This is a genomic window from Amycolatopsis sp. La24 (genome assembly GCF_029087445.1).
Classification (GTDB): Bacteria; Actinomycetota; Actinomycetes; order Mycobacteriales; family Pseudonocardiaceae; genus Amycolatopsis; species Amycolatopsis nivea.
The window spans coordinates 1-40,757 of sequence record NZ_JARACH010000079.1 but is presented as its reverse complement, the minus strand read 5'-3'; the positions used below and the strand labels follow the sequence as shown (position 1 = coordinate 40,757).

The 40,757-nt window shown below is 68.8% G+C and carries 39 protein-coding genes and 1 pseudogene; 16 read left to right on the top strand and 24 right to left on the bottom strand.

Annotated features, from left to right (window positions below):
* The 7 genes from PUT80_RS41570 to PUT80_RS41540 all read left to right on the top strand — a co-directional run.
* The coding region (locus PUT80_RS41570) for a DUF87 domain-containing protein (protein WP_275295434.1) at nt 1-1,295 on the top strand (1,295 nt) is incomplete at its 5' end.
* Nucleotides 1,292-1,831: a PfkB family carbohydrate kinase gene (locus PUT80_RS41565; RefSeq protein WP_275295433.1), complete on the top strand. Its 540-nt coding sequence runs from the start codon at nt 1,292-1,294 to the stop codon at nt 1,829-1,831. The genes PUT80_RS41570 and PUT80_RS41565, both read left to right, overlap by 4 nt.
* Nucleotides 1,828-2,694, top strand: a complete 867-nt coding sequence (locus PUT80_RS41560; RefSeq protein ID WP_275295432.1) for an aldolase — start codon at nt 1,828-1,830, stop codon at nt 2,692-2,694. The genes PUT80_RS41565 and PUT80_RS41560 overlap by 4 nt, the downstream gene beginning before the upstream one ends.
* Nucleotides 2,691-3,530, top strand: a complete 840-nt coding sequence (gene iolB, locus PUT80_RS41555) for a 5-deoxy-glucuronate isomerase (RefSeq protein ID WP_275295431.1) — start codon at nt 2,691-2,693, stop codon at nt 3,528-3,530. Before PUT80_RS41560 ends, iolB begins: the two co-directional genes overlap by 4 nt.
* Nucleotides 3,527-5,392 (top strand): 3D-(3,5/4)-trihydroxycyclohexane-1,2-dione acylhydrolase (decyclizing), encoded by a 1,866-nt coding sequence (gene iolD, locus PUT80_RS41550; RefSeq protein ID WP_275295430.1) that lies wholly within the window; start codon nt 3,527-3,529, stop codon nt 5,390-5,392. Before iolB ends, iolD begins: the two co-directional genes overlap by 4 nt.
* Before the next feature lie 22 nt (nt 5,393-5,414).
* Nucleotides 5,415-6,908: a CoA-acylating methylmalonate-semialdehyde dehydrogenase gene (locus tag PUT80_RS41545; protein ID WP_275295429.1), complete on the top strand. Its 1,494-nt coding sequence runs from the start codon at nt 5,415-5,417 to the stop codon at nt 6,906-6,908.
* Nucleotides 6,909-7,016: 108 nt separating this feature from the next.
* Nucleotides 7,017-7,478: a hypothetical protein gene (locus tag PUT80_RS41540; protein ID WP_275295428.1), complete on the top strand. Its 462-nt coding sequence runs from the start codon at nt 7,017-7,019 to the stop codon at nt 7,476-7,478.
* 627 nt (nt 7,479-8,105) lie between these two features.
* Here the strand turns inward: PUT80_RS41540 and PUT80_RS41535 are convergent.
* The 4 genes from PUT80_RS41535 to PUT80_RS41520 form a co-directional block, all read right to left on the bottom strand.
* Nucleotides 8,106-9,125: a Gfo/Idh/MocA family oxidoreductase gene (locus PUT80_RS41535; protein WP_275295427.1), complete on the bottom strand. Its 1,020-nt coding sequence runs from the start codon at nt 9,123-9,125 to the stop codon at nt 8,106-8,108.
* Between the two features lie 22 nt (nt 9,126-9,147).
* A complete protein-coding gene (locus PUT80_RS41530) occupies nt 9,148-9,492 on the bottom strand; it encodes a universal stress protein (protein WP_275295426.1) in 345 nt (114 codons plus the stop codon).
* Between the two features lie 3 nt (nt 9,493-9,495).
* Complete coding sequence (locus PUT80_RS41525; RefSeq protein ID WP_275295436.1) at nt 9,496-10,944, bottom strand: sugar porter family MFS transporter; 1,449 nt, start codon at nt 10,942-10,944, stop codon at nt 9,496-9,498.
* 71 nt (nt 10,945-11,015) lie between these two features.
* Nucleotides 11,016-11,945: a TIM barrel protein gene (locus PUT80_RS41520; RefSeq protein WP_275295435.1), complete on the bottom strand. Its 930-nt coding sequence runs from the start codon at nt 11,943-11,945 to the stop codon at nt 11,016-11,018.
* A 174-nt stretch (nt 11,946-12,119) separates the two neighbouring features.
* On the opposite strand from PUT80_RS41520, the gene PUT80_RS41515 reads away from it, so the two are divergent.
* Nucleotides 12,120-13,154, top strand: a complete 1,035-nt coding sequence (locus PUT80_RS41515; protein ID WP_275295425.1) for a LacI family DNA-binding transcriptional regulator — start codon at nt 12,120-12,122, stop codon at nt 13,152-13,154.
* Between the two features lie 12 nt (nt 13,155-13,166).
* Here PUT80_RS41515 and PUT80_RS41510 read toward each other — a convergent pair whose 3' ends face one another.
* The 6 genes and pseudogenes from PUT80_RS41510 to PUT80_RS41485 all read right to left on the bottom strand — a co-directional run bounded on the left by PUT80_RS41510 (nt 13,167) and on the right by PUT80_RS41485 (nt 18,665).
* The gene (locus PUT80_RS41510; protein WP_275295424.1) at nt 13,167-13,325 is read right to left on the bottom strand and encodes a hypothetical protein; all 159 of its coding nucleotides are present in this window, start codon (nt 13,323-13,325) and stop codon (nt 13,167-13,169) included.
* Nucleotides 13,310-14,173, bottom strand: coding sequence for an ABC transporter permease (locus PUT80_RS41505; protein WP_275295423.1), 864 nt, complete (start codon nt 14,171-14,173; stop codon nt 13,310-13,312). Before PUT80_RS41505 ends, PUT80_RS41510 begins: the two co-directional genes overlap by 16 nt.
* Before the next feature lie 43 nt (nt 14,174-14,216).
* Nucleotides 14,217-14,408, bottom strand: a pseudogene (locus PUT80_RS41500) (ATP-binding cassette domain-containing protein); the annotation flags it as partial.
* A 101-nt stretch (nt 14,409-14,509) separates the two neighbouring features.
* A complete protein-coding gene (locus tag PUT80_RS41495; protein WP_275295422.1) occupies nt 14,510-14,767 on the bottom strand; it encodes a hypothetical protein in 258 nt (85 codons plus the stop codon).
* 61 nt (nt 14,768-14,828) lie between these two features.
* Nucleotides 14,829-16,268 carry an MFS transporter gene (locus PUT80_RS41490; RefSeq protein WP_275295421.1) on the bottom strand — a complete coding sequence of 480 codons (1,440 nt, stop codon included), beginning with the start codon at nt 16,266-16,268 and terminating at the stop codon, nt 14,829-14,831.
* Between the two features lie 36 nt (nt 16,269-16,304).
* Nucleotides 16,305-18,665 (bottom strand): FAD-dependent oxidoreductase, encoded by a 2,361-nt coding sequence (locus tag PUT80_RS41485; RefSeq protein WP_275295420.1) that lies wholly within the window; start codon nt 18,663-18,665, stop codon nt 16,305-16,307.
* Between the two features lie 73 nt (nt 18,666-18,738).
* Here PUT80_RS41485 and PUT80_RS41480 point away from each other — a divergent pair, with 73 nt between their 5' ends.
* A complete protein-coding gene (locus PUT80_RS41480; RefSeq protein ID WP_275295419.1) occupies nt 18,739-19,755 on the top strand; it encodes a LacI family DNA-binding transcriptional regulator in 1,017 nt (338 codons plus the stop codon).
* A gap of 59 nt (nt 19,756-19,814) precedes the next feature.
* Here the strand turns inward: PUT80_RS41480 and PUT80_RS41475 are convergent, their stop codons facing one another.
* The 7 genes from PUT80_RS41475 to PUT80_RS41445 all read right to left on the bottom strand — a co-directional run bounded on the left by PUT80_RS41475 (nt 19,815) and on the right by PUT80_RS41445 (nt 27,047).
* Entirely contained in the window at nt 19,815-20,558 is a 744-nt protein-coding gene (locus PUT80_RS41475) for an SDR family NAD(P)-dependent oxidoreductase (RefSeq protein WP_275295418.1), read from the bottom strand.
* A gap of 41 nt (nt 20,559-20,599) precedes the next feature.
* Entirely contained in the window at nt 20,600-22,042 is a 1,443-nt protein-coding gene (locus PUT80_RS41470) for a hypothetical protein (protein WP_275295417.1), read from the bottom strand.
* A gap of 1 nt (nt 22,043) precedes the next feature.
* Nucleotides 22,044-23,210, bottom strand: coding sequence for a mandelate racemase/muconate lactonizing enzyme family protein (locus PUT80_RS41465; RefSeq protein WP_275295416.1), 1,167 nt, complete (start codon nt 23,208-23,210; stop codon nt 22,044-22,046).
* Between the two features lie 29 nt (nt 23,211-23,239).
* Complete coding sequence (locus PUT80_RS41460; protein ID WP_275295415.1) at nt 23,240-24,565, bottom strand: MFS transporter; 1,326 nt, start codon at nt 24,563-24,565, stop codon at nt 23,240-23,242.
* Between the two features lie 115 nt (nt 24,566-24,680).
* The gene (locus PUT80_RS41455) at nt 24,681-25,520 is read right to left on the bottom strand and encodes an SMP-30/gluconolactonase/LRE family protein (protein ID WP_275295414.1); all 840 of its coding nucleotides are present in this window, start codon (nt 25,518-25,520) and stop codon (nt 24,681-24,683) included.
* Nucleotide 25,521: 1 nt separating this feature from the next.
* A complete protein-coding gene (locus PUT80_RS41450) occupies nt 25,522-26,448 on the bottom strand; it encodes a sugar kinase (RefSeq protein ID WP_275295413.1) in 927 nt (308 codons plus the stop codon).
* A complete protein-coding gene (locus PUT80_RS41445) occupies nt 26,448-27,047 on the bottom strand; it encodes a bifunctional 4-hydroxy-2-oxoglutarate aldolase/2-dehydro-3-deoxy-phosphogluconate aldolase (RefSeq protein ID WP_275295412.1) in 600 nt (199 codons plus the stop codon). The genes PUT80_RS41450 and PUT80_RS41445 overlap by 1 nt, the downstream gene beginning before the upstream one ends.
* A 78-nt stretch (nt 27,048-27,125) precedes the next feature.
* On the opposite strand from PUT80_RS41445, the gene PUT80_RS41440 reads away from it, so the two are divergent.
* Nucleotides 27,126-27,893: an SDR family oxidoreductase gene (locus tag PUT80_RS41440; RefSeq protein ID WP_275295411.1), complete on the top strand. Its 768-nt coding sequence runs from the start codon at nt 27,126-27,128 to the stop codon at nt 27,891-27,893.
* On the opposite strand, the gene PUT80_RS41435 is transcribed toward PUT80_RS41440, so the two are convergent.
* The gene (locus tag PUT80_RS41435) at nt 27,882-28,547 is read right to left on the bottom strand and encodes a GntR family transcriptional regulator (RefSeq protein WP_275295410.1); all 666 of its coding nucleotides are present in this window, start codon (nt 28,545-28,547) and stop codon (nt 27,882-27,884) included. The genes PUT80_RS41440 and PUT80_RS41435 overlap by 12 nt on opposite strands.
* 4 nt (nt 28,548-28,551) lie before the next feature.
* On the bottom strand, nt 28,552-29,181 hold the full coding sequence (locus PUT80_RS41430) for a hypothetical protein (RefSeq protein ID WP_275295409.1): 630 nt from the start codon (nt 29,179-29,181) through the stop codon (nt 28,552-28,554).
* Here PUT80_RS41430 and PUT80_RS41425 point away from each other — a divergent pair.
* Nucleotides 29,171-29,476, top strand: a complete 306-nt coding sequence (locus tag PUT80_RS41425) for an Lrp/AsnC ligand binding domain-containing protein (protein ID WP_275295408.1) — start codon at nt 29,171-29,173, stop codon at nt 29,474-29,476. The genes PUT80_RS41430 and PUT80_RS41425 overlap by 11 nt on opposite strands.
* Before the next feature lie 34 nt (nt 29,477-29,510).
* Here PUT80_RS41425 and PUT80_RS41420 read toward each other — a convergent pair whose 3' ends face one another.
* Nucleotides 29,511-30,314, bottom strand: a complete 804-nt coding sequence (locus PUT80_RS41420) for a class II aldolase/adducin family protein (protein ID WP_275295407.1) — start codon at nt 30,312-30,314, stop codon at nt 29,511-29,513.
* The gene (locus PUT80_RS41415) at nt 30,311-31,330 is read right to left on the bottom strand and encodes a C-terminal binding protein (protein WP_275295406.1); all 1,020 of its coding nucleotides are present in this window, start codon (nt 31,328-31,330) and stop codon (nt 30,311-30,313) included. Before PUT80_RS41415 ends, PUT80_RS41420 begins: the two co-directional genes overlap by 4 nt.
* Nucleotides 31,331-31,534: 204 nt before the next feature.
* On the opposite strand from PUT80_RS41415, the gene PUT80_RS41410 reads away from it, so the two are divergent.
* Nucleotides 31,535-32,521 carry an Lrp/AsnC family transcriptional regulator gene (locus PUT80_RS41410; protein WP_275295405.1) on the top strand — a complete coding sequence of 329 codons (987 nt, stop codon included), beginning with the start codon at nt 31,535-31,537 and terminating at the stop codon, nt 32,519-32,521.
* Nucleotides 32,522-32,555: 34 nt separating this feature from the next.
* Here PUT80_RS41410 and PUT80_RS41405 read toward each other — a convergent pair whose 3' ends face one another.
* Together PUT80_RS41405 and PUT80_RS41400 are read right to left on the bottom strand one after the other, a co-directional pair.
* Nucleotides 32,556-34,160: an amidohydrolase gene (locus PUT80_RS41405; protein WP_275295404.1), complete on the bottom strand. Its 1,605-nt coding sequence runs from the start codon at nt 34,158-34,160 to the stop codon at nt 32,556-32,558.
* Nucleotides 34,153-35,448 carry an MFS transporter gene (locus tag PUT80_RS41400; protein WP_275295403.1) on the bottom strand — a complete coding sequence of 432 codons (1,296 nt, stop codon included), beginning with the start codon at nt 35,446-35,448 and terminating at the stop codon, nt 34,153-34,155. Before PUT80_RS41400 ends, PUT80_RS41405 begins: the two co-directional genes overlap by 8 nt.
* A 123-nt stretch (nt 35,449-35,571) precedes the next feature.
* Between PUT80_RS41400 and PUT80_RS41395 the strand changes: the two genes are divergently transcribed.
* The 3 genes from PUT80_RS41395 to PUT80_RS41385 all read left to right on the top strand — a co-directional run bounded on the left by PUT80_RS41395 (nt 35,572) and on the right by PUT80_RS41385 (nt 39,053).
* Nucleotides 35,572-37,044, top strand: coding sequence for a PucR family transcriptional regulator (locus PUT80_RS41395; RefSeq protein ID WP_275295402.1), 1,473 nt, complete (start codon nt 35,572-35,574; stop codon nt 37,042-37,044).
* A 475-nt stretch (nt 37,045-37,519) separates the two neighbouring features.
* Nucleotides 37,520-37,987 (top strand): AMP-binding protein, encoded by a 468-nt coding sequence (locus tag PUT80_RS41390; RefSeq protein ID WP_275295401.1) that lies wholly within the window; start codon nt 37,520-37,522, stop codon nt 37,985-37,987.
* Nucleotides 37,988-38,198: 211 nt separating this feature from the next.
* Nucleotides 38,199-39,053, top strand: a complete 855-nt coding sequence (locus tag PUT80_RS41385) for a hypothetical protein (protein WP_275295400.1) — start codon at nt 38,199-38,201, stop codon at nt 39,051-39,053.
* On the opposite strand, the gene PUT80_RS41380 is transcribed toward PUT80_RS41385, so the two are convergent.
* Nucleotides 39,039-39,491, bottom strand: a complete 453-nt coding sequence (locus PUT80_RS41380) for a DUF488 domain-containing protein (RefSeq protein WP_275295399.1) — start codon at nt 39,489-39,491, stop codon at nt 39,039-39,041. The two genes, PUT80_RS41385 and PUT80_RS41380, sit on opposite strands and share 15 nt — an antisense overlap.
* A gap of 436 nt (nt 39,492-39,927) precedes the next feature.
* On the opposite strand from PUT80_RS41380, the gene PUT80_RS41375 reads away from it, so the two are divergent.
* Nucleotides 39,928-40,461, top strand: a complete 534-nt coding sequence (locus tag PUT80_RS41375; protein ID WP_275295398.1) for a hypothetical protein — start codon at nt 39,928-39,930, stop codon at nt 40,459-40,461.
* Nucleotides 40,462-40,757 lie beyond the last annotated feature (296 nt).

Here is a 40,757-nt window from a genome sequence, read left to right as displayed (position 1 = left end):
AAGACCGCGCTGTTGTGGACAAGTTGCGCGCCAACCAATTCGAAACCCTCATCCGCTACGCCGTCGCGACCACCGTGCCCGCAGGTGCCACGTCAGCCGAAACGCAGCCCGTGCGCGAGGTACTCAGTGGTCGCGCGCATGCGATCGCATCCGCATTCGCGGCGTACTCCGAGCACAACTACTACCGCCGGGCCCGACTCCGCCGCCCGATCTCCGCACTGGCCAGCCGCCGGCTCGGCAAAGGAGACCTGCTCTCCGTACCCGAACTGGCCGCCATCGCCCACCTGCCCACCGACGACGCCGCCCCGGGCTTACAACGAGCAGGAGCGAAGGCCGTGTCGCCTCCACCCGGCATCCCCGCCACCGGCGATCGGGTCAAGACGCTCGCCGAGTCCGACTCCGGTCACCCGCGTCCCGTCGGCCTCTACGTCGCCGACGCCCGCCACCACATGCACGTCATCGGAGCCACCGGCTCAGGCAAGTCCGAACTGATGGCGCGAATGGCCCTCGACGACGCCGACGCCGACCGCGGCAGCGTCGTGATCGACCCGAAGGGCGACCTCGTCCAGGACATCCTGATGCGGCTACCCAAAAGACTCGGCGAAAAGGTCGTGCTCTTCGATGCAGACTCACGCGCACGGCCGCCCGTGCTCAACCCGCTGGAAGGAACGGACAAGGCTCGCGCGGTCGACGACCTCGTGAGCATCTTCTCCCGGATCTACGCATCCTCCTGGGGCCCGCGCACCGACGACATCATGCGCGCCGGGTTGCTCACCCTCACCGCGATGCCGGGCACACCGACTCTGGTCGACCTGCCGAAACTGCTCACAGTTCCGGCGTTCCGGCAGCGCGTTTGCGACCAGATCGACGACGACGTGCTCGAAGGCTTCTGGACCGCCTACGAACGGATGTCGGAAGCCGGCCGCATCCAGGTCACTGCTCCTCTTATGAACAAGGTCAGAGGATTCCTGTTGCGGCCCTTCGTCCGCGCTGCCATCGCCGGTGGCCCCTCGACTGTGAGCATGGACGACGTCCTCAACGACGGAGGCATCTGCCTGGTCCGGATATCACGCGACGCGCTCGGCATGGAGACCTCGCAACTCGTCGGGTCGATCATCGTCGCGCGAACCTGGCAGGTCGCAACGAGCCGGTCGCGGCTTCCGCAACACGAGCGCCCGGATTCCAGTCTCTATATGGATGAATGCCAGAACTTCCTCCACCTCCCCTACCCCATCGAGGACATGCTCGCAGAAGCCCGCGCCTACCGGCTCGCGCGGCGAAAGTCTTCTGGGTGACCGTGACCGGCCTGTCGCAGGAACCGAGCCGCGAGGCCACGCTCACTGCCCTCGAAGCCCGCGGCCGGGACGGGATTACCGTACTCGACCTGGACTACCGGCCGATGTTCTGGGAATCCCGGGAACAGGCCCGCGAGTGGGTCGGCAAGGCGCTCGACCACGTGACCGTGGCGGTCGGCAACCTCGACGAATGCGAGACCGCGGTCGCCACGCGCGAGCCGCGGGAAGCGGCGGAAGCGTTGCGGGGCCGAGGAGTTTCGCTCGCGGTGGTTAAGCAGGGCCCCAAGGGCGTCCTCGCGATGGACGACGCCGGGGAAGTCGAGGTGCCGCCGGTACCGGTGGAGGTCGTCAACGGCCTAGGCGCGGGCGACGCGTTCGGCGGGGCGCTGGTCCACGGGCTGCTGTCCGGCTGGGACACCGCGCAGGTGATGCGATTCGCGAACGCGGCCGGCTCGCATGTGGCCGGGGAACTGTCCTGTTCGGACGCCATGCCCACCGAAGACCAAGTACTGCGCAAGCTCGGAGGAAACGCATGAACACGGTCGAGCGGATCGTCGCCAAGCGCGTGCGCGATCCGGAAGCGATCGCCGAAGCCGCCGCCGCGCGGGTACGGGCCAAGTCGCCGTTCAACGACAAGGGCCGCACCATGATCATCGCCGCGGACCACCCCGCGCGGGGCGCGAACTCGGTCGGCTCCGAGCCGCTGGCGATGGCCGACCGGGGCGAACTGCTGGAGCGATTGTGCCTCGCGCTGGAACGGCCCGGCGTCACCGGAGTGCTCGCCACTCCGGACGTCATCGACGACCTGCTGCTGCTCGGCGCACTGCACGGCAAGACGGTCATCGGGTCGATGAACCGGACCGGGCTGGCCGGGTCGAGTTTCGAGATCGACGACCGGTTCGCCTGCTACGACGCGGAAACCATCGCACGCATGCGGTTCGACGGCGGCAAGACTCTCACCCGGATCTGCCTGGACGACCCGGCGACGCCGAGCGTCCTGGAAAACACCGCCAAGGCCGTCGACGAACTCGCCGACCGCAAGCTGATCGCCATGGTCGAACCGTTCCTCTCTGAGTGGGTCGACGGCAAGATCAAGAACGATCTCTCCCCCGAGGCGGTGATCCGCTCGATCACCATCGCCTCCGGTCTCGGCCGCTCGTCCGCCTACACCTGGCTCAAGCTGCCGGTGGTCGCCGACATGCCGCGCGTGCTGGCCGCGTCCACGCTGCCCGCGGTGCTGCTCGGCGGCGAGGTGACCGATCCGGACGCGGCGTTCGCGGCGTGGCAGGAAGCGCTCGTGCTGCCGACCGTGCAGGGGCTGGTGGCCGGGCGTTCGCTGCTGTACCCGCACGACGGCGACGTCGCCAAGGCGGTTGACACGGCGGTGGGTCTGCTGTGAAGCGCTATCACGAAGCAGGCAGCACGGCGGACGGCCCGTTCAGCCTGGTCGTCACTCCCGAATCGGCCGGGTGGGGTTTCTCCGGCCTGCGCGTGCTGGAACTCGACGGCACCGAGACGTTCTCCACCGGCGACGCGGAAACACTCGTGCTTCCGCTGTCCGGCAGCTGCTCGGTGTCCGCCGACGGGAAAGCGTTCGAGTTGGCCGGCCGCACCGGCGTGTTCGACGCGGTGACCGATTTCGCTTACCTGCCCAGGGATTCCGCAGCGACGATCACCGGGAACGGCCGCTTCGCACTCCCGTCGGCGAAAACCTCGAAACGGCTGCCCGCGCGCTACGGACCGGCCGAGGGCGTCCCGACCGAGCTGCGCGGAGCCGGCAACTGCAGCCGTCAGGTCAACAACTACTGCCTGCCGCACACCTTCGAAGCCGACCAGCTGCTCGTCTGCGAGGTCCTCACCCCAGGCGGAAACTGGTCGTCCTACCCGCCGCACAAGCACGACGAGGCACGCGACAGCGAAAGCGAGCTGGAGGAGATCTACTACTTCGAGGTCGCCGACGGCGGGAAGGGGTACCAGCGCGTGTACGGCACCCCGGAGCGGCCGATCGAGGTGCTGGCGGAGGTCCGCAGCGGCGACGTCGTGCTGATCCCGCACGGCTGGCACGGCCCGTCGATGGCCGCGCCCGGCTACGACCTCTACTACCTCAACGTGATGGCCGGGCCCGGTCCCGAGCGCGCGTGGCTGATCTGCGACGACCCCGCGCACGCGTGGGTCCGCCAGACCTGGGAAACCCAGGACGTCGACTCCCGCCTGCCCTTCGGAGGTGCCCGATGAGACTGACCACTGCGCAAGCGCTCGTGCGGTTCCTCGCCAACCAGTACTCCGAACGCGACGGCGTCGAACAGCGCCTCATTCCCGGCTGCTTCGGGATTTTCGGCCACGGCAACGTCGCCGGGATCGGGCAGGCGCTGCTGCAGGCGGCCCACACCGGCGAGGCAGATCTCCCCTACTACCTCGCCCGCAACGAACAGGGCCAGGTCCACGCCGCGACCGCGTTCGCGAAGATGCGCAACCGGCTCCAGACCCTCGCCTGCACCGCGTCCACCGGCCCCGGCTCCACCAACATGATCACCGGCGCTGCTCTCGCGACCGTCAATCGGCTGCCGGTCCTGCTGCTGCCCAGCGACATGTTCGCAAGCCGGGTGCCGGATCCAGTGCTGCAGCAGCTCGAGGACACCCGCGGCGGCGATGTCACCGTGAACGACGCGTTCCGCCCGGTCTCGAAGTACTTCGACCGGATCACCCGGCCCGAGCAGCTGATTCCCGCCGCACTCGCCGCGATGCGGGTGCTCTCCGATCCGGTCGAAACCGGTGCCGTCACGCTCGCGCTGCCGCAGGACGTGCAGGCCGAAGCCTGCGACTGGCCCGAGGAGTTCTTCCGCCGCCGTGTCTGGCACGTCGACCGCCCCGTGCCCGAGCCGGAAGCGCTCGGCCGCGCGGCGGAGCTGCTGAGGACGGCGTCGGCGCCGCTGATCGTCGTCGGCGGAGGCGTCGTCTACTCCGAGGCCGAGCACGAGCTGCGCGTATTCGCCGACGCCACCGGCATCCCGGTCGCGGACACGCACGCCGGCAAGGGCGCGGTCCCGTGGGACCACCCGTGCGCGGTCGGCGGAATCGGATCCACCGGCGCCACCGCGGCCAACGCGCTCGCCGCCGAAGCCGACGTCGTGCTCGGCATCGGCACCCGCTACAGCGACTTCACCACCGCATCCCACACCGTGTTCGGCAACCCCGCCGTGAAGTTCGTCAACTTGAACGTCGCCCGCCTCGACGCCGCCAAGCACTCCGCGGAGATGGTTCTGGCAGACGCGAAACGGGGCATCACCGCGCTGCACGAGGCACTCGCCGGGTGGCAGGTCGACGACGCGTACCGGACCTGGGCTCGGGTCCTGGCCGACGAGTGGAGCCGGACCGCGGACGCCTGTTTGACCGTCGTACATCAGGCGCTGCCGGCGCAGACCGAGATCCTCGGCGCGCTCAACAGCGAGCTGGACGACCGCGACGTGGTGATCAACGCGGCCGGTTCGATGCCCGGCGACCTGCAGATGCTGTGGCGGGCACGGGACCCGAAGGCGTACCACGTCGAGTACGCCTACTCCTGCATGGGCTACGAGATCGCCGCGGGCGTCGGCGCGAAAATGGCCGCACCCGAACGGGAAGTGGTCGTGCTCGTCGGCGACGGCTCCTACCTGATGATGGCCCAGGAAATCGTCACCATGGTCGCCGAGCGGCTCAAGGTGATCATCGTGCTGGTGCAGAACCACGGCTTCGCCTCCATCGGCGCACTGTCGGAATCCCTGGGCTCGCAACGGTTCGGGACCGCCTACCGCTACCGCGGCGACTCCGGCCAGCTCGACGGCGACGTGCTCCCCGTCGACCTGGCGGCCAACGCCGCCAGCCTCGGCGCAACCGTGCTGCGCGCGTCCACGGTGGACGAATTCCGGGCCGCGGTGAAACAGGCCAAGACGAACACCACGACCACCGTCGTGCATGTCGACACCGACCTGCTCGGCCCCAACCCGCCCGGATCGGCGTGGTGGGACGTGCCGGTCAGCGAAGTCTCCGACCTCGGCTCCACCCGCTCGGCACGCGAAACCTACGCCGCTTTCAAACGCAAGCAGCGCCCCTACCTCTGACCGACCTCTCCCGAGGAGCACCGTGAACACCATCGAACACTGGATCAACGGCGTCTCGACACCCGCCGGTTCCACCCGCACCGCGCCGGTCTACGACCCCGCCACCGGCAAACAGCAGTCCGCCGTCCTGCTCGCCGAATCGGCCGACGTGGACGCCGCGGTCGCCGCCGCCGCGAAGGCCGCCGAGTCGTGGTGCGAATCCTCGCTCACCCAGCGCACCCGGATCCTCTTCGCCTTCCGCGAACTGCTGGTCAAGCACGAGGACGAACTCGCCCGCATCATCTCCAGCGAGCACGGCAAAGTGATCGACGACGCCCGCGGCGAGATCGTCCGCGGCCGCGAGGTCGTCGAATACGCCTGCGGCATCGCCGACGCCCTCAAAGGCAGCTTCTCCGACCAGGTCTCCCGCGGCGTCGACGTGCACGACTTCCGCCAACCGCTCGGCGTCGTCGCGGGCATCACCCCGTTCAACTTCCCCTTCATGGTGCCGCTGTGGATGCACCCGGTCGCGATCGCAACCGGCAACACCTTCGTGCTCAAGCCCAGCGAGCGCGACCCGTCCGCGTCCAACCTCGTGGCCCGGCTCTACGCCGAAGCCGGTCTGCCCGACGGCGTGTTCAACGTCGTCCACGGCGACAAGGTCGCGGTCGACGCGCTGCTCGACCACCCCGACATCGCCGCGGTCTCGTTCGTCGGCTCCACTCCGATCGCCAGGTACGTGCACGAACGCGGCACCGCGACCGGCAAACGCGTCCAGGCCCTCGGCGGAGCCAAAAACCACGCTGTCGTCCTGCCCGACGCCGACGTGGAATACGCCGCCAACCACCTCACCGCCGCCGCCTTCGGCTCCGCCGGCCAGCGCTGCATGGCGATCTCCGTCGCCGTCGCCGTCGGCGAGGCGGGCGACCGGCTCATCGACGTGCTGGAGCGCAAGGCCAACGAAGTAAAGGTGGGCCCCGGCTCCGACGCCACCAGCGACATGGGCCCGGTCGTCAGCGCCGCCGCCCGCGACCGCGTCGTCAACGCGGTCGCCCGCGGCGCGGAGGAAGGCGCGACCGTCGTGGTTGACGGACGCGGCCGGTCGGTCGGCGGGTACGAGGAAGGCTTCTTCGTCGGACCGTCCCTGCTGGACCACGTCACCACCGAGATGGAGGCTTACCGCGAGGAGATCTTCGGGCCGGTGCTGGCCGTCGTCCGCGTGTCCACCCTGGACGAGGCGATCTCCCTGATCAACGCCAACCCGTATGGCAACGGCACCGCCGTCTTCACCGGCAGCGGCGAGGCCGCCCGGAAGTTCCAGCGCGGCGTCAAAGTCGGCATGATCGGCGTCAACGTGCCGATCCCGGTCCCGATGTCGTACTACTCCTTCGGGGGCTGGAAGGACTCGCTGATCGGCGACGGCCCGATCCACGGCCCCGCCGGAGTCCGGTTCTACACCCGCGCCAAGGTGGTCACCACCCGCTGGCCGGAGACCGAAGCGCACGGAGCGGCATTCACCTTCCCGACGGCCAACTGATTTCCGCGAAGACGGGGTGCACTCGGCGGGGGTGCGCCCCGCCTTCGCGCCATCCCCATTCGCGCCGTTGTCGTTGAACCGGCCCTTGGAGATGGCGGGGACGGTCGTGTGCCGGGAGCAGTCATTTGGAAGCCGACCGCCGTCATGCTGCCAGTATTGCCGATGAGCGTTCCATGCCAGGATCCAGAAACAGGCTTCGCGAACACCCATGTCACTGATTTGTCGAGCATGGGCTACCCCTTCTTGCGGTCGATTATCTGCATCGGCTCGTTCTTTCCTGAATGGAAGCGAGAGATCAGAATATCGCTCGTGACGGTAAAGATCGCCTGCGCGACGGAGTGGCGTCTCGCCTTCAACGCACCGATACCGTACCGCACGAAATGGATCTCAATACTTGCGATCGGGCCGGCACGTATCGAACACCGTAACGCAGTCGGCGAGGAGATCGGCGAAGCGGTCGTTGAGCACCCACCTGCGCTGCGCGCGATCTTTCGCAAGGACAAGGCGATTTCCGATGACGGCGGGCAGGATCAGGCCGAGCGGTACGCCTTCCGCTCCAAGGAATTCTAGGAAATCGGCAAGCGCAGGGTCATCGCTTGCCTCGCGGAGGTCCAGGGGGATCAGCCAGCGAGGCAGCTCCGCGACGACCTTCGAGCAAGACGCGGTCGCGCTCTGGAGAGATCAGTGGATTCGAATCGAATCCACGGCCCCCGCGATAATAGCCTGACGCTGAATTGCGAAGCCGCACCAGATAGCATGGGACGACCTTGTCGCGCGCCCGACATCCGGGAACTCAGATTTAACCGACACCCTCGGACCATTGCAGGGAATTGAATATTGAGCACAATGTTGACCACATTAGCCAATCGATTACAGTAACGGCTGCTGTCACTGAGCTGGAGTCCTGCGGCAAAGACTGGGCGAACCAGGCCGGCCGCAGCGGACCGAACGACGCCCGGCTTGCCGAGCGCACGAGACGAGCGTTCGACGCCGTCGTCATCCGGCTCCGAATCTTCCGCTTCAGCCATAGCTTCATCCCCACCCGACGCCCGGCAAGACGGCGGACAACGGAGAGCTTGGCTCCGCTGCGCAACTGCAGGCCGAAACTCGTGCACCAAAAAGCGGGAGCGTCGGCGACGCTGCCGACGCTCCCGCTGATGCCGCCGAATGCGCGACCGGGAGCTCAGATTCCCAGCTTCATCGCACGTCCCCAGCGTAGAACTCCGGTCGGTCCTTAATCGCCACGCCGACTACCCCTCCGCTGTGTAGCGCTTCCACGGTCGCGTCCGTGATGACCGTCGCGGCATATCCGTCCCATGCAGAGGGGCCGGTCGGCTCGACGCCCGCCGCCAGCGTGTTAACCCATTCCTGGAACTCGACGTCGAACGCCGCGGCGAACCGGTCTCTCCAGTCCTGGTGCACGGCGACCCGGCTGGTCCCCGCGCTGCGCACCAGCGGGCTGGCCGGATCCGGCAGCCGGACCAAGCCGGTCTCGCCTACCGTCTCGCACTGGATGTCGTAGCCGTATCGGCAGTTCACGAAGACCTCGAGGTCGACCCGGACCCCTGCCGCGGTCTCGAACAGCATGATCTGCGGATCCTGCAGGTGCGGATACCGTTTTGTCGTGGCCCTCGGCTTGATCACCTGCGCCGAAACGATCTCGTCGGACAGCAGCCAACGCAGCACGTCGATCTCGTGCACCGCGGTGTCCTGCGCCGCCATCTCCGAGCGATAGCTCTCCGGCGCCGATGCGTTGCGGTGCGCGCAATGCACCATCAGCGGCGTGCCGATCTCGCCGGCGTCCAGCACTCGCTTCATCTCGCGATACCCGGCATCATAACGGCGCATGAACCCGACCTGCACGAGCCGCCGGCCGCAGGCGATCTCCGCCTCGACGATGCGCCGGCAGTCCTCCTCGGTGGTCGCCAGCGGCTTCTCGCAGAACACCGGCTTTCCGGCGGCGATCGCGGCGAGCACGTGCTCGGCGTGCGTCGGGCCCCACGAGGTGACCACCACCGCGTCCACATCGGACTGTCCGATCAAGTCGGCTCCGTCGGTTACCGCCCGGGCACCGACCTCCGCGGCCACCGGGGCGGCTCGCTCGGCGTCGAGGTCGGTTACCGCGACCACCTCGGCCCCGGTGACCACTTCGGTCAGCCGCCGGACGTGGTCCTGGCCGATCATGCCGGCTCCGATGACTCCCACGCGTACGGTCACGGCAGGTACTCCCTTCAGCTTTTTAGAATTCGACCGTCTTCACGGCCAGGACGGGCACCTCGGCACCGAGCAGCAGCCGCTGTGCGACGCTGCCGAGAACAAGTTTGCCAACCGGTGAGCGGCGTTTCATCCCGATCACCAGAAGTTCCACCTCGCCTGCTCGTTCGGCCAGGACCTCGAGCACGTGCTCGGCAATGTCCACGCCAGCACGGCGCTCGATGATCTCCGCTTCGCGCGGGACTTCCAGCGGACCTAGCCGCAGGTTCGCTACCAGCAGCTTCGTGCCGCGCAGCTCGGCCTCCGCGAACCCGCGGGCGAGCGCGAGATCGCCTTCGTACGAATCGGTGACCGCGGCGAGCACCGTCATCGTTCAGCCCTCCTTCGCGACCGACGCCGGCGTCGACCGGTCGAACCGTTGGTGCAACTCGTGTTCCAAGACTTCCAGTGACAGGCCCCGGGTCTCCGGGACCGCCTTCGCCACGAAGGTGATCGCGCCCAGCCCGAGCACCACGAACAGGAAGAATGTGGTGGCGATGTGCAGCGCGTCGACCAGTATCGGAAACGTCAGGCCGATCGCGAAGTTCGTCAGCCACAGCACCAGGCTCGCGATGCCCATGCCGAGCCCGCGCAGCTTCAGCGGGAAGATCTCCGACAGCATCAGCCAGGTGACCGGCGAGATCGCGCCCTGCTGGAACGCGAGGAACGTAACCGTCAGGGCGAGAATCACGAACGCACGGGTCTCTCCTGCAGGCAGCAGCAGCGAGAAGACCCCGATCAGCAGCAGTGCGGTCGTCGTCCCGATCAGCCCGGCGATCAGCATCGGCCGGCGGTTCACCTTGCGCAGCAGGTAGATCCCGACGAAGGTCGCCAGCACCGAGATCACCCCGTTGGCGATATTCGCCGTCAGCGCGCTGTTCGCGGAGAACCCCGCGTCTGTGAGTATCTGGGTGCCGTAGTACATGATCGAGTTGACGCCGGTCACCTGCTGCACGATGCCGATCCCGATGCCTACGAACACCAGCCGCCGGATCCATGGGGTAGCGAGGTCACGCAGCCCGCCGGTCTGGGACTGCTTGTCCTCCAAAGCGAGGCGGCGCACCTCATCGAGTTCTGCTGCCGCACGGCGCGCTGAACGCACCTGCTGGAGGACAGCCAGCGCATCGGCGAACCGGTCCTTCGACGCGAGCCAGCGCGGACTTTCCGGCATAACCAGCATGCCGAGCCACAGCACCACCGCGGGCAGCGTCGCGATCACCAGCATCCAGCGCCACACGCCATTGCTCTCGCCGAACGCGTTCCCTATGAACGCGTTGAACGTGAATGCGAGCAGCTGCCCGGAGACGATCATGAGCTCATTCTGAGTGACCAAGCTGCCGCGCCGCTCCGCAGGCGACACTTCGGCGAGGTACGTCGGCACGGTCACCGATGCCCCGCCCACAGCGAGCCCGAGCACAAACCGGCCGAGGACCATCACCGCGGTGGCCGGAGCGAGCGTGCACGCCAGCGTGCCGAGCAAGAATACGGCCGCCAGCACCAGGATAGTGCGTCGGCGCCCGCGTCGATCGGCCAACCGGCCCGCGAGGATCGCACCCAGCGCCGCACCCAGCAGCAGCGAACTCGTCACCAGTCCTTCGGTGAACGGTGAGAGGCCGAGGTCGGCCTTCATGTACGGCAGCGCGCCGTTGATCACCCCGGTGTCATAGCCGAACAGCAGGCCGCCAAACGTCGCGATGACGGTGACCAGCCTCAGCCGGCGGGAATGCGGACCCTTCTCTTCGAATGGTACGGCCGGTGGCGTCGTTGCCCGGACCTGACTCATGCGATTGCTCCAGTTTTGGTGTACCAGACCCCTCTGGCGCGTGAGTTTCCCTGTGGTTCCCCGGAAAGCGCTCAGCCCAGCCGAGGCCGGGCAGTGCCGGTCACCCCCTGGGCAGCGAGGTATTCGCGCGTGCGCATCGCGATCGGCAGCGGGACCTCGGCCGTGCACGGGTACAGGTCCTGTTCGACAATCACGAACAGCTCAGCCGCCAAAGCGGACAGCGCATCGACGATCTCGGCGGGATCGGGCACCCCAGCCGGCGGTTCGACGCACACGCCTCGTTTGACGGCCTCACCGAAGGACAGTTCTTCTGCAGCGACTTGTGCGAGGACGTCCGGGTCCATCTGCTTGATGTGCACATATCCGACGCGTTCGCCGAACCGGCGGATCAGGTCGAGGTTGTCGCCCCCGCCATAGGCGACATGCCCGGTGTCGAGACACAGGTTGGCATACCGGGAATCGGTCTCGTTCAGGTACCGCTCGATCTCCGGCTGGGTCTGGATGTGGCTGTCCGCATGCGGGTGCAGCACCAGCCGGACGTCGTACTCCTCCAGCAGGATCCGGCCCAGGTCGTTCGCCCGCGCGCCGAAGGAGCTCCACTGTTCCGCCGTCAGCTGCGGGTCCTCGGTGTAAGCACCAGTCTTCTCATCGCGGTACATCGCCGGAATGAAGACCAGGTGATGCGCGCCCGCGGCGGAGGCGAGCTCGGATACCCGGCGGGCGGTCGCGACGGTGTCGGCCCAGGAATCTGGGCGATGCAACGCGCCGAACGTGGTTCCGCCGGATACCTGCAGGCCCCGGGCCCCGGCTTCCTCGGCCAATTGACGCGGGTCAGTGGGCAGGTAACCGTACGGGCCGAGCTCGAACCAGCGGTAGCCGGCACCGGCAAGCTCGTCGAGGAACCGGGTCCAGTGCACCTGTCGCTCGTCGGCGGGGAACCACACGCCCCACGAGTCGGGCGCGGAACCGAGGCAAAGGTTCCCTGCGGTGATGCGGGACATCGTCGTCACAGCGTCCTCCCGGACGGTGGAGGCGGGAATGGGTTGCGTGTCGCATAGCGCGCTCTACTAGCGCGCTCTAGTACGAGGAACTATGCTGGCTGTCACACCGGACTGTCAAGGGCCTGGCAGAATCCGCCGGGAGACCCAGGAAGGGAGGGCGCGATGGCCGACCGAGTGCCGACCGACGACGTGCCCGGCAGGGAAACGGCCGGCAAGCCGCGCCGACCCACCATGGTCGACGTCGCCGCCAAGGCCGGGGTGTCCCGCGCCCTCGTTTCGCTGGTCTTCCGCAACCAGCCGGGGGCCAGCGAAGCCACGCGGCAGCGTGTGCTGCACGCAGCCGACGAGCTGGGCTACCACCCGGACAACGCGGCGCGGCTGCTCGCTCGGGGACGCAGCCACACGCTGGGCGTCGTGCTGACCGTGCACCAGCCGTTCGACGCGGACATGGTCGAGGGCATCTACCCGGAAGCCGAGCGCCTCGGCTATGACGTGCTGCTTTCGGCCAGCGCCCCTGGCCGCGACGAAGGCAAGGCCGTGGAGGCGCTTTTGAGCCACCGGTGCGAAGCGGTGATCCTACTGGGCCCCACGTCCTCGCAGGCATACCTAGCCGAGCTTGGCCGGCGCACTGTCGTGGTGTCGGTCAGCCGACGGGTCCCGGGAGCGCATCTCGACAGCGTCCGCACCTCCGCCGCGGTCGGCGTACGCCAGGCCATCGACCATCTGGTGAAGCTGGGTCACCGCGAGATCACCCACGTCGACGGCGGAAAGGGTCCGGGTGCCTCCGACCGCCGACGTGCCTACCGGAGTGCGATGCGCCGGCACGACCTGACGGCACGCATCGTCCCCGGCGAATACTCAGAAGACGCCGGAATGGCGGCGGCCCAGAAACTGCTCGGCGAAGACCGCTTGCCCACCGCGATCCTGGCCGCCAACGACCGGTGCGCGGTGGGCCTGATGCACGCGTTCGGGCGCGCCGGCCTGGAACTGCCGAAAGACTTGTCCGTGGTTGGCTACGACGACAACCACCTGTCTCACCTGTCCTACATCGACCTGACCACCGTTCGCCAGGACGCCAACCGCATCGCCGAACATGCCGTCCAGCGCGCCGTCGCCCGGCTCGAAGACGAAAACGTCGAACCCACCGACACCGTCTTGGATCCGAAGCTCGTCGTCCGTGGAACCACCGGCCCTCCAGCGGCCCGCTGAGCAGGAGCTGGATCAGGCGGGCAGCCCGACTCGTCGTTCGTCGCTGCGCAGTTGCTGCAGCACGACCGCGATGATGAGCAGCACGCCGTGTGCGATGTTCTGCCAGAACGGGTTGATGCCCAGCCCTGACATGCCGTTGTCGAGCACGCCGAGGATCACGACCGCGAACACCGTTGAGATGATGGATCCTTGCCGCCCTTGAGCATGGTGCCGCCGAGCGCGGCACCGGTGACCGCCTGCAGCTCCAGGCCTTCTGAGCCGGAAGTCGGCTGGCCGGAACCGGTGCGTGCGCTGATCAGGACGCCCGCGATCGCCGCGACCACGCCGACCAGGGCGTAGACGCCGATGATGTAGCAGTTGATGTTGATCCCGGCCAGCCGAGCGGCGGTGTCGTTGCCGCCGATCGCATAGACGTTGCGGCCGATGTCAGTGCACTTGAGCAGGAAGTGCAGCCCCGCAGCGACGACCAGGAACACCCAGAGCAGCGACGGCAAGCCCGCGATCGAACCCTTGGCCAGGAAGATGAACAAGTCGTCGGAGCCGGTGTAGCCCTGCGACTTGCCGTTCGAAATCACCTGCGCGACGCCCTTGTACGCGGCGAGCATAGCCAGCGTCGCGACCACCGGGTTGACCCGGCCGAAGATAACGATCATCCCGTTGACCAGCCCGCAGGCGATCCCGATGCAGACCGCGGCAAGCACGCCGAACACCGAACTGCCGGTCGAAGCGAGCACCATCGCCGAAACGACCGAAGCGAGCCCAGCCATCGAGCCGACCGAGATGTCCAGCGCGCCCAGGATGATCAGCAGCGACTGGACCAGGCAGCGCAGGCCCATGATGGTGGTCGCGCTGGCGATCCGCAGCAGGTTCTCGGTGCGCAGGAAGTTGTCGTTCAGCACAGACAGCAGGATGACCAGCGCCACCAGGGTGATGATCAGGCTCGAATTCTGCACCCCGACAGCGGCGAGCGCCCGGCGCAGCGGCCCGGGTGCCCGCGGCGTGACCGGCTGTGCGGGCATCTTGTTCTCTTGGCTGGAACGTGTCGGCGTGCTCAGGCAGATCGTCGATCTTCAGGACACCGTCATCCGGAGGGTCGTCACCGGAAACCACGCGCGGCAAGGTGGATTTGCCCGCGCCGTTCTCGCCCATCAGCGCGAGGACCTCGCCGGGCCGGAAATCGAGCGAGACGTCGTCGAGCGCAGTGACGCCGGCGAAGCGTTTGCCGATGCCCTCGACGGTCAGAGAAGGGAAAATGTCGGACGTCAAGGACCTCCCCGCCTTCCGTGGCTGGGCTCGTGGGCGCCTCGGCCGCGCTGCCGGGACGCCCACGAGCCGGTCTGGGAATACCCGGGGATTCAAGTGCAGTTGACGCCAGCTTGCACGTAGTCGTCCTTGTCGACCATCGTCGTCTTGGCGATGGTCCGCGCCGGCAACGCCTTGCCGTTCTGCACCTTGTCGTAGAGGGCCTGCATCGCGGTTTTGCCGACGTCGGCGCCGGAGATGTCAACGAGGACTTGTTGCCAGTGTCCTTGCCGCTTTCCAGTCCTTGCAGTCGAGGTATGCGCCGAGGCCCGACGCCGCTGATGTTCGCCGACTGACACGGCTCTGGTCATCGACGGACGCCCGGCTTCGCAGCCGACACCACGAGTGACTGTGATCCAGGTCGGCGCGCCCTCAGCAACCAGAATCGGAAGCCTTTGCAGGTTCGGCGTTTGCCGCTGCGGAGCCTTCGACGTCTTGCTTCAGCGGGTCCCAGCGGATCGTCGCGAGGGTGGCAAGCGCCGCGATCGGCACTACGGCAAGGAGCAGCAGGGTGTGGCCCTGGCCCCATGAGTCCAGCATGACCGGTACGACGGACAGCCCGACAATCGTTCCGATCCTTCCGACCGTTTCCGCCATTCCGGTGCCCATCCCCCGGATCTCAGTCGGATACGACAGGGTCGGCATCGTCTTGCTGACCGGCCCGGGGCCGAAGGTGTGGCCGAACAGCAGCACCGCGACAAGACCGATGGCCAGGTAGGCAAGCGGGCCCCCGCCCTTCACGTCGCCGAGCAACCCTAGCCCCAGCATCGCGAGCGCGACAATGGAGAACCCGACGGCTGCTAGCTTCCACAGCCCGAGTCGATGGGTGAGCAGCGGTTGGATGGAACCGCCGACCAGCGCGACGAGGTTCACCGCGATCGTCGACAAGATAACCGCGACGATGTCGGCGCCGAAGATCAGTCCGGCAATCACCGGGGTGTAGAAGCCGACCGCGTAGTACTGCAGGGATTGTGCCGAGGTGATGACCGCGCTGAGTACAGTGCGGGCGCGATACTTGCGGCTGAATAATGCGCGGATCCGGGGCTTCTCCCGGGTTCCGTGCGCGGACGGCGGCTCCGCGCCCGGTTCGATCACGACATGCACGCCATAGGACTTCTCCAAGATTGCCCCTGCCTGCTCGAGTCCGCGATTGGCAGCTACCCAGACCGGGCTTTCCTCCGCATACCTCAACCGCAGCGCCACTACGATCAGCATCGGGAACGCCCCGAACGCGACTGCCCAGCGCCAGAGGTGCCCGCCGTCGCCGAGCGCCAGGAAGGACACGAGCACCACCAGCGCCGCCACGATGGTCGCGACGGACGACAGCGGCTGCCACAGATTCAGGGAACGTCCGCGGGTAGCGTGCCTGCCGAACTCCGCCATGAAACTGAATGCGACGGGAATGTCCAGCCCGACAGCGACTCCCATCAGGAACCGGAACACCGCGAGAGTGGCGAAGTTCGGCGCGAGCGCCGCGCCGATCGGAGTGACGACCAGGGCGACGCCGACGATGACGAAGAGCTTGAAGCGCCCGGTGCGGTCGGCGACGTACCCGCCGATAAGCGAGCTGACGAGCGCACCTACCGCGGTCAATGCGCTCACGAGCCCGATTTCGCCTGCGGTGAGGTGCATCTCGGCACGCAGGGACGCGATCCCGAGACCCAGGCTGCCCAGATCGTAGCCGTCCGCGAAGACGCTGAGCAGCGCGATCGCGGTCAGCATCTTCGTACGCCCGGTCATCGAAGGCCGGGACGCGACGAAGCCGGCGACGTCGTCTTTCGATCGAATAGTGAGTAGTGCTGGTTCGGACATGGAAACTCCTCGTTGAGTCAGTCCGGCGGCTCTGGGTCAGCTGTGAACCGGGTTGAACGACGGTGCGACGCAGGGCGTCCCGGAGTAGCAACGGATCTCGTACAGCGCGGCGGCTGGATCACCGTTGGTTGCGGTGACCGTCAGCCGCAGCCGGTCGGTAGACACGGCTTCGTCGAGTTCGTGCACGACCCGTGTGGTGTAGTTGTCTTTGACCCGAACAAGTTCGACCCAGTCACCGTCCGCTGCCTGCACGCTGAGCGTGTAGTCCCGGACGCATTGCGGGTCTCGGTAGAACGGCGGGTACGCGTGGTATTCACGCAGCACGTGCCCGGCGAAGGTGAGTTGCACCTGCCGCAACTCGACTGCGGTGTCCCAGGCGAGGTCTAGCCACTGCGGCAGCGGCTCGCGCGGATCCGACCGCCACAGGTTGGTCTGCCGGTGGGGGCGAGTGACCCCGGTCAATGACTGCCCCGGGCCGTACACACTCTGCTCTGGGCTGATCCGGAAGCTCATCGTGGCACCGCCGCCGAACCGCCGATAGGTCCCTGGCATCGCTTCGTATGCCGCGAGGTTGCCCGGCTGCAGTGCGTCGGCGACGTGCCACTCAACCGACGGCGCAGGTGCGAGGTCGACCCGGACGAAGTCCGCTCCGTCAGGCATCGCGTCGCGGAGATCGAGCGCGACCGGCCAGTCGACCCACCGCGGGCCTCCGGGCGACACTGAGAGGGTCGTCTTGGCCGCCGGAGCACCCGGTTCGGTGTCGTAGTCCCAGATGTCGCGCACTGCATACAGCCGGGCCTCGACGGGAACCGCCTCCTCCGCTTCATTGCTGAGGCAGCACCCAATGGTGTCGATCTGCCTGCGTTCGTCGAGTGCGATCCACTGAGCGACCCGTCGGTCCAGGCGGCCGCGGTAGGGGTAGACAGGGTGATCGCGCCAGTGGTCCAGATCCGCCAGCTTGCCGACGCTCCCGATGCCGACGCCGCGCAGCGAGTCCTCGCTGCTTGCCGACGCCGATGCGAGGCGAGCCAGATCAGCCGGATCGTCGCCGCGTTCGTTCGGGAGGAAACACCCGTCGCGCAGCAGGGTTTGCTGGAGGACATGAACTGCTTCGCCGGAGACGCCGCTGGCCAGGGTCTCGTTGCGAGTCAGGGCGAGTGCGGCCGCGGTACCCGCCGCTTGGCCGATGACCGCGCACGTGCTCATCACTCGAATCGAGCCCATTGCCGCGTGGGTGCCGCTGATGTTCCGCCCCGCCAGCAACAGATTGCTGATGTCCGCACTGATCAAAGACCGCAGCGGGATCCCGAACGGGCCGACGTTCGTTTTGGCGCCGTACTCCGATGTCGGGTCCAGCCCCTGTGCGTTCAGCGGCTCGCTGGTGTCGGCAAGCAAGCCGCCGAGGGTGTGCAAGTCGATGTACCAACCGCCGAAAGCGATCTCGTCAGGGAACTGCCGGCGGTCGACAAGCTCGTTTTCGGTGATCAGGTGCAAGCCGTCGACCCGGCGCGACTCCCGTTTGCCGGGTACCTGCCCGACCCAGTCGAGCGCGAGATTGCGAGCCTCGTTTTTGAACCTCGGGTCGCGGTTCTTCAAGTAGTCCCAGATGCCGAGGACGTGCCGGGTGAGCTCATGCCGGATGGCCTCGTTGTCGTGGATGGTGTCCCACGGCGGGCCGATCTCGATCCACCAGTACCCGCAGCGCAACGTCGACGGCATGCGCCCGCCGCGGTAAAAGAAGTCCGGGTCGTCGTAGCGAACTGCCCAGTCCGGAGCGTGGAACTCGACCGGCCGGCCGACGTCGACCGTCTTGAAGTGCAGCGAGCTGCCCATCACTTCGGGCCCGGCCTGCAGCGGAGCGTGCGGTTCGCCGAACTCGTCGTGTGCCTCCACACCGGACCGGTACCCGGCGCCCGCCAGAGCGGCGACCGTCGCATCACCGGTGCAGTCGATGAACGTCTGCCCGTGTACCCGCAGCAGTGTTTCGGCGTTGTCCACCCGCGCGAAGACCGTCGTGATTCGCCCTCCGGCAGTCCGTACGTCGTGGACACTCGTGTTCAAGTGCAGCGTGAGATTCGGGGTCCGCATCGCCACGTCGTAAAGCACCAAGTCCCATTGGCTGTTGGTCCAGCCGTTCTCCGCGATCTGCTCGTGGTTGGTGGCCCGCTCCTCGATCAATGCCTCCGCGACGATTCCGGTCTCCCTTGCGTAGGCGTGGAATGCCGCAGCACCGTGCGGTGTCACCCGAATCTCCGACGACGAGTTGCCGCCGAGCACGGGGCGGTTCTGCAGCAGGCAGACCGACGCCCCGTGCCGCGCAGCAGCTACCGCGGCGGAGAACCCGGCCAGGCCGCCTCCGCAGACCACGACGTCGTACGACTCGTCCGCTTCTCGCATTCGCTCTCACCCTCCGGATCTTTTAAACCGGTTTAACTCATGGTCGGCACATCGTGCTCGCTAGACTCGAGAGATGTCAAGACGGCGGGATGGGGAGAGGCCGACCCTTCGGGAGGTCGCCGAACGAGCGGGGGTTTCGCGAGGGCTGGCGTCACTGGCCTTGCGCGGGGTGTCCGGGCCGAGCGAGAAGACCCGGGAACACGTGCTGGCGATCGCCGAGCAGCTTGGCTACCGGCCGAACTCCGCGGCTCGCGCGCTGGCTCTTGAACGCTCTCATCTCATCGGCGTCACCTATCACCTGCGGCGGCCGTTCGACAGCGATCTCGTCGAGGAGCTGTACGATGCCGCAGGCAAAGCCGGATACGAACTGCTGCTCAGCGGGATCACTGCATCTCGACCACTGCGACGAGCGGTCGAGACTCTAGTGGACGGTCGCTGCGCCGGACTCGTCTTGCTCGGTGTCGACACCGAGGAGAGCTGGCTGGGCACCACGGAGGCGATGCTCCCTACCGTGGTCATCGGCCGGTCCGACGGGCGGACGTCGGCGGACGTCGTGCGCACCGCCGGAGACGCGGGTGTCCGGCTGGCCGTGGAACACCTGATCGAACTAGGGCATCGCCGGATCGTGCACGTGGACGGCGGCGACAGCCCCAGCGCGGTGGAGCGACGCGATGCATACAACGCGACCATGGCGGAGAATCGGCGTGCAGCCAGGACAATTCCTGGCGGTGCCGGGGAATCCGACGGTGCCGCCGCTGCCGCGCAGCTGCTCCGGCGCGGTTCGGGGAAATTGCCGACCGCGATCGTGGCTTACAACGACAGCTGCGCAATCGGCCTCATGGAAGAGTTCCGCAGGGCGGGGGTCACGGTGCCGGGGCAAGTGTCGGTGGTCGGATACGACAACAGCCTTCCGGCCCAGCTCGATCATCTGTCCCTGACCACTGTGGCACAAGACACCGCGTTGCTCGCCGAGTTGACGGTGCAGCGGCTCGTCAGCCGTTTTGAGGGCGACCTCGCGAAGCCTGCTGAGTCGACGCTGCCGCCGAAGCTGGTCGTCCGCGCGACGACCGGCCCGCCCCGCGCCGCCTAACCGCACGACCTCTGTGCCTGCCCAGCCGCCCGGAGCCGGGCAGGCACAGAGGATCCCCGTCAGTCGAAGTAGAGGCCGCCGTTGATGTTCACGACCTCGCCGGTGACGGAGCCTGCAATGTCCGAAGCGAGGAACACCGCAAGCCCGGCGACTTGCTCCGGGGTGGTGAACGCTCCGGTGGGAAGCTTGGCCAGAAGTTCGGCACGCCGCTGCGGGCTGTGCGCGGAGCGCAGCAGCTCAGTGTCGACGATCCCGGGCGCGATCGCGTTGGCGGTGATGCCGCGCGAGCCGTGTTCGACGGCGAGGTTCCGGGTCAGGCCCAGCAGCCCGGCTTTCGATGCGGCATAAGAAGCGTTGTCCCCGTAGATCGGTGACGACTTCGCCGCGAACGAGGCGATCGAGACAATGCGGCCCCAACCTGCTTCGCGCATGCCAGGCAGTGCGTGTTTGGCACACAAGAAAGCGGCGGTGAGGTTCACGGCGAGGACCTCGTCCCACATCTTCCTGGCCGTTTCGGTGGTCGCCGCCGGACGGCTGATGCCCGCGTTGTTGACCAGGATGTCGATGCGCCCGACTGCGCCGAAGGCACTGGCGATCCGCTCTTCGCTGATGACGTCGAGGACAAGAGCTTGAACGTCACTGCCGGAACGGGCGGCCAGCGATTCGGCGCAGTCCGCGGCTCCCGCAACGTCTACGACGATCACTCGTGCCCCGGTGTTCGCGAACGCTTCGGCAATCGCCGCGCCGATCCCGCGTGCACCTCCGGTGACTAGCGCCGTCCGTCCGGCGTTCGTGATCCGCATGGCGTCCCTTCCGGTAGACCTTCCTTCCCCGCACGCGGATCTCACTGCCGGATCCAGAACTCGATCGACAGCGGCGGCACGGTCAGGGTCAGCTTCGGGCCGGTCTTCGGGGCGAGGGACACGTCATGCGTGGCCGGGCCGAACCGGTGACCTTCGAACGCCCCGTTCGCCTGGGTGTCGACGGTGAAGGTGTAGGTGCTGGTCGACCGGTTGGTGACGGCGAAGACCGGCTTGCCCTGCGGGGTCTTCCACGCCATGATCCGTTGGTCGGACTGGACCGCGGATTCGTCGACGCCGTAGCGGACCGAGTTCCACGGCAGGTACTTCACGAACCCGGACACGGCGTTCCAGTTGCGCGGGTTGAAGGTCCAGTGCCCGGCGGGCAGGTCCGGGAAGTGGCTGAAGTCGGTGTCCGACGGCGGCCGCCAGAAACCGAGGCCGTAGTTTTCCGATTCCGAGTTCGTGGTCGGTTTGAGGGCGTGCAGCCAGAACCAGGTGGGCGAGTTCTGGAACGTCATCCAGTTCATGATCGAGTGCGCGGTGTTGAGGCACCGCCAGTCGCTCATGGCGCCGCTCAGGTATTCGAACTCGTTGTTGAACACCGGGCGGCCGAGCGCGCCGGAGGTGTAGTCGCCGGTGATCTGTTCGTTGGCATTCGTGCCGATCCGGTGATAGGTCCAGGCGTCCACATAGGACAGCGCGGTGGGGTCGCCCTTCAGCGCCGTGCCCCAGGTGCCGCCCCAGCCGTCGAGGCTGTTGGCGTGGATCAGCGCGTGCGGGTACTTCGCGCGGATCTTCGGGGCGACCGCGGCGAAGGTCTGGCGGTACTGCTCGGCGGTGTACTGGCAGGAGGAGTAGTCGCTGGCCACGTTCGGTTCGTTTTGCAGGCCCCACATCGACACGGGGACGCCCTGCGAGGTCAGGTAGTCCAGGTCCCCGACCATCGCGTCGCCGAGGGCGGCGAGATCGGCCGGGGCGAAGGATTTCAGGCTGCCGCGGATGAAGGAGTCGTTCGACTTCCAGCCGGGCGCGGGCGACCAGTACTCGGCGGAGATGCCTTCGATTCCGGCCTCGCGGATCATCTCGGCCAGCAAGGCGGTCTGGCCCGGCCATCGGCCGCGCAGGTGCTTGCCGGTCGAGTCGGTGCCGCGGTAGTAGAGGCCCAGCGCGAGGCGGCAGTAGCGGAAGCCGCGGTCGTCGCGGATCTTGAGCATCTGCTGGTAGAACCGGGTTCGCTCGGAATCGGTGAGGTCGTAGGGAACGCTGCTGTAGCTGGACGGCAGGCCGTTGTTGCCGGAGCCGATGGAATCGGACTGGATTTCGAAGCCCAGTCCCAGGATCGTCTGCTTGGCGGCCTGGTCGAACCGGATCGCATAGCTGCCCGAGGTCGCGGCTTCGGCCCATTTGGGCAGGAACAGCGTGGTGGTGGCGATGCCGGCGGCGGCCGCGCCGCGCAGCAGTGCGCGGCGGTCGAACGTGGACATGTCAGAACCTCGCGATCGTGTAGTGGTCGACGACGGCGTCGTCGAGTTCGATGCCGAGGCCGGGGCCCTGGGGGACGGTCAGGGCCCCGTCCCGGAACTCGGGCGGGTTGACCAGGATGCGTTCGCGGATCGGATTGGGCAGGCGGTTGTACTCGTAGGTGCGCAGGTTCGGGACTGCCGCGCACAGCTGCAGCGCGGCGGCGAGGCTGATCCCGGAGCCGACGCCGTGCGGGGCGATGTCGACGTGGAACGCCGAGGCAAGCGCGGCGATCCGCATCGCCTCGGTGATCCCGCCGCAGCGGGCGACGTTGGGCATGAACACGTCGATGGCCCCGGCGACCAGCGAGTCGCGCAGGTCGAAGCGGGTGAAATGGGTTTCGCCGTTGACGATCGTCAGCCCGGTGCGGCGGCGCAGCTCGGCGAGGTTGACGAGGTCGTCGACCTGCAGCGGCTCCTCGAACCAGCTGATCCCGAGATCGCGCAGGACCGCGCCGACGCGGGTGGCCTCGTCGAGGTCGTAGGCACAGTTGACGTCGGTGAGGATCTCGACGTCCTCCCCCACCTCTTCCCGCACCGCCGTGAGGTGCGCGCGGTCGGTCCGCGCGCCGCGGCCGATTTTCACTTTCAGCGCCCGGAATCCGGTCTCGACGTACTGCCGGGCGTGCTCGGCTGAGGCTTCCGGGTCGGCGTGCAGCGCGACCGGGCTGGCGTAGCAGTCGATGCGGTCGCGGATCGGGCCGCCGAGGAGGCGGTGCACCGGCTGCCCGGCCAGTTTGCCGCGCAGGTCCCACAACGCCAGGTCGATGCCGGCGATGGCTTCGAGGTAGAAGCCGCGGTTGTGCCCGCCCGCGGCCTGGCCTTGGAACAGCCGTTCCCACACCGCCGTGCCGGCGAGGGCGTCCTGGCCGAGCAGCAGCGGGGCGAGCACCGAGGACACCACGGTGGCGGTGACTTCGGGCGCGGGGAGGCCGTAGCACTCCCCGATGCCGACGGTGCCGTCTTCCGCGTGGACCTTGACGATCGTGGCGTACTGGCCGCGGCGCGGCAGCACGTGGTGGCTGGCGGCGGGGAGCCGCAGCCAGGACGGGACATCCTCGGGCGAATCGTAGAGGTCGTCGAAACTGGCCGACAGCGCAAGCGCTTCGATCTTGGCGATGGGCAGGGTCATCCCAGTGCTCCCAGTGGTTTTCCGGCGGATCAGGCGGCGTGCTCGTACAGGTCCCGGTTCGCGGTCTCGCGACCGGTGAACACGGCGAGCACGGTGAGCAGGCAGCCGGCGATGACGAAGAGGGCGACGAAACTGATCGAGCCGGTCGCGGCGAGGATCGCGGTGCCGATGAGCGGGGCGGTGCCGCCGAAGATCGCGCCGCCGAACTCGCGCCCGACGCTCACGCCGGAGTAGCGGACCTTCGCGTCGAACTGCTCGGCCACCAGCGCGGCCTGCGGGCCGAACACCATATCCTTGCACACCGGGATCGCCAGCACCATCGCCAGGAACACCAGCGGCGTGCTCTTCGTCTCCAGCAGCGCGAAGAACGGGAAGGCGTAGGCGATCGTGAGCGCCAGGCCGATCGTCACCATGACGCGGCGGCCGATCTTGTCCGAAAGCCAGCCCCAGAACGGGATCGCGACGATCTCCAGCGCCGACGCGAACGCGATCGCCCACAGCATGGTGCTCTTGGACAGCTTCAGCGTTCCCGTCGCGTAGGACAGCGCGAACGCCTGGATCAGATAGCCCCAGACGAACCCGGAAATCGTGATCCCCATGGTGCGCAGCACCGCACCGGGCTGGCGGCGCAGCGTGACCAGCAACGGGAACCGGGCGACCTCGCCGCGTTCGGCGAGGTCGGCGAACACCGGCGTCTCCTTGATCCCGGTGCGCACCCACACGCCGAACACGACCAGCCCGATGCTGAGCAGGAACGGGATCCGCCAGCCCCACGCGGTGAACGCGGCCTCGGGCAGCAGCGAGACCGCGCCGAAAACGGCGCTCGCGAGGACGAATCCCGCGCCGGTGCCCATCGCCGGGATCGCGCCGTACAGACCGCGTTTGCCCGGCGGGGCGTTCTCGACGGTCAGTAGGGTGGCTCCGGCGAATTCGCCGCCGACCGCGATCCCCTGGCACACCCGCAGCACGATGAGCAGGATCGGCGCCCACACCCCGGCCGCGGCGTGCGTGGGCAGCACGCCGATCAGGGTCGTGCAGACGCCCATCGCGAGCATCGTGACGAGCAGGACCTGCTTGCGGCCGAGCCGGTCGCCGAGGTGTCCGAAGAGGACGCCGCCGATCGGGCGGGCGGCGAAGCCGACGGCGAAGGTGGCGAACGAGGCCAGGGTGCCGCCGACCGAACTGGACGCGAAGAACAGCGGCCCGAAGATCAGGGCGGAGGCCAGGCCGTAGAGGTTGAAGTCGTACCACTCCATGACGGTGCCGACGGTGCCCGCCACCATCGTCCGCCGGTCCACTGTGGACTCCTTCCGCACCGCGGGGCCGTGCTCGGCCGCCAGCGCCGGGTCAATCATGGCGTCACCACCTCATTGGGGTCTTGGATGGTATGAAAGTAGACGATATACGAAATGAACTCAAGGGCTGCGGCCAAGATCTTTGCCTGGGCCCTGCCGAGACTGTCGGTGCAGGTCAGACGCTCAGGGAGCACACCTCAGCCGGTGTCGCGCCGACCGCGCACCGACGCCGCAGAATCGCTCCGGCCACCGGATCGGGTTCATCCATCCGGTACCGCGCGGTGGTCGCGTAGAGGTGTCCGTCGCCGAACGCGACACTCGTCGGCTGCAGGGTCGGCGTCCGCACGCGCCGCACCAGCACGCCACGCGGCGAGTAGCGGTGCAGTTCCCCCGCGCCCCAGACCGCGACCCACAGGTGCGCCTCGTCGTCGACGGCGAGCCCGTCCGGCCGGCCTTCACTGGTGCGCCACCGGGCGAACACTCGCGACCGGCCGAGCGCGCCGGTGCACGGATCGACCTCGAAGCAGCGCACCGTCCGCTGCGCGCTGTCGGCGAGGTACATCCGCGTGCCGCACGCGGTGAAGGCCGGTCCGTTCGGCACGCCGAGCCCGTCGAGCGCCCGGTGCACGGAGCCGTCGGGATCGACGCGGTACAAGGAGCCTTCGCCGACCGCGCCGTCGTCGGCCATGCTTCCCGCCCAGAATCGCCCGGACGGATCGCACACCGCGTCGTTCATGCGGATCCGCACGCCCGGCCTGCCGACGTCGGCCAGCCATCGCGGGGCGCCGTCGCGCACGACGGCTATTCCGGTGCCCGCCGCGATGATCCAGCCGCCGCCCTCGACCGGCGCGACCGCGCCGAGCGGCATCTCTAGCGACAGCAGCCGCCGCGGCCGTTCGGCTCCGCCGTAAAGGACCCCGGCGTGCAGATCGGTGAACAGCAAGCGGCTCTGGTGCCAGCGGGCACCTTCGGCGAGTTCGTACCGGCTGTCGCCGAGAACCTCCCAGCCGTTCATCTCAGCGCACCGCCGTTCCCGGCGCGAGAGCGAGCAGCCCCAGTTCGTCGCGAGTCGGCGACCCTTCCCAATCGCCCGCGCTCGCGACCGCGAACGCGCCCATGGTCACCGCGCGCCGCACCCGGCGCTCGACCGGTTCGCCGTCGAGCAGCCCGGACAGATACCCCGCGACGAACGCGTCGCCGGCGCCGACCGGATGCACCGCCGGCACCTCGACCGCACCGGCGCTGACCGAACCGTCCACAGTGAACACTTCCGCCCCGCGTTCGGCCCGTTTGACCACGATCTCGCGGGTCCCGTTGTCCAGCAGGTATTTCACCTGCTCGCGTTCGGAGCCGCCGGGTGCGACGATGGCGAGTTCGTCCTCCGAGGCCACCAGAACGGTCGCTCTCCGCGCGAGCGGCCGCAGTACCGCCGCGGCCTGCTCGCCGGTCCACAGTTTGGCGCGATGATTGACGTCGAGACAGACGACCGGAGCCTCGCACGCCACCTCGACGGCCGCCCGCGGACCGTCGCCCAATGCCGCGGTGATCCCGGTGACGTGCACGACGCGCGGTCCTTCGGCCAGCGCCGCCTCGACGTGCGCCGGGGTCAGCCGGGAGCCGGCGGAGCCGTCGCGGTAGTAGGAGACGCGGACGACGTCGGCGACCCGCGGCTCGAAGACGATGAGCCCGGTCGGGCCCTCCGCGGTGCGCGCGGCATGGGTCAGGTCGACGCCTTCGGCACGCAAGGTGCGCTCGACCAGCACGCCGAACTCGTCCTGCCCGGTCAGTCCCGCCCAGGCCGCGGTGTGCCCGAGCCGCGCGAGACCGATGGCGACGTTGCTTTCCGAGCCGGCGATCGACAGCCGCAGACCGCCGCCCAGCCGCAGCGGTCCGGTCGCGCTCAACGCGGCCATGGTCTCGCCGAAAGTCAGGACATCAGCCATCACGCAGCCTCCGCCACAGCCCGGAACTCGGCCGCCTTCGCCGCGAGCCCGGCGGCCCGGGTCAGCGGACCACCCACGCCGACCGCGAGAGCACCGGCCGCGAGATACTCCCGCGCCGCCGCGACGTCCACTCCCCCGACCGGAACGAACGGCACGTCGGGAAACGGATCGCGCAGGGCACGCAACTGCGCCGGTCCCCCAGCCGGGAACAACTTGACCGCCGTGGCACCGGCGTCGCGCGCGGCGATGACCTCCGACGGCGTGAGCGCGCCCGCCAGCACTGGCACGCCCAGACGGCGGCACTCGTCGAGCGCGTCGGAGAACCCCGGCGTCACGACGAACTCCGCACCCGCCGCGACCGCGTCGCGAACGTCCGCGACCGAGCAGACGGTGCCCACGCCGAGCCGCAGATTCCCGATCTCGCCGGCCTTTTCCACGACCGCCAATGCATCAGCGCCGGTCAGGGACACCTCGATCAGCCGCACCCCGGCCTCGGCCAGCGTGCGCACGGTCGCCAGCGCCCGGCCGGGGTCGGGATCGCGCACGATCGCCAGCAACCGCCGAGCGCGGAGTTCGGACAGAAGCTCGTCACCGTGCACAATGCCTCCAGTTGCCGCAATTTAGTAGATCGTATACTTTTCGGGAGTGTACATACCCGGCCGCGAGGTGACGAGACCATGACGAGAACAGCGCTGATCACAGGTGCCGCGGGCGGGATCGGCCGCGCGGTCGCGACCCGGTTCGCCGCCGACGGCCACCAGGTCGCCGGCGTCGACCTCGCCGACCCCGAACTGCCCGGAGTCCGGTACCAGCGGGCCGACGTCACCGACGAGCAACAGGTGCGAGCGGCGGTGCGAGCGACAACGGAAGAGTTCGGCGGACTGGACATCCTCGTCGCCTGCGCGGGCGTCACCCGGGGCGCCCCGCTGCACGAGACCACCGCCGAACAGTGGGACGCGGTGCTGATCGCGAACCTCACCTCGGTGTTCCTCTGCGTGCGAGCGGCGTTGCCGGCCCTGATGGCCCGCGGCGGGTCAGTCGTCGCGATCGGCTCGGTGCTGCACCAGACCGCGGCACCCGGCCTGCCCGCGTACGCGGCGGCGAAAGGGGCGATCGCCGCGTTGTTCCGCCAGCTCGCCGTCGACTACGGCCGCTACGGCATCACGTTCGTCACCGTCTCCCCCGGATGGATCCGCACGCCCGCCACCGAATCCAGGCTGACGCACGACACCGACCTCGACCGGCTCCGGGAAAGCACCCCGCTGCGCACGCTCGGCACGCCCGAGGAAATCGCCGCCGCCGTGGCCTACGCGGCCGCACCGGACGCCGCGCTGCTCACCGGCAGCGAACTCGTCCTCGACGGCGGCGCGTCGATCACCAGCCCGGCCAGCCTGCTCCGGGACGGCCACCGCGAGCGGCTCGGGCTGCCGCCGCTAACCCCGTGAAACCTCATGCCCCGCTTGGGAAATGATGTGCGCCTCGGCGGCCTCGGCGGCCGCCGAGGAATCTCCCGCGCGCAACGCCTCGACGATCGCGTCGTGCTCCGCGATCACCGACTCCCAGTTCTGCTCGCCCGCGGGCTCGACAATCCGGTAGCGCCGCACGGTCAACAGCAGCTGTTCGGTCAAATCGGCCAGGATCCGGTACCCGCTCGCCTCGGCCAGCCGCCGGTGGAACTCCGAATTCAGCTCCGCCAGCCGCCCCGTGTCGCCGGTGCGCAGGCTCGCGCGCATCCTCTTCTGCGTCTCCTCGAGATCGCGCAGCAACGCGTCGCTGACCTGCTCGGCGGCGAGGCGGCCGACCAGGCCCTCGATCGCCCCGCGAGCCAGGAAAACCCCGCGCATCTCGGTCTGGTCCACCTGCGCGACCACGACGCCGGAATGCACCCGGGAATCCAGGAGGCCGTCCGCTTCCAGTCGCTTCACCGCTTCGCGGATCGGGATCTTGCTGACGCCCAGCGTGCGCGCGAGCTCGTCCATGTTGATCCGGTCTCCCGGCCGCAAGGCCCCGCTGACGATCCCTTCCCGCAGGTTGTCGTAGACGAGATCAGCCTTGCTCTTCACCGCGGGAAGCCGAGCCGCCCACTCTTTCCGCACCATCCGTTCATCGTATGCGATATCCGGTTCGGGTGGTGCGAACCTGGACTCGGCATTGATCGAAGCGCTGCAGCGAAATGGCCGGGCCACGATTCAAGAACTCGCCGACGCGACGGGACGCCAGCGCGGCACGGTCGCCGCCCGGCTGCAGAAACTCCTCGACGGCGGAGGCCTGCGCGTGGTGGCCGCGACGGATCCGACCCTGCTCGGCCAGGACGTCGTCGCGCACATCTCGATCGCGGTGACCGGCCCGATAGAGCGCGTGGTCGCCGGGCTGACGGCCCGGAGCGAGGCGGTGTTCGTGTCGGCGGTCAGCGGGTCCTACGCACTGGTCGCGGAGGTCAGGGTCGGCACGACCCGCGAACTGCACGAACTGCTGGGACAGCTGCGCGACGACGCCCGGGTGGACACGATCGACACCTTGGTCTACACCGAGATCCTCAAAGGACGGTTCGCCGTGCGGCGGACCGGGGACGTCGAGGTGGACGAACTCGACCGCAGGCTGATCGCGCTGCTGCTGGCCGAGCCGAGGGCTTCTTACCGGACGCTCGGCAAAGAAGTCAGCCTCTCGCCGTCGGCGACGGGGCCAGCGCGTGCGCAGGCTGATCGAGCAGCAGGTCGTCACCGTGAGCGCCATCGCGGCGCGGGCCGCCGAAGGGCGGCAGCTGGCGGTGGGGGTCGGGCTCAATCTGTCCGGGGCTGCGGCCGAGGTGCACGAGCAGATCCGGGCGATGCCCGCCGTCGAGTTCGCGGCGGCGACCGTCGGGCGGTTCGACCTGGTCGCCACCGTCGATTCGCACCGGTCGAACAGCCTGCTGGCCGACCTCGAGCGCATCCGGGCGCTGCCCGGCGTCCGCCGGGCCACCACCTGGCTGCACCTGGACGTGGTGAAGGAGGACTACAGCCGCAAGCACTGGGGCCTCGCCGAGTGAACAGGCGAGGCCCCAGGCGCGGGACCGTTCCGGATCAGTCCCGGTAGTCCGGGCAGGTCCGGTCCAGCATCCGCAGCAACGCGGCCCACGCGAGTTCGAGGGCATCGTGATCCACGAAATCCGAATCGGCCTCGCCGGCCAGCTGGCGAGCGGTGTACTCGGCGAGCTCGCCGGACGGCAGGACCAGGTTCGCCTCGCCCGCCGCCTGCGCGGCGACCTGGATCTCGCACGCGCGATTCAGGTAGTGCATCCGGAGATACGCTTGTTTGGCGCTTTCGCCGACGGTCAGCAGGCCGTGGTTGCGCAGGATCATCGCCGGGTGCTCGCCGAGGTCCGCGACCAGTCGCCGCTGTTCGTCGAGGTTCAGCGCGACGCCTTCGTAATCGTGATAAGCGACCCGGTTGTAAAACTCCATGGAGATCTGGTTCAGCGGAAGCAGTCCGTTCCGCTGGGCGGCCACCGCGCACCCCGCTTTCGTGTGGGTGTGCAGCACGCAATACGCGTCCGAACGGGCCGCGTGAATCGCGCTGTGGATGACGAACCCGGCCGGATTCACCAGATATTCGGTCGGCTCGACCGGCTGTCCGGAAAGATCGATCTTGACCAGATTCGACGCGGTGATCTCCTCGAACAACAGGCCGTACGGGTTGATCAGGAAATGATGGTCGGGCCCGGGCAGCCGCATCGAAATATGCGTGAAGACCAGGTCGGTCATCTGAAAGTGCGCGACCAGCCGGTAGACGGCGGCGAGTTCACGGCGCAACTGCAGTTCGACCGCGGCGCTGTCGTCGGCAGCCTCCGCCTCGAGACCTGTCGCCTGCGTCAGTGCGTCGGTCATGTATTCGTTCCCTTCTTTCTCTGCGGGCCTTGGTCCCCGGCGCCGGACGGGATCGCCACGGGGGTCAGAGGGGCGCCGTTTCGCCACCACGAGATGACGTTCTCGGCGGGCTTGCACACATACGCCTGGCGTGAGCGATCGGAGAGAAAGGCGCTGTGCGGGGAGAGCAGCAGCCGCGGATGACTGCGCAGCGGGTCCTGCGCGCCGGGCGGCTCGATCGGGAAGACGTCCAGCGCCGCCCCGGCCAGCCTGCCGCTGTCCAGCGCGGCGAGCAGCGCGGCCGGTTCGATCAGCGCGCCCCGCGCCACGTTCACCAGCAGGCTTCCCCGCCGGAAGCGCGCCAGCAGGGCGGAATCGACCAGTTCCCGGGTCTCCCCGGTGAGCGGCAGGTGCAGCGAGACCACGTCCGCCCCGGCGACGAGTTCCTCGACGGTGGCGGCCCTGCCGATCCAGGCGGGCCACGCCGAGGGGCCGACGTAGGGGTCGTATCCGGTCACCGTGCCGAAAACCGGGGCGGCGATCCGGGCGAACTCCCCTGCGATCCGGCCGAGCCCGACCAGCCCGAGGGTCAGTTCGCCGACCCGGCGGGGCGCGGGGCCGCTGTCCGCGAACTCCGCGCTCCACCCTCCGCCGCGGACCACGGCGTCGGCATCGGGCAGCCTTCGCAGCAATGCCAGAGCGGCGGCCAGCGCGTGCACCGCGACGTCCTCGGTCGCCAAGCCGAGGTTGTTGGCGACCCACAGGCCCCGGTCCCGGGCCGCACCGAGGTCGACCATGTCGGTTCCGGCCGACATGGTCGCGACGATTTTCAAGCCGGGGACCCGGTCCATTAGGTCGGCGCTGATCGTCGCGTACCCGACGATCAGCGCCGTGGCGTCGTGCGCCGCCGCAGCTATCCGGCCCGGGTCGCGGGTGTCGGCGACCCGGACCTCGAACCCGTTCGAGGTCAGCAGCTCGACGCCGGGTGCGGGATCGAGCTCCCCCGGGTCGACGAACACGGCCACCGGTCGCCGCATGACACCACCTCTTACTGGACGATTGATTCGTTCGTTGTACCACGTCTCTTTAGTCGAATCAATCTAGGTTGCGCCGTAGCGGTATACATTCGTCAGATCAACGGTGAGTGTGTCGCTGTGCGTCCGCAGTCCCGGCCCTGGCGCGTCCGATCGGCGGGCAGTCACGGCCTGCCCGCGCCAGGCGCCTAAGATCGGCCGCCGGAGGTGGAAGTCATCGAGCGAACGCCCCCCGGCGAGCCGGACGCAGTGCCGGACGACCTCGATCGGGAGATCATCGGAGAACTGCAGCGGGACGGACGGATCTCGTTCGAACAACTCGGAGCCGCGGTCGGGCTTTCCCGGCCCGCGGTCAGCGCCCGCGTCGCACGGCTGCAGCGCACCGGAGTGATCGACATCGTCGCGGTGGTCCATCCCGAGGTACGCGGCTTGACCGCTTCAGCGCATCTTTTCGTCGAGGTCAACGCCGATGCCGCGGCGGCGGCCGCGGCGATCGCCGCGATGCCCCAGGCGCCGTTCGTGACCGTCACCGCGGGCAGGCACGCGGTGATGGCGGAAGTGCGGGTCGCCGGACCTGCCGAGCTCGAAGCCGTAATCGGCGAGATTCGCGGCCTGCCGGAGGTGGCCAGGCTCGAACTGCTGACCGGCGTCCGGCGGCTGAAACATCCGCACCTGCCCGCCGCGCAGGCTTCGCTGCCCGCTCTGGACGAAGCGGACCGCAGGATGCTGGCGGTCCTGGAACGGGCCGGCCGGGCGTCCTTCGCCGAACTGGGACAGAACGCGGGGCTCTCCCCCGCCGCGGCGCGGACCCGCACGCTGCGGATGATCGACGCCGGAGTGCTGCGCGTCCCGGCGATCGTGCGCCCGCAGGCGCTCGGGCTGGACGTGTTGTGCGGATTCGCGGTCCAGCTGGACAGCGAGCGGCGGGCCGTGGAGGAGGCGCTGGTCGCCGACCCGGCGGTGACCTTCCTGTCGGCGTGCCTCGGCAGAGCCGATCTGGTCGGCACCCTGGCCACGGATTCGCTGTCGGCGCTGAGACTGGCCCTGGACACGGTCCGGGGCATGCCGGGCGTGGTCGCGGTGGAAAGCTGGCTGCACCTCGACGTCGTCAAGGAACGCTACGACGCCGACCTTCCCGGCATGAGCCTGCTCGAACCGGGAAGGCCTGCCGCGGCCGGTGTTCAGGCGCGGTGAGCACTCCCCGGGGCGCTTACGCCCCGGGCGTTCCTCAGCGCTGGTGCACGATCCGCCCGTCCAGCACCGTGGTCGTCACGCGCACGTCGCCGAACTTCTCCGGGCGGGTCTGTTCGAGGTCCGCGTCGAGCACCACAATGTCGCCGAGTTTCCCCGGCGTCAGCGAGCCGATCCGGTCTTCCATGCCGAGGGTGTACGCCGCGTCGAGCGTGTGCGCGCGCAGCGCCTCGTGCAGCGAAACCGCTTGTTCCGCACCGATGTCGGCACCCTCGCGGGTCTGGCGCAGCATCGCGTTCGCGATGGTGTGCAGCGGTTTGAACGACGAGACGAACGAATCGCTCGACAGTGCCGGGCGCAGTCCGGCGTCGAGTTCCTCGCGGATCGGCTGGAGCCGGTGCGCGCGGTCGCCGAGGCGGCGCAGGAAGTCTCCCCCGCTGTCATGCAGGAAGTTCGGCTGGTTCACCGGGATCACGCCGAGGCCGGCGAACCGGCGGACGTGCTCGCGGGTCGGGTAGCCGCAGTGCTCGACCCGGGGGCGGAAGTCGTCGCCGTACGCGCGGGAACCGGCTTCGATCGCCTGAAGCGTGTTCTCCATCGCCAGGTCGCCCTGGGTGTGGATGGCCACGCGCCATCCGGCCCGTGCGGCGCGTCCGACGAGCGTGGTGAGCTCCTCGGCGGGCCAGTAGAGGCTGCCGGTGAGCTCTCCGTGTTCGCCGTAGGGCTCGCTGAAGACCGCGGTGCCGCCGATGAGCGTGCCGTCGGAGTAGAACTTCATCGCGCCGAGGCTCAGCCAGTCGTCGCCGAACAGATCGCCGAGGCCGACCGCGGCGAGGGCGTCGAGCTGGTGCGACAACGGCATCGCGACGGTGCGCACCGGGAGCCGCCCGGCCGCGCGGGCCGCCCGGTACACGCGCAGTTCGCGCGCCGACACCTGCGGGTCGGCGATGGTCGTCAATCCGGCTTCGACGTAGCGCTTGCCCGCGTCGTCAAGCCAGGAGGACAGCTGTTCGAACGGCAGGTCGGTATGGAAATTCGGGCCGTGGCAGCCGATTTCGACCGCGACCGGCAGCAGCTGCTGCATCGCGGAGTCCAGCACCATGCCGGTCAGCCGCCCGGCCGCGTCTCGGACGAACGTGCCGCCCGCCGGGTCGGCGACGGCGTTGCCGATCCCCCGCCACTGCAACGCCGCGGAGTTGACGACGGCGTGGTGGCCCGAGACGTGGTAGATGATCACCGGGTGCTCGGTGGTCGCCTCGTCGAGCCGGTGCCGGGTCGGGCGGCCTTCCCGGTATTTCGCGTCGTCCATGCCGAACGCGCGGATCCACTGTCCGGCCGGCGTGCGCGCGGCGGCCTTCGCGACCATCTCGACCAGGTCGTCCACAGTGGACACCGCGGGGTAGCTGGCGTCCTCCGCGGCGAGGGATTCCGCCGTGGAGAGCAGGTGGTTGTGCGGGTCCACGAAGCCGGGCAGCACGGTCGCGCCGCGCGCGTCCACGCGCTCCGCCTGCAGTGTGGCCTGCGCCAGCGCCTCGGCGCCGAGGGCGGCGACGCGGCCGTCGCGGACGAGGACCGCGTCGGTCTCGGCGAGGTCCGGGTCCATGGTCAGGACTCGGGCATGGTGGATAAGGACGTCAGCCACGGGCGATCTCCGTTCGGTTGGGCTGGGGGACGTCGTCGGACAGCTGCGGCGCACCGCGCAGGCAGGCGATGCTGACCAGGCACAGCACGACGAGCAGGACGATCACCGGTGCCACGCCGCCGAACCCGGCGACGAGCGCGGTGCAGACCAGCGGCGAGAATCCGCCGAAGACGGCGCCGGCGACCTGATAGGACAGCGAAATGCTGGTGTAGCGGGCGCGAGCGGGGAACATCTGCGCGAGGATCGCCGCGATCGGCCCGTAGGTGGCGGCCATCACGAGCCGCATCAGCGACAGCATCAGGAAAATCAGCCCGGCGCTGCCGCTGCCCATCACCAGGAACTGCGGCGCGGCCAGCGCCGCGACGCCGATCAGCCCGGCGATCACGACGCGCCGCCCGCCGACGCGGTCGCCGAGCCAGGCGACGCCGACGGTCGCGAGGAGTTCCACGAAGGACCCGATGCTCAGCCCGGTCAGCACGGTTTCTTCGCTCACGTGCAGATCGGTCGTGGAGTAGCCGAGCAGGAAGGTGGTCACGATGTAGTAGCCGCCGACGGCCACCGGCAACGCGCCGATCCCGCGCAGGATCTGCCGCCACGACGTGCGCAGCGCGAGCCGCACCGGCAGTTCGGCGACCGGTTCCGCCTGCTCGAACACCGGGGATTCCTCGACTTTCAGGCGGATCACCAGCCCGACGGCCACGAGCACCGCCGACAGCAGGAACGGAATGCGCCAGCCGCCCGCGGCGAGCGCCCCGTCGCCCTGCCCGGCGAGCAGGCCGAACAGTCCCGACGCGAGCAGCGCCCCGGCGGGATTCCCGAGTTGTGCGAACGAGCCGTAGAACGTCTTGCGCCCGGCGGGCGCGTGCTCGACGGCCATCAGAACCGCGCCGCCCCATTCGCCGCCGACCGCGAGCCCTTGGGCGAACCGGAGCACGACGAGCAGCAGCGGCGCGAGCACCCCGGCGGTGGCGTAGGCGGGCAGCAGACCGGTCGCGAACGTGGCGGTCCCCATGATCAGCAGCGTCGTCACGAGCGCCGCCTTGCGTCCCACGCGGTCGCCGAAATGCCCGAACACGATGCCGCCGAGCGGGCGGGCGAGGAACCCGACCGCGTAGGTCGCGAACGACGCCATCAGCCCGACCAGCGGGCTGGTGCCCTCGGGGAAGAACAGCTTGCCGAACACGAGGCTCGCGGCCGTCGAGTAGGCGTAGAAGTCGTACCACTCGATGGTCGTCCCGACGAACGCCGCGGCGGCCGCGCGGCGGGCGCTCGAGGAGGATGCGGTCATGGGGGCTCCCACTGCTCCGGGGGATCGGTTCGGACCACGCTAACCGCGGGACGGGCCGGAACCCGCTGTACGATGTGTCCTTCGCTGAAGATCGTTTTGTGCGGACCGCACTGGGAGGGCGCTGTGCTGACCGTGGCCGACGTGCTCCGGTTCGAGGGCCTTGAGCTGGGCTTGCTCGCCGGACGGGCCGGGCTGGGCCGGGAAGTGTCGTGGGCGCACGCGATCGAGGTCGCCGACCCAGTCCCGTGGCTGCGCGGCGGCGAGCTGGTGCTGACGATCGGCCTCGGGCTGCCCGCGGACGAGCCGGGACGGCGGGCGTACGTGCGGCGACTGGCCGAGGCGGGCGCGGCCGGGCTCGGCTTCGCCGCCGAGGTGCTCGACGCGTTGCCGCCGGAAGTGCTCGACGAAGCCGAGGCGCGCGAACTGCCGGTGGTGGGCGTGCTGGGGACGACGCCGTTCATCGCGGTCAGCCAAGCCGTCGCGCACTGGCACGCGCAGGCGGCGCTGCGCGCGGAACGGCACGCGATCACCGTGCAGGAATCGATCGCGCGAGCGGCGCTGCGCTCCGGCGACCGCGGGATCCTGGCCGAACTGGCCAAGGGGGTCGGCGGCGAAGCGCTGCTGCTGGACGTCGAAGGCAGGCTTCGCGCAGCGCATCCGGCGGGCGAGCGTTCGTGGCACGGTCGAGCGCGCGACCTGGTCGCTGGTATCGCCGGGCCGGCGCAGGCCGCGGGTGCGGAAGAGGACGGCGGCCGGTATCTGGTCGTGCACAGCATTGGGCTGTCCGGGCATCCGCGCGGCTGGCTGGCCGTCGAGTGCCCGGCAGGCGATCCCGCGCATCAGCGGCTGCTGGTCAGCCACGCGGCGGTGCTGCTGGGCATGACCTTGCTGGGCATCCGCGCGCTCCGCCGCACCTTGCACGAACAGCGGGCGCGGTTGCTTCCCGCGGGCGCGGAGCCGGACGGGTCGCTGTTGCCGGAGCCGCCGTTCGAGGTCGCGGTCTTCGCACTGGCCGTCGCCGATCCGCTCGCCGCGGTCCTCGACGCGATCGCCGACGTAGCCGGGAAAATCGATCAGGACCGGCTTCTGCTGACGCCGTGCCCGGGGGGCTTCGCGGCCGTGCTCCCCGCGGCGGCAGGGCTCGGCGCGCGGATCCGAGCCCGCGCCGCGGAACTCACCGGCGTTCCCGTCGGCTGCGCCGCGACCGCCGCGCCGGACGTCGCCGGAATCCCCGCCGCGATCCGGCGGGCGGCCGACCTGGTCCCGCCGGATTCGTCCTTTGTGGACGTCGAGCAAGCGTCGGCGTGGGGGCTGTTGCGCGGGGTGCTGCGGCCCGCCGTGCTGGCCCCGTTCACCACCGCCGTGCTCGGGCCGTTGCGCGAGCACGACCAGCGGACCGGCGTCGAGCTGGTGCGAACCGTGCGGTGCTATCTCGACGCGGACGGCAACCTGGAAACCGCCGCCCGCGAACTGGGCGTGCACCGGAACACGGTCCGCACCCGGTTGCGCAGCGCCGAACGGATCTCCCGGAGACGCCTCGACCGGCCGCGGGACCGGCTGGAACTGTGGCTCGCCGTGTCGGCCGAAAACCTCTGACCCGCGGTAACCCGTTCGGGTCGCGGCAAGCCGGCCGACGCACGCCGTGTCGACGGCGCCGGCCCGGGTCGCGGCGGAAACAGACGAGGTTCCGTCTCCGGGAAACAAAAGCGCCGCACAACCGAGCGGTGCGTGAGCGGATGTCCACGAGGCACCGGACCGCAGCGCGGGCACGAGGCGCCCGAGCCGGTAAAGGCAGCGGACTGCCGGTTCGCGGCAACCTCGCCGGGGTGAGCGTCAGGCCGACGACGTGCTCGACGATGTCAACGCCGCAGAGGAACGCGTCGGCTGCAAGTCGCCACCACGCCCGCCCGCGGCCCGGGCCCGACGGAGACGCTTCTCGGCATTCGCACGGCGCCCACATGCGCGTGGCGGATCTGCCTGCCCCGAGCGGGTGCTGACGCCCGAGGGTTCCGGCGCGGACAGCGGCGACCTGGCCCTCTCCGGAAGTCGCGGCGGGCACGTTCGCGATCCGGTGAGAGGGAGCCGCGGCGCTCGTGCGTTCCGCCGGTCGCGACGCGACCAGCCCGAAGCCACCGCCGCGACCGTCATCGAGGGGTGGCTGCACACCGGCGACATCTGCCGTCTCGACGCCGACGGATACCTGACGGTGGTCGACCGTCTCAAGGACCTGATCATCACCGGCGGCCGCAACGTGTACTCGGTGGAGGTCGAGAGCGCGATCGCCCGGCACCCCGACGTGCTCGACGTCGCCGTGGTCGGCCGGCCGCACGATGAGTACGGCGAAAGCATCGTCGCGGTCGTGACCCTGGCCGCGGGCGCGACACTGACCCTCGAAGCCCTCCGCGAGTTCGCCGCCGCGGACATCGCCCGCTACAAGCTGCCGCACGAACTCGTCGTCGTGAACGCGATCCCCCGCAACCCGTCGGGGAAGATCCTCAAGCGCACCCTGCGCGACAACCTCAGCCCGGCCACCGCCTGAATCTGCCGAAACTCCCGCCCTGTGCAGGAAGGCGGACGCGCACCTGCCGCCGGGTCGGCAGCCAGTGCCGCGGTGTCCATGACGTGGAAGCCGGGCCGTGGGCCTTGCAGCATGCCAGCGTGTCGCCCCGGCCGGGTTCACTCGGTCGGACGATCACAGTCCGCTTCAGTCAGAGTTACGCTCGGCGATCACCAGGTGGTGGGGAGCGCCGATGACGATACCGCTTTTCGGCGGCTCGCCGGACGAGCCGGCGGCCAAACCAGCCAGCGACGCCACCGTGCGGATGCGCGTGCTGATCACCGTGAAAGCCGCGCCGAACCCCTCGGAAAAATACGGAGAAACCGTGTGCGTGGCCGGTCTCCGGATCGACCCCGGCCACGAGGGCTGGGTACGCCTGTACCCGATCAACTTCCGCGAACTCGGCGAAAACGCCTCGTTCAAGAAATACGACGTGGTCACCGTGGACGCCGTTCCGGCCCGCCAGGACAGCCGCCGGGAAAGCTGGCGGCCGCGGATGGACACTCTCCGCCGGGAAGCTCGCCTGCCGGACTGGAAGCGACGCCAACCATGGCTGGACCCGATGACCGAGCAGACCACCATGTGCAGACTGCATCGCGGGGCAACCATGGACACGCCGTCGTTAGGACTGGTGAAGCCACAGCACATCCGGACGCTGCAGATCAAACCGCACCCGGGCTGGACCCCCGCGCAACAAGCCAAGATCGATGCGTACGTCGGCCAATGCACGCTCTTCGGCGACGAAGACCGCGCCCCGCTGCGCGCACCGCGGTTCTCGGCTTCCTTCCACTACGACTGCACGGAACCTGGCTGCAACGGGCACCGGCAAGGGTTCATCGACTGGGAATTCGTCGCGTTCTCCTTGCTCCGCCTCAACCACATGAGCGACGACGAAGCGCAGGCCCAGTTGAAAGACCGCTTTCTCGACAAGCTCTGCGGCCCGAAGAACGACGTGTCCTTCTACGTGGGAAATGTCGCCGCGCATCCGAGGACTTTCAGCGTGCTCGGGCTCTATTGCCCGCCGCGGCTGCTGTCACGCCGACGGTGACCGGCGAGCGATTTCCGCGAGGACGACGTCGCGGTGGCAACGGGACTGATCCGCTTCGAAGCACAGCACCGCCAGCGCACCCGTCTTCGCCCGCCTCGCCAGATCATCCAGGACCGCGCGTGCTTCCGAGGTGTCGATGGCGTCGGCGTAGCGTTGCCGAGCAGCCGCGAGTTCCTCCGCATCGCCTGCGAAACCGGCCCGGTTCTCCTTCGCGTTCCCCAGTTCGCGATGGTGCTCGTACGCGATGCCGGCCTCGGCCAAAGCCGTCCGCAGCGCGGTCTTGCTGAATCCGCGCTTCCGCGAAATCGGCGTGAACCGGACGTCGACCAGGGTCTGCACCCCGGCCGCCGTCAGGGAGTCGACGAACTCGCCGAGATCGCGACCCTCGTACCCGACCCCGAGCACACCGGCACGGCGACGAGTTCTGGCAGCGGTCATAGACCCCACCCTGTCATGCCGCTCAGCAGCCCGCCGACCCGGCCTGTTCGGTTCGCCTGGCTACCGCAGGTGCAAGTTCACTGTCCGTTGACCCGACCACGCGTCAGCAGAGGTCGGCACGGCACGCTGGGGTGCCCAATTTGGGTCGGCGTGCTGTCCGGTGGCCACTAGCCCTAGCTCATCAAGCCACACGAAAGCAGTCAGATCCGACGGTTGAAACTCGGATCTGCCTGCGGTGCTGCGGGTCGCTGGCGCGTGTTCAGGCACGGCTCGCATCGCCGCCGTTAGCTGCGAAGGCGTCCCGCTGCGACAGCACCGCCCGTGGCCGGGTGACGTCCCACGATTTCGCCGCGCCGCCGTAACGTACGCGCCCGGCTGCCCGATCCCCACTCCGGAGCCAAACCCGGTTCGGCGGGCTATGTTGGAGAGTTGGCAGATGATGATGGAGCCGAGCCGATCGAGGAGATGGCGCGTATCGGGTTTCGGCACGACAGCGGTGCTGGTCCTGGCCATCGTCGCAGTCCCGCTTTTCACCAACCTCGCCTCGGCCAACCTGCCGCAGTCCTGGCAACCTTATCTCGGCTATTCCTGGCTGTTGCTCCTTGTCTCCGCGATTCCGGTCGTCGTTCAGGAAGTGCGGCGGCACCGGAGAGAGACCCGGGCGCTCGTCGACACCGACCTCGCAGCCCACGTCGGTGCGACGCCACCACCCGCGCCGCACTTCACCGGGAGGGACGAGGACGCTGACCGGATCCGAGCGGACTTGCTCGAACATCGCCAGGTTACGGTCCAGGGCCTGCCGGGCGCAGGGAAGACTCAATCTGTCGCTTACTACACTAGGAAGTACTCGGCCGAATACGACTTCGTATGGTGGATCCGGGCCCAGAATCCCGTGACACTGGCCTTCGACCTGGATGCGATCGCAAGCGCGAAGTCCCTGGCTGGCGGACGCCCCGCTGTGCACGAGTAGCTCCGCTCCCACGACCGCTGGCTAATCGTGTTCGACAATGCCACGGCGGACAGCGACGTCCAGCGTTTCCTGCCCACTCTGCCCACTGGCCACGTGATCATCGTTTCCCGTGAACGCCTCGCCGTAACGACTGCCGTAGTGGAGATCGGTGACTGGACACCACAGCAGGCTGAGGTTCACCCCGGGTAGTGGACACCGAGTTAGCAGGATCAGTCGTCCTGCTGAAAGGATGTCCTCATGCCTCCTCGCAAGCGCCGGTCGTACACGGCTGAGTACAAGGTCGAGGCTGCTCATCG

Bases quoted from the DNA above. Each gene is read 5' to 3' on its own strand.
- PUT80_RS41560 (WP_275295432.1), top strand. From the start codon at position 1,828: ATGAACACGGTCGAGCGGATCGTCGCCAAGCGCGTGCGCGATCCGGAA.
- iolD (WP_275295430.1), top strand. From the start codon at position 3,527: ATGAGACTGACCACTGCGCAAGCGCTCGTGCGGTTCCTCGCCAACCAG.
- PUT80_RS41530 (WP_275295426.1), bottom strand. From the start codon at position 9,492: ATGACGGTGCTCGCCGCGGTCACCGATTCGTACGAAGGCGATCTCGCG.
- PUT80_RS41525 (WP_275295436.1), bottom strand. From the start codon at position 10,944: ATGAGTCAGGTCCGGGCAACGACGCCACCGGCCGTACCATTCGAAGAG.
- PUT80_RS41520 (WP_275295435.1), bottom strand. From the start codon at position 11,945: ATGTCCCGCATCACCGCAGGGAACCTTTGCCTCGGTTCCGCGCCCGAC.
- PUT80_RS41505 (WP_275295423.1), bottom strand. From the start codon at position 14,173: ATGCCCGCACAGCCGGTCACGCCGCGGGCACCCGGGCCGCTGCGCCGG.
- PUT80_RS41495 (WP_275295422.1), bottom strand. From the start codon at position 14,767: ATGACCAGAGCCGTGTCAGTCGGCGAACATCAGCGGCGTCGGGCCTCG.
- PUT80_RS41490 (WP_275295421.1), bottom strand. From the start codon at position 16,268: ATGTCCGAACCAGCACTACTCACTATTCGATCGAAAGACGACGTCGCC.
- PUT80_RS41485 (WP_275295420.1), bottom strand. From the start codon at position 18,665: ATGCGAGAAGCGGACGAGTCGTACGACGTCGTGGTCTGCGGAGGCGGC.
- PUT80_RS41480 (WP_275295419.1), top strand. From the start codon at position 18,739: ATGTCAAGACGGCGGGATGGGGAGAGGCCGACCCTTCGGGAGGTCGCC.
- PUT80_RS41475 (WP_275295418.1), bottom strand. From the start codon at position 20,558: ATGCGGATCACGAACGCCGGACGGACGGCGCTAGTCACCGGAGGTGCA.
- PUT80_RS41470 (WP_275295417.1), bottom strand. From the start codon at position 22,042: ATGTCCACGTTCGACCGCCGCGCACTGCTGCGCGGCGCGGCCGCCGCC.
- PUT80_RS41465 (WP_275295416.1), bottom strand. From the start codon at position 23,210: ATGACCCTGCCCATCGCCAAGATCGAAGCGCTTGCGCTGTCGGCCAGT.
- PUT80_RS41460 (WP_275295415.1), bottom strand. From the start codon at position 24,565: ATGATTGACCCGGCGCTGGCGGCCGAGCACGGCCCCGCGGTGCGGAAG.
- PUT80_RS41455 (WP_275295414.1), bottom strand. From the start codon at position 25,520: ATGAACGGCTGGGAGGTTCTCGGCGACAGCCGGTACGAACTCGCCGAA.
- PUT80_RS41450 (WP_275295413.1), bottom strand. From the start codon at position 26,448: ATGGCTGATGTCCTGACTTTCGGCGAGACCATGGCCGCGTTGAGCGCG.
- PUT80_RS41440 (WP_275295411.1), top strand. From the start codon at position 27,126: ATGACGAGAACAGCGCTGATCACAGGTGCCGCGGGCGGGATCGGCCGC.
- PUT80_RS41435 (WP_275295410.1), bottom strand. From the start codon at position 28,547: ATGGTGCGGAAAGAGTGGGCGGCTCGGCTTCCCGCGGTGAAGAGCAAG.
- PUT80_RS41430 (WP_275295409.1), bottom strand. From the start codon at position 29,181: ATGGCGCTCACGGTGACGACCTGCTGCTCGATCAGCCTGCGCACGCGC.
- PUT80_RS41420 (WP_275295407.1), bottom strand. From the start codon at position 30,314: ATGACCGACGCACTGACGCAGGCGACAGGTCTCGAGGCGGAGGCTGCC.
- PUT80_RS41415 (WP_275295406.1), bottom strand. From the start codon at position 31,330: ATGCGGCGACCGGTGGCCGTGTTCGTCGACCCGGGGGAGCTCGATCCC.
- PUT80_RS41400 (WP_275295403.1), bottom strand. From the start codon at position 35,448: ATGACCGCATCCTCCTCGAGCGCCCGCCGCGCGGCCGCCGCGGCGTTC.
- PUT80_RS41385 (WP_275295400.1), top strand. From the start codon at position 38,199: ATGACGATACCGCTTTTCGGCGGCTCGCCGGACGAGCCGGCGGCCAAA.
- PUT80_RS41380 (WP_275295399.1), bottom strand. From the start codon at position 39,491: ATGACCGCTGCCAGAACTCGTCGCCGTGCCGGTGTGCTCGGGGTCGGG.
- PUT80_RS41375 (WP_275295398.1), top strand. From the start codon at position 39,928: ATGATGATGGAGCCGAGCCGATCGAGGAGATGGCGCGTATCGGGTTTC.